The 56,904-nt window shown below is 72.9% G+C and carries 53 protein-coding genes and 1 pseudogene (2 of these 54 only partly in view); 34 read left to right on the top strand and 20 right to left on the bottom strand.

Annotated elements, in window-relative coordinates; translation table 11 throughout:
* Positions 1-639, top strand: the 3' portion of a protein-coding gene (nhaA, locus tag K3769_RS01415; protein ID WP_267024802.1) for a Na+/H+ antiporter NhaA. It extends 1,260 nt beyond the left edge of the window; only the last 639 of its 1,899 coding nucleotides appear in the window; the start codon falls outside the window, past its left edge; its stop codon occupies positions 637-639.
* A 10-nt stretch (positions 640-649) separates the two neighbouring features.
* On the opposite strand, the gene K3769_RS01410 is transcribed toward nhaA, so the two are convergent.
* Entirely contained in the window at positions 650-1,183 is a 534-nt protein-coding gene (locus K3769_RS01410) for a TetR/AcrR family transcriptional regulator (RefSeq protein ID WP_267024801.1), read from the bottom strand.
* Between the two features lie 22 nt (positions 1,184-1,205).
* Positions 1,206-2,042, bottom strand: a complete 837-nt coding sequence (locus K3769_RS01405) for an alpha/beta fold hydrolase (RefSeq protein WP_267024562.1) — start codon at positions 2,040-2,042, stop codon at positions 1,206-1,208.
* Between the two features lie 219 nt (positions 2,043-2,261).
* Between K3769_RS01405 and K3769_RS01400 the strand changes: the two genes are divergently transcribed.
* Complete coding sequence (locus tag K3769_RS01400) at positions 2,262-2,960, top strand: hypothetical protein (protein ID WP_267024561.1); 699 nt, start codon at positions 2,262-2,264, stop codon at positions 2,958-2,960.
* Between the two features lie 62 nt (positions 2,961-3,022).
* Here the strand turns inward: K3769_RS01400 and K3769_RS01395 are convergent, their stop codons facing one another.
* Positions 3,023-4,831 (bottom strand): hypothetical protein, encoded by a 1,809-nt coding sequence (locus tag K3769_RS01395; protein WP_267024560.1) that lies wholly within the window; start codon positions 4,829-4,831, stop codon positions 3,023-3,025.
* A gap of 208 nt (positions 4,832-5,039) precedes the next feature.
* Between K3769_RS01395 and K3769_RS01390 the strand changes: the two genes are divergently transcribed.
* The 6 genes from K3769_RS01390 (at position 5,040) to K3769_RS01365 (ending at position 12,501) form a co-directional block, all read left to right on the top strand.
* Positions 5,040-5,981 (top strand): pseudouridine-5'-phosphate glycosidase, encoded by a 942-nt coding sequence (locus K3769_RS01390; RefSeq protein WP_267024559.1) that lies wholly within the window; start codon positions 5,040-5,042, stop codon positions 5,979-5,981.
* The gene (locus K3769_RS01385; protein WP_267024558.1) at positions 5,978-6,718 is read left to right on the top strand and encodes an HAD family hydrolase; all 741 of its coding nucleotides are present in this window, start codon (positions 5,978-5,980) and stop codon (positions 6,716-6,718) included. The genes K3769_RS01390 and K3769_RS01385 overlap by 4 nt, the downstream gene beginning before the upstream one ends.
* Entirely contained in the window at positions 6,715-8,193 is a 1,479-nt protein-coding gene (locus K3769_RS01380; RefSeq protein ID WP_267024557.1) for an MFS transporter, read from the top strand. The genes K3769_RS01385 and K3769_RS01380 overlap by 4 nt, the downstream gene beginning before the upstream one ends.
* Positions 8,190-8,657, top strand: a complete 468-nt coding sequence (locus K3769_RS01375; RefSeq protein ID WP_267024556.1) for a cupin domain-containing protein — start codon at positions 8,190-8,192, stop codon at positions 8,655-8,657. The genes K3769_RS01380 and K3769_RS01375 overlap by 4 nt, the downstream gene beginning before the upstream one ends.
* Before the next feature lie 65 nt (positions 8,658-8,722).
* Positions 8,723-8,974: a tautomerase family protein gene (locus tag K3769_RS01370; protein WP_267024555.1), complete on the top strand. Its 252-nt coding sequence runs from the start codon at positions 8,723-8,725 to the stop codon at positions 8,972-8,974.
* Positions 8,975-9,327: 353 nt separating this feature from the next.
* Positions 9,328-12,501 carry an AfsR/SARP family transcriptional regulator gene (locus K3769_RS01365; RefSeq protein ID WP_267024554.1) on the top strand — a complete coding sequence of 1,058 codons (3,174 nt, stop codon included), beginning with the start codon at positions 9,328-9,330 and terminating at the stop codon, positions 12,499-12,501.
* Between the two features lie 175 nt (positions 12,502-12,676).
* On the opposite strand, the gene K3769_RS01360 is transcribed toward K3769_RS01365, so the two are convergent.
* Complete coding sequence (locus tag K3769_RS01360; RefSeq protein ID WP_267024553.1) at positions 12,677-13,075, bottom strand: hypothetical protein; 399 nt, start codon at positions 13,073-13,075, stop codon at positions 12,677-12,679.
* 252 nt (positions 13,076-13,327) lie between these two features.
* Positions 13,328-14,548 (bottom strand): hypothetical protein, encoded by a 1,221-nt coding sequence (locus K3769_RS01355; RefSeq protein ID WP_267024552.1) that lies wholly within the window; start codon positions 14,546-14,548, stop codon positions 13,328-13,330.
* A 645-nt stretch (positions 14,549-15,193) separates the two neighbouring features.
* Between K3769_RS01355 and epsC the strand changes: the two genes are divergently transcribed.
* The 13 genes from epsC (at position 15,194) to K3769_RS01290 (ending at position 30,577) form a co-directional block, all read left to right on the top strand.
* Complete coding sequence (gene epsC / locus K3769_RS01350; protein ID WP_267024800.1) at positions 15,194-15,763, top strand: serine O-acetyltransferase EpsC; 570 nt, start codon at positions 15,194-15,196, stop codon at positions 15,761-15,763.
* A 156-nt stretch (positions 15,764-15,919) separates the two neighbouring features.
* Positions 15,920-16,897, top strand: a complete 978-nt coding sequence (locus K3769_RS01345) for a PLP-dependent cysteine synthase family protein (protein ID WP_267024551.1) — start codon at positions 15,920-15,922, stop codon at positions 16,895-16,897.
* Entirely contained in the window at positions 16,894-17,361 is a 468-nt protein-coding gene (locus K3769_RS01340) for a cupin domain-containing protein (RefSeq protein ID WP_267024550.1), read from the top strand. Before K3769_RS01345 ends, K3769_RS01340 begins: the two co-directional genes overlap by 4 nt.
* A gap of 103 nt (positions 17,362-17,464) precedes the next feature.
* The gene (locus K3769_RS01335; protein ID WP_267024549.1) at positions 17,465-18,484 is read left to right on the top strand and encodes a DMT family transporter; all 1,020 of its coding nucleotides are present in this window, start codon (positions 17,465-17,467) and stop codon (positions 18,482-18,484) included.
* 638 nt (positions 18,485-19,122) lie between these two features.
* Positions 19,123-19,971: a cupin domain-containing protein gene (locus K3769_RS01330; RefSeq protein ID WP_267024548.1), complete on the top strand. Its 849-nt coding sequence runs from the start codon at positions 19,123-19,125 to the stop codon at positions 19,969-19,971.
* A gap of 7 nt (positions 19,972-19,978) precedes the next feature.
* Positions 19,979-21,841: an asparagine synthase (glutamine-hydrolyzing) gene (asnB, locus tag K3769_RS01325; RefSeq protein WP_267024547.1), complete on the top strand. Its 1,863-nt coding sequence runs from the start codon at positions 19,979-19,981 to the stop codon at positions 21,839-21,841.
* On the top strand, positions 21,838-22,872 hold the full coding sequence (locus tag K3769_RS01320; protein ID WP_267024546.1) for a PrpF domain-containing protein: 1,035 nt from the start codon (positions 21,838-21,840) through the stop codon (positions 22,870-22,872). Before asnB ends, K3769_RS01320 begins: the two co-directional genes overlap by 4 nt.
* Entirely contained in the window at positions 22,851-24,071 is a 1,221-nt protein-coding gene (locus tag K3769_RS01315) for an acyl-CoA dehydrogenase family protein (RefSeq protein ID WP_308216246.1), read from the top strand. The genes K3769_RS01320 and K3769_RS01315 overlap by 22 nt, the downstream gene beginning before the upstream one ends.
* The gene (locus tag K3769_RS01310) at positions 24,059-25,498 is read left to right on the top strand and encodes a dihydroorotase (protein ID WP_267024545.1); all 1,440 of its coding nucleotides are present in this window, start codon (positions 24,059-24,061) and stop codon (positions 25,496-25,498) included. The genes K3769_RS01315 and K3769_RS01310 overlap by 13 nt, the downstream gene beginning before the upstream one ends.
* Positions 25,495-26,061: a flavin reductase family protein gene (locus K3769_RS01305; RefSeq protein WP_267024544.1), complete on the top strand. Its 567-nt coding sequence runs from the start codon at positions 25,495-25,497 to the stop codon at positions 26,059-26,061. Before K3769_RS01310 ends, K3769_RS01305 begins: the two co-directional genes overlap by 4 nt.
* A gap of 177 nt (positions 26,062-26,238) precedes the next feature.
* Entirely contained in the window at positions 26,239-27,801 is a 1,563-nt protein-coding gene (locus tag K3769_RS01300) for an amino acid adenylation domain-containing protein (RefSeq protein ID WP_267024543.1), read from the top strand.
* 59 nt (positions 27,802-27,860) lie between these two features.
* Positions 27,861-29,180: an AAA family ATPase gene (locus K3769_RS01295; RefSeq protein ID WP_267024542.1), complete on the top strand. Its 1,320-nt coding sequence runs from the start codon at positions 27,861-27,863 to the stop codon at positions 29,178-29,180.
* A gap of 152 nt (positions 29,181-29,332) precedes the next feature.
* Complete coding sequence (locus K3769_RS01290) at positions 29,333-30,577, top strand: vWA domain-containing protein (RefSeq protein ID WP_308216258.1); 1,245 nt, start codon at positions 29,333-29,335, stop codon at positions 30,575-30,577.
* On the opposite strand, the gene K3769_RS01285 is transcribed toward K3769_RS01290, so the two are convergent.
* A complete protein-coding gene (locus tag K3769_RS01285; RefSeq protein WP_267024540.1) occupies positions 30,564-31,676 on the bottom strand; it encodes a Glu/Leu/Phe/Val dehydrogenase dimerization domain-containing protein in 1,113 nt (370 codons plus the stop codon). The two genes, K3769_RS01290 and K3769_RS01285, sit on opposite strands and share 14 nt — an antisense overlap.
* Positions 31,677-31,755: 79 nt before the next feature.
* Here K3769_RS01285 and K3769_RS01280 point away from each other — a divergent pair, with 79 nt between their 5' ends.
* The 3 genes from K3769_RS01280 to K3769_RS01270 all read left to right on the top strand — a co-directional run bounded on the left by K3769_RS01280 (position 31,756) and on the right by K3769_RS01270 (position 34,308).
* Positions 31,756-32,220 carry an Lrp/AsnC family transcriptional regulator gene (locus tag K3769_RS01280; protein WP_267024539.1) on the top strand — a complete coding sequence of 155 codons (465 nt, stop codon included), beginning with the start codon at positions 31,756-31,758 and terminating at the stop codon, positions 32,218-32,220.
* A gap of 56 nt (positions 32,221-32,276) precedes the next feature.
* Positions 32,277-33,512, top strand: a complete 1,236-nt coding sequence (locus K3769_RS01275; RefSeq protein WP_267024538.1) for an epoxide hydrolase family protein — start codon at positions 32,277-32,279, stop codon at positions 33,510-33,512.
* A 100-nt stretch (positions 33,513-33,612) separates the two neighbouring features.
* Positions 33,613-34,308 carry an HAD family hydrolase gene (locus K3769_RS01270; RefSeq protein WP_267024537.1) on the top strand — a complete coding sequence of 232 codons (696 nt, stop codon included), beginning with the start codon at positions 33,613-33,615 and terminating at the stop codon, positions 34,306-34,308.
* A gap of 58 nt (positions 34,309-34,366) precedes the next feature.
* Here K3769_RS01270 and K3769_RS01265 read toward each other — a convergent pair whose 3' ends face one another.
* Positions 34,367-34,612, bottom strand: a complete 246-nt coding sequence (locus K3769_RS01265) for a DUF2630 family protein (protein WP_267024536.1) — start codon at positions 34,610-34,612, stop codon at positions 34,367-34,369.
* A gap of 247 nt (positions 34,613-34,859) precedes the next feature.
* Here K3769_RS01265 and K3769_RS01260 point away from each other — a divergent pair, with 247 nt between their 5' ends.
* Positions 34,860-35,585 carry a TetR/AcrR family transcriptional regulator gene (locus K3769_RS01260; protein ID WP_267024535.1) on the top strand — a complete coding sequence of 242 codons (726 nt, stop codon included), beginning with the start codon at positions 34,860-34,862 and terminating at the stop codon, positions 35,583-35,585.
* On the opposite strand, the gene K3769_RS01255 is transcribed toward K3769_RS01260, so the two are convergent.
* Positions 35,573-37,075 (bottom strand): LVIVD repeat-containing protein, encoded by a 1,503-nt coding sequence (locus tag K3769_RS01255; protein WP_267024534.1) that lies wholly within the window; start codon positions 37,073-37,075, stop codon positions 35,573-35,575. The genes K3769_RS01260 and K3769_RS01255 overlap by 13 nt on opposite strands.
* 210 nt (positions 37,076-37,285) lie before the next feature.
* Between K3769_RS01255 and K3769_RS01250 the strand changes: the two genes are divergently transcribed.
* Positions 37,286-37,945: a DUF305 domain-containing protein gene (locus K3769_RS01250; RefSeq protein WP_267024533.1), complete on the top strand. Its 660-nt coding sequence runs from the start codon at positions 37,286-37,288 to the stop codon at positions 37,943-37,945.
* 33 nt (positions 37,946-37,978) lie between these two features.
* Here the strand turns inward: K3769_RS01250 and K3769_RS01245 are convergent, their stop codons facing one another.
* Positions 37,979-38,452, bottom strand: coding sequence for a DUF6214 family protein (locus tag K3769_RS01245; protein ID WP_267024532.1), 474 nt, complete (start codon positions 38,450-38,452; stop codon positions 37,979-37,981).
* A 226-nt stretch (positions 38,453-38,678) separates the two neighbouring features.
* Between K3769_RS01245 and K3769_RS01240 the strand changes: the two genes are divergently transcribed.
* Positions 38,679-40,049: an FAD-dependent oxidoreductase gene (locus K3769_RS01240; RefSeq protein ID WP_267024531.1), complete on the top strand. Its 1,371-nt coding sequence runs from the start codon at positions 38,679-38,681 to the stop codon at positions 40,047-40,049.
* Positions 40,050-40,100: 51 nt separating this feature from the next.
* A pseudogene (locus tag K3769_RS01235) lies at positions 40,101-40,487 on the top strand (solute carrier family 23 protein); the annotation flags it as partial.
* Here the strand turns inward: K3769_RS01235 and K3769_RS01230 are convergent.
* Positions 40,416-40,775 (bottom strand): ArsR/SmtB family transcription factor, encoded by a 360-nt coding sequence (locus K3769_RS01230; RefSeq protein WP_267024530.1) that lies wholly within the window; start codon positions 40,773-40,775, stop codon positions 40,416-40,418. The pseudogene K3769_RS01235 and the gene K3769_RS01230 sit on opposite strands and share 72 nt — an antisense overlap.
* Positions 40,776-40,930: 155 nt before the next feature.
* Between K3769_RS01230 and K3769_RS01225 the strand changes: the two genes are divergently transcribed.
* The gene (locus K3769_RS01225; protein ID WP_267024529.1) at positions 40,931-42,010 is read left to right on the top strand and encodes an NADH:flavin oxidoreductase/NADH oxidase; all 1,080 of its coding nucleotides are present in this window, start codon (positions 40,931-40,933) and stop codon (positions 42,008-42,010) included.
* Between the two features lie 36 nt (positions 42,011-42,046).
* Here K3769_RS01225 and K3769_RS01220 read toward each other — a convergent pair whose 3' ends face one another.
* Together K3769_RS01220 and K3769_RS01215 are read right to left on the bottom strand one after the other, a co-directional pair.
* Positions 42,047-42,793: an SDR family oxidoreductase gene (locus K3769_RS01220; protein ID WP_267024528.1), complete on the bottom strand. Its 747-nt coding sequence runs from the start codon at positions 42,791-42,793 to the stop codon at positions 42,047-42,049.
* Between the two features lie 100 nt (positions 42,794-42,893).
* The gene (locus K3769_RS01215) at positions 42,894-43,463 is read right to left on the bottom strand and encodes an Rv1733c family protein (protein WP_267024527.1); all 570 of its coding nucleotides are present in this window, start codon (positions 43,461-43,463) and stop codon (positions 42,894-42,896) included.
* 212 nt (positions 43,464-43,675) lie between these two features.
* On the opposite strand from K3769_RS01215, the gene K3769_RS01210 reads away from it, so the two are divergent.
* The 4 genes from K3769_RS01210 (at position 43,676) to K3769_RS01195 (ending at position 47,687) form a co-directional block, all read left to right on the top strand.
* Positions 43,676-44,761: a WD40/YVTN/BNR-like repeat-containing protein gene (locus tag K3769_RS01210; RefSeq protein WP_267024526.1), complete on the top strand. Its 1,086-nt coding sequence runs from the start codon at positions 43,676-43,678 to the stop codon at positions 44,759-44,761.
* Between the two features lie 132 nt (positions 44,762-44,893).
* A complete protein-coding gene (locus K3769_RS01205) occupies positions 44,894-45,571 on the top strand; it encodes a uracil-DNA glycosylase (protein WP_267024525.1) in 678 nt (225 codons plus the stop codon).
* Positions 45,568-46,644: an N-acetylglucosamine kinase gene (locus tag K3769_RS01200; protein WP_267024524.1), complete on the top strand. Its 1,077-nt coding sequence runs from the start codon at positions 45,568-45,570 to the stop codon at positions 46,642-46,644. The genes K3769_RS01205 and K3769_RS01200 overlap by 4 nt, the downstream gene beginning before the upstream one ends.
* A 119-nt stretch (positions 46,645-46,763) precedes the next feature.
* Positions 46,764-47,687, top strand: coding sequence for a sirohydrochlorin chelatase (locus K3769_RS01195; RefSeq protein ID WP_267024523.1), 924 nt, complete (start codon positions 46,764-46,766; stop codon positions 47,685-47,687).
* Between the two features lie 130 nt (positions 47,688-47,817).
* Here the strand turns inward: K3769_RS01195 and K3769_RS01190 are convergent, their stop codons facing one another.
* Positions 47,818-48,861, bottom strand: coding sequence for a lactonase family protein (locus tag K3769_RS01190; protein WP_267024522.1), 1,044 nt, complete (start codon positions 48,859-48,861; stop codon positions 47,818-47,820).
* 146 nt (positions 48,862-49,007) lie between these two features.
* Entirely contained in the window at positions 49,008-50,495 is a 1,488-nt protein-coding gene (locus K3769_RS01185) for an FUSC family protein (RefSeq protein ID WP_267024521.1), read from the bottom strand.
* Between the two features lie 256 nt (positions 50,496-50,751).
* Here K3769_RS01185 and K3769_RS01180 point away from each other — a divergent pair, with 256 nt between their 5' ends.
* Entirely contained in the window at positions 50,752-51,237 is a 486-nt protein-coding gene (locus K3769_RS01180; protein WP_267024520.1) for an Lrp/AsnC family transcriptional regulator, read from the top strand.
* A 101-nt stretch (positions 51,238-51,338) separates the two neighbouring features.
* Here K3769_RS01180 and K3769_RS01175 read toward each other — a convergent pair whose 3' ends face one another.
* The 6 genes from K3769_RS01175 to paaC all read right to left on the bottom strand — a co-directional run.
* On the bottom strand, positions 51,339-51,911 hold the full coding sequence (locus tag K3769_RS01175; protein ID WP_267024519.1) for a TetR/AcrR family transcriptional regulator: 573 nt from the start codon (positions 51,909-51,911) through the stop codon (positions 51,339-51,341).
* A 71-nt stretch (positions 51,912-51,982) separates the two neighbouring features.
* Positions 51,983-52,684 (bottom strand): SDR family oxidoreductase, encoded by a 702-nt coding sequence (locus K3769_RS01170; protein WP_267024518.1) that lies wholly within the window; start codon positions 52,682-52,684, stop codon positions 51,983-51,985.
* Between the two features lie 217 nt (positions 52,685-52,901).
* On the bottom strand, positions 52,902-54,266 hold the full coding sequence (locus K3769_RS01165; protein WP_267024517.1) for an FAD-dependent oxidoreductase: 1,365 nt from the start codon (positions 54,264-54,266) through the stop codon (positions 52,902-52,904).
* Positions 54,267-54,433: 167 nt separating this feature from the next.
* Positions 54,434-55,660, bottom strand: coding sequence for a 1,2-phenylacetyl-CoA epoxidase subunit PaaE (paaE, locus tag K3769_RS01160; RefSeq protein WP_267024516.1), 1,227 nt, complete (start codon positions 55,658-55,660; stop codon positions 54,434-54,436).
* A complete protein-coding gene (gene paaD, locus K3769_RS01155; protein ID WP_267024515.1) occupies positions 55,660-56,175 on the bottom strand; it encodes a 1,2-phenylacetyl-CoA epoxidase subunit PaaD in 516 nt (171 codons plus the stop codon). The genes paaE and paaD overlap by 1 nt, the downstream gene beginning before the upstream one ends.
* On the bottom strand, positions 56,169-56,904 hold the 3' portion of the coding sequence (gene paaC / locus K3769_RS01150) for a 1,2-phenylacetyl-CoA epoxidase subunit PaaC (protein ID WP_267024514.1). Its footprint extends 92 nt past the window's final position; 736 of the gene's 828 nt are visible here — the last part of the coding sequence; its start codon lies off the right edge, out of view; it ends in the stop codon at positions 56,169-56,171. Before paaC ends, paaD begins: the two co-directional genes overlap by 7 nt.

Raw genomic sequence — 56,904 nt, 5'->3', positions numbered from 1 at the left:
CTCGCCTGGCTGGTCACCGCCGTGACCGGCGCGCTGTCCGGGCCGTCCCGGGCCCGCGCCCTGCTGGGCACGGGGCAGAGCATCGTCGACCTCAGCGACCCCGTCGACATGGACCGCGACCACGTACGCGGCCCCCGGGACGCACCCGTGACGCTCCTGGAGTACGGGGACTTCGAGTGCCCCTACTGCGGGCTGGCCGAGCCCGTGGTGCGCGAGCTGCTCGCCGACTTCGGCGACGTACGGTACGTGTGGCGGCATCTGCCGCTCCCGGACGTGCACCCGGGCGCGCAGCTCGCGGCGGAGGCCGCCGAGGCCGCCGACCGGCAGGGCGCCTACTGGGAGATGCACGAGCAGCTGATGCGGCATCAAGGGGATCTGCTGCCCAAGGACCTGCTGCGCTACGCGGCGGAGATCGGCCTCGACATCGACCGCTTCCGCGCCGACCTCCGGGCCGGTACGGGCGCTGCCCGGGTCGCCGCGGACGTGGAGTCCGCCGACCTCAGCGGGGTGTCGGGCACACCGACGTTCTTCGTCAACGGCCGCCGCCATCACGGCGCCTACGACATCGCCGCGCTGTCCGCGGCGGTGCGTGCGGCACGGCAGCGGGCCTCGCTCGCCGGGACGGGGCGGACCGACTGACACCGCGGGTTCAGACCGCGCGCAGGCCCCGGTCGGCGAAGGCGATCAGCCACTCGAAGCTCTCGTCGATGTCGGCGCTCCACTGGAAGCCGCCCCCCGCCTGCAGCGTGGCGAACCCGTGGCAGAGACTGCGGAGCATGCGCAGGGCGTGGTCCACGTCGGGCTCCGCGATCGCGTAGCCGCGCAGGACCGCTCTGAAGGCGCCGAGCAGTCGCAGGCTCGCGACGGCCATCGGGTCGTCCGGGCCGGTCGGTTCCACGCCGATCGTCGCGGCGTAGCGGCCGGGGTGGTCCACGACGAAGGCGCGGAAGGCGCGGGCGGCGGCGCCCAGGGCGTCACGGCCCGCGTATCCCTGGACCGCCCCGCCGACGGCGTCGGCCGCCTCGCTCACCGCCAGGGCCGCGATGCGCCGGTTGAGATCGTCCTGGCCGCTCACGTGCTTGTACAGGGACGGTGTACGCACGCCGAGCCGTTCGGCCAGCAGGCCCATCGTCAGCCGGGCGAAGCCCACCTCGTCGGCGAGGGCGGCACCGGCCGCGACCACGGCCGCCGGGTCCAGTCCTGCCCTAGGCACGGGCGGTGTCCGTGCGGAGGAAGTCGAGCACCAGGGAAAGCACCTCGTCGGGGAACTGGTCGTGGGGGTAGTGTCCGGCGCCCTCGATCATCTCAAGGCGGCCGAGGCCGGCCGGCAGGTCACCGACGATCGCCGAGCCCTCGGCGTGCGGGTCGGCCCAGTCGGGGTCGAGGGTGCCCATCACGACCAGGACCGGGCAGCGGACGTTGCCGAGCTGCGCGCCCGCGTCGGTCGGGGCGCTGCGGCCCATGCCCTGCATGGCCTTCATCCGGCCCGGCTCGCGCATCAGCGTATCGATGCGGCCCAGCCGCTCGGCCCAGTGGGCCGGCTTCGCGCCGGGGTAGGCCACGTCGAGGTACGCGCGCCACTGCCGCACGCTGCCGAACACGCCGGCGCCCAGCAGCCGCAGCATGCCCTGCCGGTAGCGCTTGAGGCGCAGGTCACCGAGGCTCACCGACTGCTTGCGGGTGAACGGCGCCAGTTCGACGACCGAGGTGACCAGCGAGGGCTCCTGCGCGGCGGCGATGGTGGCGGCCCCGCCGGAGATGGAGTGGCCGACGAGCACGGCCGGGCCGCCGAGGTGCCGGATCAGGGCGAGCAGGTCGCCGGCGATCGCGGTACGGCTCCAGGCGGGCCATTCGGTGCTGGATTCGCCGCAACCGCGCAGGTCGACGGCGGCGACGCGGTGGCCGGCCGCCACCAGCGGCGGGATCAGCGCGCGGTAGGCGGCGCGGCTGTCGCCCATGCCGTGCGCGAGGACGATCAGCGGGCCGGACCCCGCCACTTCGTAAGCGATCGTGCCGCCGTCGACGGCGAGGTACTCGGTCATGACATCTCCCGGTTCGGATGGGCCGGCTCTTCCCGCCGCCCCTCTGGCTAATCTTGTTAGCCATAAGCTAATGCTATTAGCCAAAGCTGTCAACGACCGGTCCGGACGGAATTTCTCCTCTTCGGACCAATCCGTGCACGGCAGTGGCAACGGATCACCTCTGCGGACCGACGACACTCGGTGCGCACACGAACCCCGGCACGGTGAGAGGGCAGTTGCATGGCAGGCAAGGCGGGCGAGGAAGGGCACATACGCCCGGAGCACGGTACGGACGTCATGGACCGCGACCCGGCGGAACCCGAATCGGTCGGCGGGGCGCCGATATTCGTCGATCCCAGCGGGCGGCGGGCCGGCCGGATGCGCCGGATGGGCTGGCTGGTGGCAGCCGGGTGCGTGTGCTCCGCCGCCACCCTGGGCATCGCGATCGCCGACGGCAACTCCACCGCTCCCTGGCTCCAGATACCCGGCGTGCTCGGCGACAGCGGCCAGGACCTGAGCGTGGACGAGGCCCAGCGGTCGAAACGGCCGACGTCCGGCGCACCGACCGCGGCCGGCCCCTCGTCCACCGCCGCGGGATCACCGATCCGGCGGCCGTCCGAGGACACCGCCCCGGAAGCGATGGGCGGTTCGCCGTCCGGCGGGACGGGTTCGAACTCCTCGTCCGGCGAGCCGTCCGCGGCCGGCTCGTCCGCGAAGGCGGGCGACGCCGGGGCGGCGTCCGCCGACCCGGAGGAGGCGGTCGTCGCACAGCCCGGCCGCACGGCGTCCCCCGACGCGGCCCAGGAGCCGACCACGGCTCCGAGTACGGCCGCCTCCACCGCCCCGGACACCTCGGCCGAGCCCTCGCCGAGCGGGACACCTTCCGGGGGTCTCCTCGACGGCATCGCCGACGTCGTCACCGGACTGTTCGGCAAGTAACGGCACTGCCTACGGAGTTCCTGCTCGTCGGCGCCGACATCGGCTTGTCGGCAGCCTCGTCGTCAGCTCCGTATCAGGCGGATGCCCAGCGCCCACGCGCACAGCGTGCCGGGGGACCGTTCCACGTGGTCCTTCGATCCTGACCTGACACCCGGGCCCGTACCGTCCGCGGTGGGTTCCAACCGCCACAGCAGGGAGCCCGGTTCGGTGGGGAGGGCCTCGGCGCCGATGCCGGTCAGCACGTGTCCGCTCGCGGGGAGCGGCAGCGTGGCGGACGGATGCGGCACGGGGTCGCCGCCGCTTTCGGCGAAGTCCGTCCGGACGTCGACGGTGTACCGGACGCCGCCGACGACGAAAGAGGACTTCAGGCAGATCGCGTATGCGTCGATGGTGCAGGGGCTGGAGACCCGGTGGTCCTTGGAACGCGCGGTCCAGGCGCCTCCTGCCCGCGGGAAGGACGCGGTGGCGAGGTTGCCCTCGGCGTGACTACCCCCGGGATCACGCCAGTTGACGCGGAATCCCCCGCCGATCAGCGTGTGCCCCGCCGGGGGCCGGGCGGAGGCGAAGGGATGCGCCGCGTGTCCGCTGCGGGTCCGCACGACGGTCAGCAGTTCCCCGGCCAGCCGCTCACGGGTGACTCCGTCGATCCGCATCCCGATCGCGAAGGCGGTCAGCCGGTGGGGCTGCGGGACGTTGTGGTCCTTGGACGACGCCAGCCAGGCCGATCCGTCGTCCGCCGGGTACGAGGCGGTGAGCAGCGCGCCCCGCGGCGCGTCCACGGCGGTCGCGCCGCCGCCGATCGCCACCATGTCGCCGTCGACGCCGGCGGCGAGGTCGGTGAAGTGCTGCCGATCGTGGACGGCCTGACGCCGAAAGACCGCGGTGGTGACCAGCCCGGAGCCGTCACGACGCCGGAACAGCTCGGTGCGTCGGCGGGGCGGGGGCGGTGGCACCGCCCCGAGTGAGCGCTCGACCGGTGACAGCGGGCGGTCGACCGACGCGAGCGGTGGCCTCCCGGCGGTGCGCGCTGCGCGGCGCCCCGCAACCGGGTCCGACCCGGCTCCGGCCGGGGCACGGGCGGGGACGAGCCCGCCGGCCGACGTGCCGGGCAACGGGCCGGACGCCGGCCGAGCGGGGACGAGCCCCCCGGGCGACGTACCCGCCGAGGTACCGGACGGTGCACGGGCGGGGACGAGCCCGCCGGGCGACGTACGGGCAGAGGCGAGTCCGCCGGACGACGTGCCAGACGGCGGACCGGACGGTATGCCGGTCGGCGTGGCGGACGCTGGAGCGGACGGTATGTCGGCAGGCGTGGCGATTGTTGGAGCGGGCGGCGTTCCGGCGGGCTGTGGCAGGGCCATCAAGTGGTGGACCGCCTCCGCGCCCCCGCCCCTGCCGTAGTGCTTGAGCGCGAACCGGCGCGCGCGCTCGGGGGAACGGCCGGTCAGGCAGCGGAGGAGCGACGGCGCGGCACCCGGGGCCGAGTCGTCGGTCGCCCGCCAGTTGTCGTCGGCCGTCTCCCGCCAGAGCGCGGCGGCCATCAGCCGCGCGTCGCCCAGGCAGTCGCACGAGGCGTCCTCCAGGATCCGCCACAGGGGCTGGGGGACGTCGTCCAGCACTCCGGCCCGCCCCTCCCCCGGCTCCTGATGCCAGTGCAGCAGCGCCCCCGCACCGGAGAAACCGACGCTCAGCCACCGGCCGTCCGGATGCCGCAGTCGCGCGCTCTGCGACCCCGCCTCCGTCGCGTCGAGCGTGCAGCCCCGACGCGCGGGATCCGGTTCGAGGACCGCGTGCAGGACCGCCAACGAGCCGCAGCGGTCGAGGACTTCGGCGGGATCCGGCAGTCGCGCGGCGACATCGTGGAGGTGCATGGGGCCATTCAAGCGCCCGGCACCGACACCGCGGGAAGCGGGGCGGCCACGGGGTGGGAACGGAACGGGAACGGGGTCCGGGACAGTCCCGGTGACCGGACAACAAGGTGACCGGGTGACACGGAGGGGCGCACATCCCGCGCCGTCCGGGTCGCACGCGCCGCCTCCGCCCCCGACCGCTGTTCGACGAACCGTTCAGGAGACCCTCGTGCACCCACTGCTGCGTACAAGTGAGGAAGTCGGTGACGCGCTGGCCGAGAACCGGCCTGTCGTCGCCCTGGAATCCACGGTGATCGCCCACGGGCTGCCCTATCCCGGCAACGTGGAGACCGCGCTCGCCATCGAGAAGGCGGTCCGGGAGTCGGGTGCCGTACCGGCGACCGTCGGGCTGGACCGCGGCCGGTTCACCGTGGGCATGTCCCCCGACGACATGGAACGCTTCGCGGTCGGAACCGACGTGCCCAAGGTGTCCAGCCGCGACATCGGTGTCGTACTGGCCGGTGGCGGCCCGGGTGCCACCACGGTGGCCTCGTCGATCGTCGCCGCGGATCTCGCGGGCATCCCGTTCTTCTCCACCGCGGGCATCGGCGGTGTCCACCGCGGCGCGGCCGAGAGCTTCGACATCTCCGCCGACCTCGTGCAGTTCACGCGGAGCAAGGTGGCCGTCGTCTGCGCGGGCGCCAAGAGCATCCTGGACCTGGGCCTGACCCTGGAGTACCTGGAGACGCTCGGTGTGCCGGTGATCGGCTACCGCTTCGACGACTTTCCCGCCTTCTACTGCCGTTCCAGCGGTCTGCGCGTCCCCCAGCGCATCGACGACCCGGGTGACATCGCCCGCGCGGTACGGATGCACTGGGCGGCCGGGCTGCCCGGCGGCGCCCTGATCACCGCGCCCATCGACGAGGAACACGCCCTGGACACCGATTTCATGGAGGGCGTCATCCAGGAGGCACTGCGCGCCGCCGAGGCCGACGGGGTACGCGGTCCCGCCGCGACCCCGTACCTGATGAAGGCCGTCTCGCGGGCCACGCAGGGCCGTTCCGCCGCCGCCAACCGCGAGGTCCTGATCAGCACCGCCCGGCTCGCCGGGCACCTCGCGGTCGCCTACGCCGCCACCGCAGAGCCGGACGGGCAGGTGGGCGTGGCATGACCTCCGCGTTCGTCTTCGACATCGACGGCACGCTCGCCGACACCCCGTCCGCCATCGCCGGTCTGATCGGTGACGTGGTGCGAGGTCTCGGCGCCGATCCCTCCCACGCGGACGTCCTGGCCACGGTCGGAAAACCGCTGGAGGCCTCTCTCGCGCGGCTGTTGGGCACGTGCGTCCACGACACCGTGACCGCCGAGGCCGCCGCCCGCTACCGCCGCCGCTTCACCACGGATGTCCTCAGCCGGGGACCGGAGCTCCTGCTGCCAGGCGTGGCCGAAGGGCTGGACCGGCTGCGGTCGGCGGGGCATCCGCTCGGCATCGCCACCTCCAAGATCTACGCCAGTGCCCACGCGCTGCTGGACGCCACCGGCATCCTCAACCGGTTCGACACCGTCGTCTGCCACAACATGGTCGAACGCGGCAAGCCCCACCCCGACATGGCGCTGCGGGCCCTGGCCGACCTCGGCGCGCGGGCGTCGCGGTCCTGGTACGTCGGCGACACGGTCACCGACATGGCGATGGCCCGCGCCGCCGCCCTGCGGACCGTGGCCGTCTCCTACGGCGTGGACACCGCCGAGGCGCTGCGTGCCGCCGGGGCCGACCATGTCGTGGCCGACTTCCCCTCGGTGACCGATGTTCTCCTGCGGGGCACACCGCTCACCGCCCGAGTCACGCGCCGAGCCCCTGCCCGAGCCCTTACCGGGACCAGCCCGGAACCGACCGGAGCCCTGTCATGACCACCGCCCAGACTCCCCCGACCTCCACCGGGACCGACGACCCTTCCCCCACTCCGCATCCGCGACCCACTCCCCCGTCCACCCGGTTCACCGGCCGTATGGTGGCCGCGCTGCTTGCGCTGTCCATCGCCCAGTTCCTGGTGGCACTCGACTACTCGATCATCTACGTGGCGCTGCCCAGCATCGGATCGGGCCTCGGCCTCGCCCCGGAGCGGCTCCAGTGGGTCGTGTCGGCGTACGCCGTCTTCTTCGCCAGTTTCCTCGTGGTCGGGGGCCGGGCCGCCGACCTGACCGGGCCGCGCCGGCTCTTCCTCGGCGCGCTGGCCCTGTTCGGTCTCGGCTCGCTCGCGGCCGGCCTGGCCGGGGACCAGTGGCTGCTGGTCGCCTCCCGAGCCGTCCAGGGCATCGGCGCCGCCGCCCTGACCCCGGCCATGCTGGCCCTGATCGGTGCCGCGTTCCCGGCGGGTCCCGTCCGTGCGCGGGCGCTCGCCGTCTGGGGCGCGATCGGCGCGGTGGGACTCGCGGCCGGTGTACTGATCGGCGGTGTGCTGACCGCGGCGCTCTCCTGGCGGTGGGTGTTCTTCGTGAACGTGCCGCTCATCGCGGTCACCGTCGTCCTCGCACTGCGGGTGCTGCCGGCCGGGGCGCGCACCAGGGCCTCGGTCCGGCACCTCAACATCCCCGGCGCCGCGCTCTTCACCGGCGCCGTGCTCTTCCTGGTGGCGGCGCTCACCCAGGCCGCGGTCGACGGCTGGGCCTCCGCGTCCTGCCTGGGCTGCCTCGCCGCGGCCGTCGCGCTGGGCACGGCCTGGTCGGCGTACGACCGGCGCCCGGCCGCCACCCCGCTCATTCCGCCCGCCCTGCTGCGGGTGCGCTCGCTGGCCGGTGCGAGCACGATGTCGGCGCTCTACATGGCGAGCGTCGGCGCCGAGTTCTTCCTGATCACGCTCTTCCTCCAGGACGTGTGGGGCTACGGTCCGCTCGGTGCCGGTATCGCCTTCCTGCCGCTGGCGTCGAGCGTGGTCGCGGGCAACCTCGTCACCGGGCGGCTCGCCGGGCCCTGGGGCATCCGCCGCACCCTCGCCACCGGATTCGCGGTGGGCGCGGCGGGCCTCGCCCTGCTCGGCCTCGGGACGGGCGGCACGGACTACTGGACGGCCGTACTGCCGGGCCTGCTGGTCAGCGGGGTGGGCCAGGGCATGGCCTTCGCGGGGATGTACATCGCGGGCACCAAGGACGTGCCGGACAGCGAGCAGGGCACCGCGTCCGCCGTACTGACGACGACGCAGTACACGGGCGGTGCCATGGGACTGGCCGTACTGGTCCTCGTCCTCGGTGACGCGCCCGCAGGCGGGGCGTTCAGCCGGGCGTACGCGCTGACCGCCCTGCTCGCCCTGATCGCGGCGGGGGTGGCGCTGCGGACCCTGTCGCCCCGTACGGCGGCTGTCCGGACCGATGGCGGGAGCGAGGCGTGACGCTCCCCCGGGTGATCGGGCCCGGAGCCGGTCCCACCACCGTCGTCGGCGGCACCCCCGTCTCCTTCCTCGTCACCGGGGACGACACGGCCGGCCGCTTCGGCCTCACCGAACACCGGCTCCCGCCACGCGCACCCGGAGCCCCCCTGCACTTCCACAACGAACTGACCGAGATGTTCTACGTGGCGAGCGGCGACGTCCTGCTCACCCTGGGCGCGGAGCGGCGTACCGCCGGTCCCGGCACGTTCATGATGGTGCCGCCCGGCACCACCCACGCGTTCGGCAACCCCGGCGCCGACCCCGCCACCCTGCTGGTGATGTTCACCCCGGACGGCGGCCGGGAGCGGTACTTCCGCGAACTGGGCGACCTGCTGAACTCGTCGCCCGAACCGACCCCCGAGATGCTGGCGGAACTGGCGCGCAGATTCGACCAGTTCCCGGCGGGCGAGAAGGCTCCCGACTGATCCCTCGCATCCGCCGGCGAACACGACGAAGACGACGAATGAACCCTACGAACAAGGAGAGAACCGTGCCTGTGGTGACCGTGGACTGGTGGAAGGGCAACGACCGACAGAAACGAGCCGATCTCGTGGACGAGTTGACCACGACCGTGGCCCGGATCGCGGGATGCCCGAGAGACGTCGTGACCGTGCTCGTACGGGATGTCGAGCAGGATCACTGGGGGCGGGGCGGCCTTCTCGCCGACACGCCGATCGACGAGCCGGCGGACCCCGCGCCGGTGCCCCAGGACTCCGAACCCGCGCTGTCGAGGCGCCCTTGACACCGACGGACGCACACGGTCGGTGGCCGGCGGTTCCCGCTGTCGGCCACCGGCGGCGGGTCCGGCAAGCGGACGGGAAGGGTACGGGAACTACGCTGCGCGACGCGGTCGGCGCATAACGATGCTTCTCGCCGTGCCGTTCCCGCGCCCCGGGAAGGCCTTTTCCGCGGTGGCGACCCCCGGTCCGCAACGCCCGTCCGCGGTCCGCCCGTTGCACCCGCCCCCTTCACGCGTCGGCCACCTGCGCAAAGCCTAAACCCCTACAAAAACTTGTCCTATATCCACCAGCGCGCCCCCGGTCTCGGCCACGAGACGTATGAAGACGCACCGGTCGGTACACATCGTGGGTCAGGATGTACACGACAGTGATGGCCGCCCAGCGCGGTTCCCTGCGGAACATCGAGGAACGGGAAGCGCTCCGCGGTTCCGCCGCGAGCTCCTCCCCGCAGGCGAACGGCGGGGTGGTGGCCCCCCGGACCGAGGAGAGGGCACGCGCCATGCGCCAAACACCGCCCGTACGGTTTCGCATCCTCGGCTCTCTGGAATGTTGGGACGGCGACGAGCGCGTCCACGTCGGCGGGCCCGTCAGCGAACGCGTCCTGGTGACCCTGCTCCTCGAACCCAAGCGCGTCCTGCCGGTGCACCGGCTCGTCGAGGCGGTCTGGGACGAGGACGCCCCCGCCACCGCGGCCCACCAGGTGCGCAAGGCCGTCGCCGAACTGCGCCAGCGCATTCCCGACGGACGCACCCTCATCGCGACGGACGGCCCCGGCTACCGCGCCGCCGTCACCACCGAACAACTGGACCTGCTGCAGTTCACCGACGCCCTGCGGCGGGCACGCGACCACGCCGCCGCCGGTCTCACCGTGGAGGCGACGGCGCTGCTGCGCGAAGCCGTCGCCCTGTGGCGCGGCCCGGTGCTGTCCGGCCACGGCGGAGCGGTCGTCGACGCGGCCTCCGCCTCGCTGGAGGAACGCCGCATGACCGCGGTGGAGCAGCTCTTCGATCTCAGGCTGGAGGCCGGGGAGGGCGCCGAACTGGTCGCCGGGATCCGCGAGGCGATCGGCGGCAACCCGCTGCGCGAGACCCTCCGCGGCCAGCTCATGCTCGCCCTGTACCGCTCGGGCCGCCAGGCCGAGGCACTGGAGGAGTACGGGAACATCCGCGCCCTGCTCGACGAGGAACTGGGCATCCAGCCGGGCGACGCGCTGCGCGAGCTGCACCAGGCCATCCTGCGCAACGAGGCCTCACTGACCGCCGCCACGCCCTCCCCGGCCGCGGCCCCGGCGGTGACCGGCAGCCGCTCCACCCTGCCCTACGACCTGCGGGACTTCACCGGCCGCGAGGAGGAACTGCACAAGCTTCTCGGCTTCGTCGAGGGCGCCACCGGCTCGGGGCCCCTGATCATCGCCATCGACGGCATGGGCGGCAGCGGCAAGACCTCCCTCGCCGTGCGTGCCGCACACCGTCTCGCCGAGCGGTATCCCGACGCCCAGCTCCATCTCGACCTGCGCGGCTACACCCCGGGCGAGGAACCCCTGGCCCCGCCCGCCGCGGCCGAGGCCCTGCTGCGCATGCTCGGCGTCCCGGGCGAACGCATCCCCGACGACCCCCAGGGCCGTATCAACCTGTGGCGCTCCACCATGACCAAGCACCGGATGATCCTGCTCCTTGACAACGTAGTCGACGAGGCTCAGGTGAAGCCCCTCCTCGCCTCGCCCACCGGCACGGTCGTCCTGATCACCAGCCGTGCCCTGCTCGTGGACCTCGACGCGGCGCACTCGGTGTCCCTGGGCACGATGGCGCCGCCGGACAGCGTCTCGCTGATCGTCGGCATCATCGGAGAGCGGCGTGCGGAGGCCGAACCCGCGGCCGTCGCCGATCTGGCCGACCTGGCCGGACACCTCCCGCTCGCCCTGCGCATCGCCGCCGCGCGGCTGCGCAAACGGCCCCGCTGGACCGTGCGCTACCTCGTGGACCGGCTCCGCGACGACACCCACCGCCTCGCCGAACTCAGCGCCGGCGAACGCAGCGTGGAGGTCACCCTGCGGCTGTCGTACGAGGGACTGGGCGCCGACTACCGCAAGTCCTTCCGGCTGCTCGGCCAGTACCCGGGCGCCGATCTCGACGTCTACACGGCGGCGGCCCTGCTCGACCTGGGGGTCAGGGACGCCGAGGACGTCCTGGAGTACCTGCTGGACATGCATCTCGTCCAGCAGCACGAGCCGGGCCGCTACGCGTTCCACGACCTCGTGCGCAGCTTCGCCCTCCTGCTGTCGCACACCCGCAGTTCCGGTGGCACCGGTGAGTTCTCCGAGGAGGCCGCGGGCGCGGTACGCCGCCTGCTGGAGTTCTCCCTCGCCGCCTCGGACGCCGCCTGCGACCTGCTCTTTCCCGGCCGGGTGCGGATGGCCCGCAGGGCGCCCTCGTTCCAGCCGGAGCTGGCGCCGCTGGCCACGCCCGAGGCCGCCCGCGACTGGTTCGAGCGCGAACAGGACAGTCTGCTCGCGGCGATCGCCCTGGCCTTCCGCCGGGGCCTGGACCGCGAGGTCGCCCTGCTCGCGGCGAACGTCGTCTTCCATCTCGATCTGCGGGGCAGGCTCGACGACTTCCTCGCGCTGTGCCGCACCGCGCTCGCCGCGGCCCGCCGCCTGAACGAGGCCGACCTGCTGCGGCTGAGTCTGTCCAACCTGGCGGTCGCCTGCTGGAAACGCGGCAGGTTCGAGGACGGCATAGCGGCGGCGGTCGAGGCCCACGAACTGGCGGTGGAACTGGGCGACCGGCGCGGCCAGGCCAAGGACACCGGCGTACTGGGGCTGCTGCTCGCCACCACCGGCCGCTTCGACGAGGCACTGCCGCGGCTGGAGCAGTCGATCGCCCTCAAGCGCGAACTCGGCGCCGAGCGGGCCGAGTCGGAGTCCCTGTCGAACGTCAGCGGTGTCTACATGGAGCGCGGCTGCTTCGAGGAGGCGTTGAGCGCGGCGACCCGGTCCATCGAACTGGCCCGCGCGCTCGGCGCGTCGGAGAAGGAGCTCGTGGGGCTGAGCGATCTCGCGCAGGTACAGCTGGCGATGGGCGAGGTGGCGACGGCCGCGCGCACCTTGGCGGCGGCCCGCGAGCGTGCCCCCGGTGCGCTGGCCCCGGCCGACCGGGCGCTGCAGCTCGTCCTGTCCGCGGAGGCCGAGGGCCGGCTGGGGCGGCGGGAACAGGTGCTGCCCTGGGTGGAGGACGCCCTTGCCACCAAGGGTCTTGAGGACGCGCCCGTGCGGGAGGTCACCGTGTGGAACACCGCGGGACGGTTCTTCCATCGGGACGGTGACCACGAGCGGGCGCTGGACCTGCACCGGCGGGCCCTTGCGTCCGCGGCCCGGCTGGGCCACCGGGTCGAGGAGGCCTACGCCCTGGACGGCATCGCCCGGTCGCTGGCGGCGCTCGGTGACGCCGAGGGGGCGGCCGAGCGGGGGGCCGCCGCCGAGGAGGCGTTCCTCGCCATGGGGATTCCGGGCCGGCACCGCCGGGGGGACTGACCTGCCGGTCGGGTGAACCGCCCATGCCGATGCCCGCCGTTCGTCACGGCGGGCATCGGCAGGTGGGGCGGGATTCAGCGAACGGGGCGGACGCGACGTCCGGGGTCGGGCCTCAGGCGGCTCAAGTGCCTCAATCGGCTCGTGTGGCTCAAGCGGCTCGTGTGGCTCAAGTGCCTCATGCGGCGTAGAGGTTGGGTCCCTCGTCGCCGTTCACCCCGTCGGTGACGACGTTGGGGCCCTCGTCGCCTTCGGCACCGGCCGTCACGACGTTCGGACCTTCATCGCCCTGAACACCCTCGGTGCCCGCCACGACGACGTTCGGGCCCTCGTCACCCTCCACACCCTCCGTGCCCGCCACGACGACGTTCGGGCCCTCGTCCGAGACGAGTACGCGGGACGGGCCGCGGTCCGAGGCGGTGGCCAGAGTGAGCGAGAAGCCGGGGACGAGGTTCGGGCCCTCGTCCGAGGCGGGGCTCGCGGCGGCGGTCCCGGCGGCGACACCGGCCGCGAGAGCCAGGGTGACCGCCGCGGAGGCGAGGAGACCGGCCGAGGTTCCGAAGCCCTTGAGGATCATGATGTCCGCCTTCTGTCGTCGCGATCTGCGGTGCTGACAGAAAGAAAGGTCGCGTCAGGCGCTCCCGGCCCGTTCCGCTTCCGTTACCGGCCCGTCGGGTGCGGCGGGGAAGGACCCGGGAACCCCATCGGTACTGCCCGCGCGCACGCCCACGACGACCGCCCGCACGGCCTTCTCCGGGCCGTGCGGGGGGGGGCGTGCGGGGGCCCGGGGGCCGTCCGGAGGGCGCGTACGACAGCGGCGTACCGGACCTCAGAGGTGGTCGGGGCGCCGGCTCACCTCCGCGCGCAGCAGCCGTCCCGCCGCGGTGACCGTCTCCGCCGCCGCCTGCGTGGACTCCGCGCTCAGCAGCACATAGCCGTCCGCGCCGCCGCCCTGGCCGGGGATGTCGTCCCCGGACGCGTACGGGAAGTGCACCCGGTGCACACCGGGCAGCTCGGACACCGCTTCGAGGCCCGACACCGACAACAGCCGCCCCACGGGCAACCGGTAGGACGCGACGGCCGCGTACCGGTCGGCCGTCGGCACGTCGACGGGTTTCCCGGCCAGCGCCTGTACGAGTTCCGCTTCGGCGCCGAATCCCGTCGCGAGCTCGATCAGCGAGGCGAGCGGCTCGTCCGGGTAGTCCGCCCGGGAACGCACCACGCGTGGACCGTCGGCCGTCAGCACGACCACGGTGTAGGCGTAGCCGAACTCGTACCCGGCGAGGTCGAGCAGCTCGGTCGCGATCGCGCGGGCCTCCGCCTCGTCCCGCTCCCCGAGCGGTGCCGGGAAGAGGTGACTGCTCGGATGCCAGGCGCCGTGCAGTGCCACGACGCCGACGACCCGGTGCATGCCGTCGGCGGTGAGCGTCACGACGCCGTACTCGGGCCCTTCCAGATACCGCTCCACCAGATAGGCACGATCAGCCGGCGCCCCGCTGCGACCGGCCGCGGTCCGCGCGGAGGGCGGCAGCGTGCGTACGGTGACCGGCGCGCCGATCTCCTCGACCGCGGCGGGCAGTTCCTGGGCCGTACGGGCCTGGGCGGCGGGCACGTACGAGTGCCTGCTGCCGTTGAGCAGGGCCCTCATCGCCACGGGCTCGCCCAGCAGCCGGGCCGCGTCGGCCGGGTTGGGGGTGACGCCCAGGCGGGCCGCGGTCCTCGCGACCGCGGGAAGGGCGGCCGTGCCCGCGAAGGCCAGCAGCCGTTGCGTCCCGTGGACGCGGACCGAGACGTCGATCGCCTCGGCCACCGCGCCCTCGTCCGTGAGGTCGACGAGGTCCACCGGTATCGAGGCGGGAACCCCGTCGTCCGGGGAGTCCGGGAAGTCCGGGGAGTCCGGGGAAAGAGAGGCGTCCGCGAGCACCCGTACGGCGAACCCCGCCGCGACGGCCTCACGGACGAGGCGGGTCGAAGGGCAGACCAGCAGCAGGCGCTGCGGCGCGCTGTCCGGGGGGTGAGGCTCTTGGTAGCGGTCGGCCGTCGCGCTCATGGCTGGCTCCTCGTCTCCTCGACGGCGGGCGGGATCCGGCGGCTGTCGCGCTCGCCCATGTCCCACGTGCAACGAACAACTGACGGCCCGACACCTGACGTTGCGTCAACTGCGGGCCGGTCACATGGTGGTTCGAACATGTGTCGATGCTTCCTTGATACGTGAAGGCGCCGGACCGACTGTTCCGGTCGAGCCCGCGCGTTCTCGGCACGGAGTGGCGCTCGACGGGAGTGTCCCGCCGCCCGTTCCCGGATCCCTCCCCGTACGTTCCCGGCCGGGCCGCCGAGCCGCTCCCGCGCACCGGTGGGGAGGGGGAACCGGGCGGGAAGAGAGCGGGAACGGGATGGGGCACGGTCTTCCCGGGACCTCGACCACAGCGGCGGCCGTCGGGCTCCCCCCTCCTCACCGGGAGCGGATCGTGCCCGCGCACACCGCCCCGGACCGTCCACGGCCGCCTTTTCCTCACCGACTGGAGCCCTCATGAGCGCCACTGACAAGGAGTCCACCGACAGGGAGCACACTGACAAGGAGCCCGCCGCTGTCCTGCCCTTCCGGCGGACCGACGCGGGCGGCGCCCGGGCCGCCGTACCGACGGCCACCCCTCCGTCGCTCCCCGGTACCGGGACGCTGCGGCTGCTGCGGGTGATGCGGGAGGACCTGCGGGTCGTCGTCGAACGCGACCCCTCCGTCCGCGGTCGTCTCGAAGCCGCGCTGCACCCCGCACTGACCGCGCTGTGGACACACCGGGTCGCCCACCGGCTGCACACGCGTGGACACCGGATGACGGCACGGCTGCTGGCCCGCTGGGCCCGCCGGCTGACCGCCGTCGAGATCCACCCCGGAGCGGTACTGGGCCGCCGGGTGTTCATCGACCACGGTGCCGCGGTCGTCATCGGTGAGACGTGCACGGTCGGCGACGACGTGACGATCTACCACCAGGTGACGCTCGGCGCGGTCGGCTGGTGGAGCGACAACAACAGGCCGCAGGGCGACCGCCGTCACCCGGTCGTGGGCCGCAACGTCATCCTCGGCACCAACGCCACCGTGCTCGGCCCGGTGACCGTCGGCGACGACGCGATCATCGGCGCGCAGGCCCTGGTCAACAAGGACGTGCCGGAGGGGATGCGGATGCTGGCCGCCACCGCTTCCGGACGCACACCGGGCCGCCCGGCCGAGGACACCATCGCGAGCATCGCCTCGGCCGGTTCCTGGTAGCCGCTCCCCCGCCCCCGGGCCTTCCGCCTCCGGACCTCCCGCCTCCGGGCTCACCGGTTCCGGAACCATCGTCGCCCGGCCGTCCGCCCTCCGCGTCACCGGTCCGCCTCCCGCCCTTTTCCCCCCGCAGGCCCAGATCTGACAAGGAATCACACCATGCGCACCCTCGCACCGCACAGCTCCCGACCGTCCCTGGTCCGGCCGGCCGTCGCCGACGGCATCGACGACCTGGTGGGCGCCACCCCGCTGGTCCGGCTGAGGCTCGAAGGCCTGGCGCCCGGCGCCGAGATACTGGCCAAGCTGGAGGCCGCCAACCCGATGTCCAGCAGCAAGGACCGGGCGGCCCTGTACATGCTCAGGGCGGCCGAGGCGCGCGGTGAGCTGGCGCCGGGCGGCACGATCGTCGAGGCCACCTCGGGCAACACCGGGATCTCACTCGCCGCCCTGGCCGCGGCCCGCGGCTATCGCTGCGTCATCGTGCTGCCCGACAACGCGACGACCGAGCGGGTGCGTCTGCTGGCGGCGCTGGGCGCCGAGGTCGTCCAGACCCCCGCCGACCGCGGCTATCCGGGGGCGATCGAGAAGGCCGAGGAGATCCACGCGTCCACTCCCGGCTCCTGGTTCCCCTGCCAGCACGAGAACGCGGACAACGTCGAGGCCCACTACGCCACCACGGGACCCGAGATCACAGCCGCGCTCACGGCGACCGGCCGCCGCGTCGACACCCTCGTCTGCGCGGTGGGCACCGGCGGAACCCTCACCGGGATCGCCCGTCACCTGCGGGAACACGACTCCGGGGTACGGATCGTCGCGGTCGAGCCGCACGGGTCCCCGCTGCTGTCGGGCGGACAGGCCGGACGGCACCGCATCCCCGGCCTCAACGGCGGTTTCATCGCCCCGACGACCGACGTCTCCCTGATCGACGAGGTGATCGCCGTCAGCGACGCGGACGCGCTGCACACCGCCCGCCGGCTCGCCGCCGGACAGGGACTGTTCGTCGGCGTCTCCTCCGGCGCGGCCGTGCACGCCGCCCAGTCGGTGGCCGCCCGCCCCGAGTACCGGGACAAGACCGTCGTCACCGTCCTGCCCGACACCGGCGAGCGGTACCTGAGCATGTGGGAGGACCCGTCATGACGCTGCTCGTCTCGACCCTGAAGAGGTTCGGCGACGCCGTCAAGGTCCGTATCGGGGAGACCACCACCACCCGGTACATCGCGCTCGCCGAGACCACCGACGGCCGCCTCGGTCTCTTCCACCACCACATGCTGCCGGGCGCCGCCGGAGCGGCCCCGCACTACCACACCCGGATCTCCGAGTCGTTCTACGTCATCTCGGGGGAGGTCACCGTCCACGACGGCACGGGCTGGCACAAGGCCCACGCCGGCGACTTCCTCCACGTGCCGGAGAACGCCGTGCACGGGTTCCGCAACGACAGCGACGCACCGGCGGAGATGCTGATCATCTTCACGCCGGCGGAGAACCGCGAGGCCTACTTCACCGGTCTGGCGGAGCTGCTGGCCGACGGGAACACCCCGTCGCGGGCCGAGATGGTCGCGCTCATGGAGAAGTACGACCAGTTCGAGATCGACGAGCCCTGAGCCGCACGCCCGCACGACCTATCGACCGACCGACCCAGTACGCGTCCGTCCCCGTCGTCCCTCCCGTACCCCGTCCCGCTCGACAACCTTCAGGAGTCATCACATGCATCCCGTCAACTGGGCCCGCTTCGGCCTGCTCGCCGCCCTGTGGGGGTGCAGCTTCGCCTTCATCAAGGTGTCGCTGGACGCCTTCGCCCCGCTCCAACTCGCCTTCGGGCGGCTCCTCGTGGGCGCCCTCGTCGTCGGTCTGATCCTCGCCGTGACGAAGGGTTCCTTCCCCGGCCGCGCGGTCTGGGGACACATCGCCGTCGCGTCGGTGTTCGGCAACGTCGTGCCGTTCACCCTCTTCGCCGTCGGCGAGCAGCACACCACCGCGACCATCGCCGGTGTCATCCAGGGCGCCACGCCACTGGTCACCCTCGGTCTCGCCGCCCTGGCCATCCGCGCGGAGAAGCCCACGGCCCGCAAGGTGACGGGTCTGGTGATCGGCTTCGTCGGTCTTATCGTCGTGGTCGGACCGTGGCGGACCGACGGATTCGGCTCCATCGGCGGCCAGTTGGCGTGCGTCGGGGCGGCGATCAGTTACGCGATCAGCTTCGTCTACCTCCGCCGGTTCATCGCCCCGTACAAGATCCCGGCGCTCGCCGTGACCGCCGCGCAGCTCACCTGCGCGATGGTCATCACCGGTCTGATCACCACCTTCAGCATCGGCTGGGACCTGCCGGGCGAGCTGACGGCCGGCCCGCTGCTGTCCCTGCTGGTGCTCGGCGGTGCCTCCACCGGTATCGCCTTCGTCCTGATGAACCGGCTGATCGCGGACGCCGGTCCGACCACGGCCTCCGGCGTCAACTACCTGGTCCCGGTGTTCTCGGTGATCGTCGGCGCGGCGGCCCTCGGCGAGTCCGTCACCTGGAACGTGCCGGTGGGCGGGGCGGTGGTCATCGCGGCGCTGGCCCTCGCGGAGGGGCGACTGCCGCTGCCGACGCGGCGAGCCACCGAAACGCCCACGGCCACGCAGGTACCGCCCGCGCTGGGCAGGAACGTCCCCACCCCGGACGCCCCGACCGCCACCACCGACCGGCCCGACCGGTCCAAGCCGGTGGCCACCCAGGAAGCCTGCTGACCCGGCCGGTCCGGCTCGGGTCCGGCCCGGGGCGACCCGCCCGACCGACCCGACCAGGCCAACTGGGCCGACCAGGCTCGGCCGTGGCCGCCCAGGAAACCTGCCGACCCGGCCGTTCCCGACCCGGACCGACCGAACCGACCGGACCGGCCGAACCGGCCAGACCGACGCGCCGATCGGGCTCAGCCCGTAGCCGCCCGGGAAACCTGCTGGGCCGGGCTGTTCGGGCCCGCCCGGGTCGGCCCGGAGCTCCTCAAACGCCTCCGCTCACGAGAGAACGCCGCACGGCGCGCCCCCGCTCAGGGGGCGCGCCGTGCGGCGTTCGCGTGCCGTCGGACGCCGGCTGTCGCCCGGAAAACGCAGCGCCGACTGGTGGGGGGCCGGGATGTCCGCATCCCGGCCCCACCCGACCCCGCCACCCCGTGCGCACCACCCGGATCCCGCGGCCACTCCCCGTGGCGGGAGCGACGCGGGACACGACCGGGAACCCGCCGCGCGAACCTCCAGGAGGAAGGAAAAAGCAGCCCCCGCAGCCCCTCGGGCCCCTCCGACCACCCCGGCCCCACTCCCCCAACTCCCCCGCACCAGCGGGCCAACGCCACCGCACCGGCCCCCGTACACAGGAAGCAGCCACCGGAATGCCCCCATCCACCCCATCCGCACCCGCACCCGCATCCGCATCCGCACCTTCCCCGACCACCGCCCTCGGCGACGCCCGCATCATCACCGCGGCCGAGTTCGAGTTCCGTCCCGTCGTCGGCGCCCGCACCACCGTCGCCACCCCCGTCAGCCCCGCCGCGGGCGCCACCCACGTCACCCTGCACGTCGTCCGGATCGCCGCCGGCGAGTCCTACACCCCCGACGACAGCGCGGCCGAGGAGAACACCGTCGTGGTCTTCTCGGGGACGGGCACCGCAGCCGTCGGCGAGCTCACCTCCCCCGTCGAGCGCGGATCCGCCGCCTACGCCCCCACCGGCCGCGCCCTCACCCTGACGGCGGACGGCAGGGGCCTGACCGCGTACGTGTGGCGCACCCCGCTCGCGAACGCGCCCGTCGGCAGCGAGCCGGTCCTGCACTCCTCCCTCTGGGACGACACCACCCAGCTGCGCGGCTTCGGCGGCACCGGGCAGGTCGACGCCGCCGAGCGCCGGGCCACCATGAACTTCGTCTTCTGGCCCGGCAACGGCAGCAGCCGCCTGTGCCTGCACTGCGGCATCCAGCAGCCCGGCGAGACCTTCAACGTCCATCTCCACCCCGACAGCGACGAGGCGTTCATCGCCTTCGAGGGCGTCGGCCAGATGTATCTGCGCGACCGCTGGATCGACGTGAACGCGGGCGACGTCCTGTACGCGGCGCCCGGCGTGCTGCACGGCGCCCGCAACCCGCACACAGGCCCCACCGCCCGCCGCTTCGTGACCTGCGGCGGACCCAGCCCCTTCGACCCGGCGCTCTACTCCGCCGCCGGCTACTCCTCCCAGGTCAGGTGAACGCAGCGTGTGCCGCATATACGGAACCTTCAACGTCCATTCCGACGAGGCCGAACTGCGCCGCGTCGCCGACCTGATGCACCACGGCGGTCCCGACGCCCAGGGTGTCGCCCACCGGCCCGACTGGGCCCTGGGCAACAACCGCCTGTCGATCATGGACCCCGAGGGAGGCGCCCAGCCGTACCACCTCGGCCGGGTCACCGTGGTCTTCAACGGTGAGATCTACAACCACCACGAGCTGCGTTCGCGGCTCGCCGGCCTCGGCTTCCACTTCGACGACCTGTGCGACGGCTCGATCCTGCCCGCCCTGTACATCACCTACGGGGACCGGTTCGCCGAGCACCTGGACGGCATGTACTCGGTGGCCGTCATGGACCTGCGGGAGACCCCCCGCATGGTGCTGGCCACCGACGACTCGGGCATGAAGCCGCTCTACTACCACTGGGACCGGACCGCGGGCCGCTTCCACTTCGCCTCCGAACTGCCCGCGCTGCTGGGCTTCGCCGGGGTGAGGGCCGAGGAGGACGAGGCGGGTCTCGACGCCTACCTCACCTCCAAGACGCCGTTCGGCGACCGCACCATGTTCCGCGGGATCAAGGTGTTCCCGCCGGCCGCCACCGTCCTCCTCAGCCACCGGAACGGACTGCGGATCAAGCAGCGCCCGATGGCCCACGAGCAGGGCCTGCGCCCCGACAAGGACCGCACCCTCGCCGAGGCCGGGGACCAGCTGCGCGACCTGCTGTCCGAAGAGGTGTCGCGCCTCCTGATCGCGGACGCCCCCGTCGCGGCCGTCACCTCCGGCGGCCTGGACTCCAGCCTCGTCACCGCGCTCGCCGCCCGGGCGCTGCGCGACGGCGGCGGCACCGGCAGCCTGCACACCTTCAACATCGCCTACACCGGCACCTGGCCCAGCGACGAACGCGCCTACGCCGCCGAGGTGGCCCGCGCCGCCGGCACCACCCACCACCAGGTCGAGGTCGATCCGGCCACCTTCCCGGACCTCATGACCGACGTCGTACGCCACCTGGGGCAGCCCAACGCCGACCCCATCACCCTGTCCACCTTCTCCCTCTTCCGCGCGGTCCGGGACGCCGGCTTCAAGGTCGCCCTCACCGGTGACGCGGCCGACGAACTCTTCAGCGGCTACTCGCGGATGACGCAGGCGGTCGCCGCGCACCACGGTTCGAACTGGATCGACGGCTACCTGGACCACCTCGCCGCCGTCCCGCGGGCCCTGCGCCGGAGCCTGTACACCGACGAGTACGCCTTCGCGGTGAACGCGGTCGGCCCCGCCCTGCCGCCCGGCATCCGGCGGATCCTGCACAGCAGCCCCGGCACCCGGTTGCAGCGCATCGGCGCGGTGGAGCAGCGCTACCGGTTGCCCGCCTACCACCTGCGGCGCGTCGACCACCTGTCGATGGCCAGCTCGGTCGAGGTGCGGCTGCCGTTCACTCAGCCGTCCGTGGTGCGCTTCGCCTCCACCCTCACCGACGAGCAGCGGCTCGTACCGGGTCTGGGGGTGAAGCGGGCCCTGTACCAGGCGGCGCAGGGGCTGATCCCGCGCAGTGTGCTGGAGCGGCCGAAGCAGCCCTTCACCCTCCCGGTCACCGCGATGCTCACGCCCGGCCAGCGGCTGTGGACCCTCGCCCGGGACGTCCTGTCGCCCCACACCCTGCGCGCCGACGGACGGATCCGCCCCGAGCGGGTCGACGCACTCTTCGACGAGCAGGCCAACCGCCCCAGCGACGCCGTATCCCTGGCCCTGTGGTCCCTGATGTCGCACCAGCTGTGGCGCCAGGAGTTCTTCGCCTCGGCCAAGGCCCCGGTCACGCTCCACACTCCGGTACGAGTCCTCCAGGAGGCGGCGTGACCGTCAGCCTCGCCCGCGCGCACGGCACCCCCTGCCCCACCGCCGTGCTGGACGCGCGCACCCTGCCCGCCTCGGAACCCGAACTCCTCGCCCGGCTCACCGAGTTACGGACGGCCCTGGCCGACCAGGGAGCCGCGGACATCCTGAAGAACGCCCTCGTGCAGCCCTCCCGGCATCCCCTGTTCGACCTGGACTACCGCTTCGTCCAGTCGATGCCGGACCGTCTCGACAGCTTCGACCTGCGCGGCTCCTGCGGCCACTCCATCCTGGCGGCGGTCGAGGCGGCGGCCCGTACCGGCATGATCCAGCCCCTCGTGGCGGGCTGCCGGGTCCGGGTCAACGTCCTCAACAACGGCGACAACGTGGTGTGCGAGGCGGAGGAGACCGACGACGGGGGCACCCGCTTCACGGCCCACTTCCTCTGCTCGCCGCCGCGACCGGTGAACGAGCTCCTGATCACCGGTGAGCCCGTGACCGGCATCCCCTTCGAGGGGCGTACGGTCCCGGTCTCGCTGGTCTCCATGGGCAATCCGTATCTCTTCGTGCACGCCGCCGAACTCGGCGTCCACACGGTCGAGGACCTCTTCGCCGACGACCTCGTGCTGTTCGACCGGATGACCAGGCTGCGCCTCGCGGTCTGCCGGGCGCTGGGCTGGGACACCACCGGTGCCTTCCCCAAGGTGGCCGCGCTGCTGCCCGACGGCCCGGGCGCCCTCGCGGTGCGCGCCATCTCCGTACCGTCCTGGCATCCGACGGTGGCGCTCACCGGTGCCACCTGCCTCGCCACGGGGGCCGCCGTGGAGGGCACGATTCCCTACCTGCTGTCCGGTGTCTCGGAGCAGCCGGACAGCGACCTGCTCTCGCTGCGCACACCGGGCGCCACGGTCCGCGCCTCGGCCCGTATCGCGGGCGGCCCCGGCGACCGCCGGCTCGCCTGGATCTCCGTCGCGGAGAAGCAGGTCGACTACCGCGGCCTGTTCCTGCCCGCCCCGACCTCCGAGGAGTTGTCATGGCTTCCGCTGACAGCCTGACCGTGCCCGAAGCCCGGCCACTGACCGGGACAGACGTGCCGCTTCCCGCGCCGACCGGCGAATCGGCCGGCACCGAACCGTCCACCGGTCCGGCGACCGGGCTGACCGCGTCGATGCGTGAGCGCCTCGCCGCCGCCGCCCGGGACGCCGACGCGAGCGGGGAACCGGACCGGCCGGCGCTGGCCCTGCTGCGGGAGAGCGGCCTGCTCGGGCTGGCCCTGCCGTACGAGTACGGCGGCACCGGTGCCGACGCGCACGGCCTCAACTCGGCGGTCGCGCAGGTGGCGCGGGTGAACGCCTCCGCCTCGATCATGCTGTTCCAGCACTACGCGGTCAGCAGGCGCATCCTCGAACACGGCAGCCCGGCGCTGCGGCGCCGGCTGCTGCCCCAACTCGCCCGGGGCGACTGGCTCGCCGCCTCCGCCTGGAGCGAGACGGGGGCGGGCGCCAACAAGAAGCACCTGTCCACCGTCGCCCGCCGTACGCCCGACGGGGGCTGGGTCCTGGACGGCGCGAAATCCTTCACCACCAGCGCGGGGCTCGCCGACATCTACCTGGTGCTGGCGCAGACCGAGGAGCCCGCGGCGGACGCCGCCCCGGACACCGGCTACGGCTCCGCCGGTCAGACCTTCTTCCTCATACCGGCGGACGCGTCCGGCCTGGAACCCGACACCTCGATGCGGCTGACCGGCATGCGCGGTTCGGCGACCGGCTTCGTCTCCGTGCACGACTGCCACGTACCCGACACCGCCCGGCTCGGCCCGGTCGGCGCCGCCGCCTCGATCATCGCCGGGGTCCGGGACAGCGGCGCCACGCTCGGCGCCGTGTCCGTCGGCCTGGCCGAGGCGGCCCTCGACCTCGCCCACCGGCACGCCGAGCGGCGCGGCCTGCTGGCCCAACAGGCCTTTCGGCACCGGCTGGTGGACATCGCGGGCGAGGTCGAGACCGCCCGCGCGGTCGTCGAGCGGGCCGGCCGGCGCACCGCCGACGACCCGGGGATCGCCACACTGCACTCCAAGCTCGTCGCCTCCTCGGCCGCCGAGCGCGTCATCAACGCCGTCGAGCGGCTGCTGGGCTCGGCCGGCTACGTCGCCTCGAACGAGATCAACCGCTATGGCCGCGACGCCCGTGCCGTCGCCCTGATGGGACCGACCAACGACCTCTGCAAGGAACTGGTGAGTCTGACGTGGAACCGTTGAAGCCCCGATCCGCCGACCCCTCTCCCGCCCCTGCTCCTTCCCTGTCCGCCGGCCCGCCCGCCGATCTGGTCGTCGAAGGGGGCCGCCTCGTCACCCCCGACGGCGTACGCGAGGGGACGGTGGTCGTCCGGGACGGCCGTATCGCCGCCCTGCACGCCCCGGGCGAGCCGCTGCCGCCCGGCCCGCGCCTCGACGCCCACGGCCGCTATGTGCTGCCGGGTCTGATCGACTCCCACGTCCACTTCCGCACCCCCGGTCTGGAGTACAAGGAGGACTGGGCGCACGGCAGCCGGGCCGCCCTCGTCGGCGGTGTGACGACCGTGATGGACATGCCCAACACCCGTCCGCCGTCGCTGGACGAGAGCAGCATGCTCGCCAAGGCGGCCGTGATCCAGGGCACGTCGTGGATCGACTACCGCTTCCACATGGGCGCCGACCCCGACCACCCCGAGCTGCTGGCCGAACTGGACCCGCGGATAGCGAGCTCGGCGAAGGTGTTCATGGCGGGACACCACACGGCCCCGGTCGTCTTCCGGGACGGCGAGCAGCTGCGGCGGGCCTTCGCCGCCGCCGCCCGCGGCGGGGTCCGGCTCGTCCTGCACGCCGAGGACCAGCACGTCTTCGACCTGCTCGACGCGAGTGCGGGCGCCCCGGACACGTACGGCGGGTACGAGCCGCACCGGCCGCGGTCCGGCGGGATCGTCGCCGTCGCCCATGTCGTGCGCCTGGTGCGCGAGTACGGCACGAAGACGCACATCCTCCATGTGTCGTCGGCGGAGGAGGCCGATCTGCTGTCGGCCGCTGCCGCCGAAGGGCTGCCGCTCACCTACGAGGTGACGGGCCATCACCTGTCCTTCACCCATGACGACACCACCCGGCGCGGTCCGCGGACCCGGCTCTCCCCGGCCATCCGCGAGTGCCGGGACCAGAAGCGGCTGTGGCAGGCCGTCCTGCGCGGTGAGGTCGTCACTCTGGGCAGCGACCACGCCCCGCACACCGTGGAGGAGAAGAACCGGCCGCCGGCCGACGCGCCGCCCGGCCTGCCCGGCGTCCAGGAGCTGGCCACGGCCGTCTGGACCGGCCTGCGGACCCGGGACATCGCCCCGGACGAGGCCGCCGCGCACCTTGCCCGGCTCATGGGCGAGGGACCCGCCCGGCTCTTCGACCTGCCCGGCAAGGGCCGCCTCGAAGCGGGTGCGGACGCGGACCTGACCCTGCTGAACCCGGCCGACCGCTGGCAGTTCTCCGCGCACGACGTACAGGCGCTGTGCGGCTGGTCCGCGTACGAGGGCTGGACCTTCACCGGACGCTTCACCACCACGGTGAAGGGCGGCCAGGTCGTCTGGGACCTCCGGGACGGGTTCTCCGGCCGCCCCGAGGGCCGCTGGCTGCAGGGTTCGGCCCGGCCTCTGGAGGTGGCCCGATGAGCTCGACGCTGCTCGCGTCCCAGTCCCCGCCCGGCACTTCGACCGGCGCTCCGACCCACGCTCCTCCCGCTACACCGGCCCCGGACCTCTCGGAGGCGTTCCGCGCCGCGATGTCCGCCCTGGCCGCTCCGGTCACCCTCGTCACCTGCTACGACGACCTGGGCCGGCCGCGCGGCCTGACGGCCAGCGCCGTCAGTTCGCTGTCGCTCACGCCGCCGCTGTTCCTCGTCTGCCTCGACCGCAACTCCCGTACGCACGACACGCTGACCGGCGCCGAGGAGTTCGCCGTGCACCTCCTCGGGCCGGGTGAGGAACACCTGGTCACACGCTTCATGCGGCCGGCCGAGCACCGCTTCGACGGCGTGCCCCTGGCCGCCGGTTCCCACCGGGCCCCCGTCATCAGGGACGCCTCACTGACCCTCCACTGTGTCCGCCACGACGTCCTGGAAGGAGGCGACCACACGATCCTCGTGGGACGGGTGACCGCGGTGGGCGGCGAGCCCGCGCACTCGGGCGGCCTGCTCTGGCACCGACGGGGCTTCGCCCACGCGCGACGCCCATGACCCGGACGGGGGCTGCCACCGCGACGCGGCCGGCAGCCCCCGTCCGGGATCCGGCGCGGAAAGAAGGGAGCGGGAAAAAGGGAGAGGACAGATCGTCGTCGGCATGGTTAGCATGCGGGCGATGAACACCTTCTCCTCTTCCGGATTGGGGGAATCATTCGCGCAAGGTGAGTGCTGATGGCACCTCGCTTCGCGAATGAGATTCCTTCCCAGCTGCTGATGTGGCGGCGCGTACGTGAGTACGCCGTGCCACCGTCCATGATCGAGAACGCGACCGCAGGGCGTGCGGTCGGCGACTGGGCGGGGGCTTGCGCCGCCGCCCGTGTCCACGTCGATCTCGATCTGCGCGCCGTGCGCCATCGCCACGGCACCCAAGTCGTCACCCGGCTCCGTGCCGATCTGCGTCGACTGGCACCGGATCTGCTCCGCTGGCACATGCCCCGCATCGCCCCGGACGGGCGACTACGGCCCGGACTGACCCTCACGCTCGCCCGTTACGGCGGTGCCGGCGGCGCGCCGCCGCACCTGGTGGTGCGGACCCCACCCGCCTCCGCGGACGGCGGACAGTGGATGTCCCTGGCGCTGTGGGAGGGCCCGGGGAACGGCATCCCCGGACACCGGTCCCCTGCGTATCAGCCCCAAGAACACCACCCCCATCCGCATCCCGAGCGGCGTTTCCGGCTCGATCTGCACCGGCATCTCTGGGACGCCACGCGGAGCGGTGAGCTGGCGGCGCGGTGCGGGGCGGGCAAAGCACCGCCCGCCGATTCGCCCTGGGCACAGGAGAGTTGGGCTACCGAGGCCGAACTGCTGTTGCGGGCCGAAGGGCTCCGCCGCGGGGCCTTCACCGTGCGGCTCGGTGCCCGCAGACGGGCCGTACTCGAACTCGTCGCCCCCGACGACAGCCATGCCCCCACGATCCGGCCCCTGCCCGAGGACGCGCTGCCGCCGCAGGAGGTCGCGGCGCTTCCGGTGCTGCCGGAAGCGGCGGCACGGGTCCTGCCGGATCTGGAACTGCTGCGGGCGGGACTCCTCCCGGCCGGACGGCTGCATCCGCTCGTCGCGTCGGTGCTGGCGGGGTACGGGGCAGCGCCGGTGGGCGGTCCCCTGCCCGAACCCGGCGATCCGCACCGCGTGGAGTGCCGTGGCGAAGTCCATCGGATCGCGTCGCGGGACGGCGTGCTGACCGCGGTCGACCACGACCCCGTCCAACTGCGGCGCGAGGAACTGCTCGTGGCGCTCGGCGGACCCGCGCTGCCCTGCCTTCGGGCGATCGACAAGGTGCACCGGGACCCGGAGGCACTGCCCGCCGTCCGGGAACGGCTCCGCCACGGTGACACCGCCGGAGCACTGGCCGTCGTCGAAGGCCTGCTCGGTGCTGGTGCGGTTCTGCGCGACGGTCCGCTCCGCGAGGAACTGGAACGGGCCGCGGCCCGCCACGTCGACCACGGACTCTTCCGCGCGGGCCTGGTCGCCGTGCATCCCGCCGCCGGTACGACTTCGGCACGGGGCACGAACGGCCCAAGCGGCGCGAACGGAGCGGGTGGCACGCACGGCCCAGGCGGCGCGGGCGGTTCGGGCGGCGGTTCAGGCGGCGCGGGCGGTTCGGGCGGTTCGGGCGGCACGGGTTCCGTACGCGCGAAGGCCGGTCACCGCCCCCGGCTCGACCGTTCCGCACCGCTTCCGATGCGCAACAAACTGATCGGCCGGTCCCGGCCCCGCACCGGTCAGGCCTCGTGACCGGCACTCCTCCGAACTCCCTCCCCAGCCCCCTCCCCAACCCCCTCCAGGTGACGCCCATGAGCCTCAGCACCGTCCTGCCCGCACCTGCCCCGGCCCCGGTCCCGGCCGAGGGCACACCCGTAGCCGTCCGCGTACCGGATACGGACACCCACCTCGCCGTCGCCGACGGCCTCCTGTCCCTCCTGCGGACGACCACGACCGAACCGCGCCCCGACGAGCAGCTGGAGGCGCTCACCCTGGCCGTGGCGGCGGACCTGCCGGTGCTGCTCTGGGGTGAGCCGGGCATCGGCAAGACCGCGGCCCTGACCCGGCTCGCCGCCTCGCTCGGCCTGCCGCTGACGACCGTGATCGCCAGCGTCCACGAGCCGTCCGACTTCTCCGGGCTGCCCATCGTGGGCGACGATCCCGCCGTCCAGGGTGTACCGATGGCACCACCGCAGTGGGCCGTGGAGCTCGTACGAGCCGGTCGCGGACTCCTCTTCCTGGACGAACTCTCCACCGCGACCCCGGCCGTGCAGGCCGCACTGCTCCGGGTCGTCCTGGAACGGCGGGTCGGCGCGCTGCAACTGCCGCCCGGCGTACGGATCGTGGCCGCCGCCAATCCGCGCGCTTCCGCGGCGGACGGATGGGAGCTGAGCCCGCCGCTGGCCAACCGGTTCGTGCATCTGTACTGGGTGCACGACCAGGAGGTGGTGGTGCGCGGTCTCGGCGGCGTCTGGCCGAGGGCCGAACTGCCGCGACTGGCACCGGAGTCGCTGGCGGACGCGGTGGCGTTCGCTCGGCGCGTGGTCTGCGGTTTCCTCGCCGCCCGGCCGACACTGATCCACCGGCTGCCGAGCACCGAGACCCGGCGCGGCGGTGCGTGGCCCTCGCCCCGGAGCTGGGACGCCGCGCTGACCCTGCTGGCCTTCGGTACGGCGGCCTCGGTCTCCCGCGAGGTGCTGGCCCTGCTCGTACGGGGTGCGGTGGGTGACGGCCCCGGGCTCGAACTCCTTGCCTATCTGGACCGGTTGGACCTGCCTGATCCGGAGACGCTGCTCGCCGACCCGGCCGCCGCCGAGCTGCCGGAGCGGGGCGATCTGCGGCAGGCCACGCTGGAGGCGGTGGTGGCGGCCGTCGGAGCGCGGCCCGACCGGGCGCGCTGGGAGGCGGCCTGGGCGGTGCTGGTGCGGGCGCTGGAGACGGGCACCGCGGATCTGCTGGTCGCCCCGGCGACGGCTCTGGCCGCGGTGCGGCGCGACGACTGGGAGGTGCCGGAGACGATGGACCGGCTGGCCGGGGTGGTGGGTCTCGCCCGGCAGGCCGACCGGTCGGTGGAGCGGGTCGCGGCGGCAGCCGCCGCTGCCGAGCGCGCGGCGGCGGGAACCCACCGATGACGGGGGCCCCGAGGACTCCGCAGCGGCGGGCTCCGCACCCCCGGCCGCGTCCCATGCCCCGGCCCGCGCCGCCGCGTCTCGTGCGGGCGGCCCCGCCGACGCGGTCGGCCGGCCCCGGCGCGGCGGCCGGCCGGGCCGGACTCCCCCTGGACATGGAGAAGTTGCTGGCCGCCCGGCTGCACGCGGTGAAGGTGCGCCCCTACCTCGCCGACGCGCTCTTCGCCCTGCGGGTGGTGGAGGACCGGTCGGTGCCGACGATGGCGGTGGACGCGCACTGGCGCTGTTATGTCTCTCCCGGGTTCGTGGCGCGCATGCCGGTGGAGGAACTGGCGGGTGTGTGGGTGCACGAGGTCTCCCATCTGCTCCGGGACCACCACGGCCGGGGCGAGCGGTACGCGCGGCAGCACGAGGAGTTCGGGCCGGGCGAGCGAAGCGAGACGGGGGTCCACCCGTCCGAAGGCTGGGGGAGGCTGCGCCGGAACATCGCAGCGGATTTCGAGATCAACGACGACATCTACGGCGACGGTCTGCCGCTGCCCGCCGGGGTGGTGCTCCCGTCCCTGCTGCGGCTGCCGGGCGGGCTGTTGATGGAGGAGTATCTGGGGACGGCGTCGCTGTCCGGTCTCGCCGCCGACCTGGCCTGGCTGGACTGCGGCAGTGGCGCCGACGGGCAGGACCGGCCCTGGGAGTTGGGACCCGATGGGGCGCACGGGCTCAGCAGGCACCAGCAGGACGCGGTCCGCTTCCGGGTCGCGGAGGGGATCAAGGGCCGGCCGGGCGAGGCGCCGCAAGGGTGGCGCCGCTGGGCGGACGAGGCGTTCCAACCGCCGCAGCCGTGGCGGCAGTTGCTGGGTGCGGCGGTGCGGGCGGCGGCGGGCGCGCCGGGCGCGGGCGAGAACCACAGCTACCGGCGTCCCTCCCGGCGCTCGGCGAGTGTGCCCGGAGTCGTGCTGCCGAGTCTGCGCCGTACGCCGCCCGCTGTCTGTGTCGTGATCGACACCTCGGGGTCGGTGAGCGACGCCGAACTGGGCAGCGCGTTGCTGGAGGTGGCGGCGATCTCGCGGGCGGTGGGCGGGCGGCGCGACCTGGTCTCGGTGATCTCCTGCGACGCGGCGGCCGGGGTCGCCGTGCCGCTCTGCCGGGCGGAGAACATCGAGCTGGTCGGCGGCGGGGGCACGGACCTGCGCTCCGGTTTCGCGCGGGCGCTGCGCTCCCGGCCGCGCCCCGACGTGATCGTCGCCCTCACGGACGGCCAGACCCCCTGGCCCTCCGCGCCACCGCCCTGCCGTACGGTCGTCGGTCTCTTCCCGCGCCCGGCGCGCGCGGCGGACGAGGAGAACCCCGACTACGTCCCGGACACTCCACCGTCCTGGGCACGGGTCGTCACGATCGGCTGACCGCCCGGGCACCCGCTGCCCGTGCGGTCACCGGCGCCTCCGACACCGCCCCCGCCAGGGAGCCCGCCGCCGCCAGGCGGCGGTCGGCCAGTTGTCGGGCCGCCCGCAGCGGGGTTTCGCCGCTCGTGCGTGCGAGGGCGAGGAGGTGCGCGACGGTGTCGCCGATGCCCTCCACCCGCTCCAGGGCGGCCTCGTGGTCGCAGCCCTCCGACTCCCGGCTGAGCGTGTAGACGACCCCGCCGGCGCCGGCCACGTAGTCCGGCACCCAGACGATGCCGCGCTCCGCGAGGGCGTCGGCGACCGACTCGTCGGCGAGCTGGTTGTTGGCCGGTCCGACCACCAGCGGGGCGGTGAGCCGACGCACACTCTCCTCGTCGAACACCCCGCCCACGGCGGCCGGAACGAGGATGTCGGCCGGTGCCGACAGGGCCCGGCCGGGCTCGACCCACCCGTATCCGCTCGCCAGCGCGGCCTCCTTGCGGGAGGGGTCCACGTCCGACACCAGGACGTGCGCCTCGTCGGCGGCCAGGCCCGCCGCGACCCGGCTGCCGACCGATCCGAACCCGCTCACGACCACCGCCCTGCCGGCGCAGGAGGAGTCGCCGAAGACATGCCGCGCGCCGGCCCGCAGAGCGGCGAGGACACCGGTGGCGGTGGGGCCGCCGGAGTCACCGGTGCCGCCGTGCTCCTCGGGCGCGCAGTACGCGTACGGCGAGAAGCGCCGCAGGACCTCCATGTCCTCGGGGCCGGTGCCGATGTCCGGGCCGGTGCGGTAGGAACCACCGAAGGAGGCGATCAGCTCGCCCAGGTCCTCCAGGGCCGACTCCCGCAGTTCCGGGGTGACTTCGGTGTCCCGGTCCAGGACGATCACGCTCTTGCCGCCCCCGAAGTCCAGGCCGGCCACCGCCGACTTGTACGTCATGGCCTCCGACAGGCGCAGCGCGTCGGTCAGTCCGTCCTGCCAGGTGTCGTAGCGGCGCATCCGGCAGCCGCCGGCCGCCGGCCCCAGCGCGCGGGAGTGGATGGCGACGATCAGCGGCAGACCGGAGCGGCGTCCGCGGCGTACGACGACCTCTTCATGTGCGAATGCTCGACTCATGGCGCCGAAGCTAGGCTGCTGCGCGGACCACCGGGAGTGGCACCGAATTCAATTCGGTGTGCGGGCAGGGGAGGAAGCCGTGGACGAACTTGATTCGGCGATCGTGCGCGAACTGCAGGCCGACGGTCGGCAGTCCAACCGCGCCCTCGCCGGGAAGCTCGGCATCGCCCCCTCCACCTGTCTGGAACGCACGAGGCTCCTGCAGCGGCGCGGCATCATCCAGGGCTACCGTGCCGAGGTCTCCTTCAAGGCCCTCAACCGCTCGGTCCAGGCGATGGTGTTCACACAGGTACGCCCGCTGCGACGGGACGTCGTCACCGCGTTCGAGCGGTCGGTGACGCAACTGCCGGAGGTCGTCTCGGTGTACACGATGGCCGGGAGCGACGACTTCCTCGTGCATGTCACGGCCCAGGACATCGACCACCTGCACGCCTTTCTCCTGGACCAGTTCACCAACCGCCGCGAGATCGTCGCCTTCCGCACCTCGATCATCTACCAGCATCTGACCAATCCGGTCCTCGGCCCGCTGCCACCCGCCGAGTAGGTGCGCACCGGCAGCGTGCGGGCCGCCCGACCCGACCGACCCATAGGACTCATGCCATGACCACCGCGCGCAGCTTCCCCCTGCAGCCCACCCCGATCCACGTGGCCGACGAGGTCCTCGACGACCTGCGCGCCCGTCTCGCCTCGACCCGTCCGCCGCTGGACGAGGCGAACGCGGACTGGTCCTACGGCGTCCCGGACGGCTATCTGCGTGAGCTGGTCGCCCACTGGCGGGACGGCTACGACTGGCGCAGGGCGGAGGCCGCGATCAACATCCACGAGCACTACCGCGTGGAGGTCGCCGGCGTCCCGGTGCACTTCATGCGCGAGCCGGGCCGCGGCCCCCGCCCGGTCCCGCTGATCCTCACGCACGGCTGGCCGTGGACGTTCTGGCACTGGTCGAAGGTGATCGGCCCGCTCGCCGACCCGGCCGCGTTCGGCGGTGATCCCGCCGACGCGTTCGACGTCATCGTGCCGTCCCTGCCCGGCTTCGGTTTCCCCGGCCCCCTCACCGGCTTCCCGGACGTCAACTTCTGGAAGGTCTCCGACCTCTGGCACACCCTGATGACCCAGACCCTGGGGTACGAGAAGTACGCGGCCGGGGGCTGTGACATCGGCGGGATCGTCTCCAGCCAGCTCGGCCACAAGTACGCCGACGAGCTGTACGGCGTCCACATCGGCTCCGGGCTGCCGCTGGACTTCTTCACCGGCCCCCGCGCCTGGGACTTCGCCCGGAACCGGCCCCTCACCGACGACCAGCCGGCCGACGTCCGCGCCCGTGTCGTCGAGCTGGACCACCGCTCGGCGTCCCACCTCGCCGTGCACATGCTCGACGGCGCCACCCTGGCCCACGGGCTGAGCGACTCGCCCGCCGGGCTGCTCGCCTGGCTGCTGGAACGCTGGAACTCCTGGAGCGACAACGGCGGCGACATCGAGTCCGTCTTCACCAGGGACGACCTGCTCACCCACGCCACGATCTACTGGGTGAACAACTCCATCGCCACGTCGATGCGTTACTACGCCAACGCCAACCGCTACCCGTGGGCGCCCTCGCACGACCGCAGCCCGGTCGTACAGGCCCCGGTCGGCCTGACCTTCGTCACGTACGAGAACCCGCCCGGCATCCACACCGCCGAGGAGCGCGTCCGGGCGTTCGAGAACGGCCCGCAGGCCGCCTGGTTCAACCACGTCAACGTCAACGCCCATGACCGCGGCGGGCACTTCATCCCGTGGGAGAACCCCGACGCCTGGGTGGACGACCTGCGCCGCACCTTCCGGGGCCGCAGGCCCTGAGGACCCGGCGGCGACAGCCGCCGCAGCGGCACCGCTCTGACCAGGGGCGGCGGGACACGGAAGGACATATCCGAACCGCCAGGCGGGTAACTTCCCCCGCATGGCTGCCGTGTTGTTCGACTTCTCCGGAACCCTCTTCCGTATCGAATCCACCGAGAGCTGGCTGCGCGCCGTACTGGCCGACGCCGGAATGTCCCTGCCGGAGCAGGAGCTGCTCCGGGCGGCGAAGGAACTGGAGGCGGCGGGCGCGCTGCCCGGCGGGGCGCCGCACCGGGGGCCGGTGCCGCCGGAGCTGACCACGCTGTGGGGCATCCGCGACGAGAGCGCCGAGGCGCACCGGGCCGCGTACACCGGAGCCTGCCGCAGGGTGGCGCTGCCCGCCGAGGAGCTGTACGACGCGCTATACGACCGGCACATGGACCCGGCCGCCTGGCGTCCGTACGCCGACGCGATCGATGTACTGCACACGCTGCGCGACCGCGGGGTCGCGATCGGGGTGGTCAGCAACATCGGCTGGGATCTGCGGCCCGTGTTCCGGGCGCACGGCCTCGACGCGTACGTGGGGACCTACGTCCTGTCGTACGAGCACGGGGTCCAGAAGCCGGACGCCCGGCTCTTCGCGACCGCCTGCGACGCGCTCGGGGCCGATCCGCGCGACACCCTGATGGTCGGGGACGACCGGCTGGCGGACGGCGGGGCGGCGACCCTGGGATGCGGGGTGCACTTCGTCGACCATCTGCCGGTGACCGACCGGCCGAACGGACTACGGCCGGTGCTGGACCTGGTCCGCACCTGACCGGCACCGCGTCCGCGCCCGGTTCACCCGGTCCGCGCCGGGTCTCCCGGTCCTCCGCTCAGCTCTGGTAACCCTCGACCTGCGACGACGGCCGTACGCGCGCGTCGTCGGGGTTCTCGCCGAACTCGGACTTCGCGCGCCGCTGACGCAGCAGGTCCCAGCACTGGTCGAGATCGCGTTCCAGTTGGCCGAGCCGTTCCTGTTCGGTCGCGCTGTCGATCTTCCCGGACGCGAGGGCGTCCCGGAGTGCGCGTTCGTCGTCGACCATCGCCGTGATCCTGGTAAGGATCTGCTCTTGATCCATGGATGTACGCCTCCTCGGCACTCCTGCCCACTGTAAGCAGCGGACGGGGGCTCGGCGACAGCGCCGAACGGCGGATCGGCCCCCCGGCAGGCGCCTCAGAGAGGCGCGCCGTTTCCTTGCCGACCGCCCGGGACGATCCCCCGCGTCGCCCCGGACGGACGGCAGCCCGGAAGTGGTCCCCGAGGGGACCGGCCCGGACGCCCTGAGTATAGTTGGCTGGCAGCCAGTCAACGCAGGAGTACATAGGATGTCCCCTCGCAGCGCATCGGTCAATGAAGAGTTGCGGCGGCGTTCCCGCGAGAGGCTTCTGCGGGCGGCTCTGGAGCTCGTCGGCGAGCGGGGATACGACGCCACGACACTGGGCGACATCGCGGACCGCGCGGGCTCCGCGCGTGGTCTCGTCTCGTACTACTTCCCCGGTAAGCGCCTGCTCGTCCAGTCCGCCGTGCACCGGCTGATGCACCGCACGCTGGACGAGGCGCTGGAGCGCGAGCCGCGCACCGAGGACGGGCAGGAGCGGATGGCGCGGGCCATCGACGCGATTCTGGGCCTCGCCCGGGACCATCCGGTGGTGATGCGCCAGCACATGGCGGGCATCCTGCAGGGCGAGGGGTTCAAGCAGTGTCCGGAGCAGCGCCGGCTGGCCGAGCTGCTGAGCGAGACCATGTCCCGGTACGGCTCGCCGGACACCGCCGCCGACTATCCGATGCTGCGGGCGCTGCTGATGGGCGCGGTGTACGCGGCCCTGGTGCCCGGGGTCCCGATGCCGGTGCCGGTGCTGAGGGCCGAGCTGTTCCGTCGTTACGGGCTGGACTGGGAGCGGGGTGCCCCGCCGGACGCCGAAGCGCCCGGCGGGACGTACCACGCGGATCTCTCACGGTTCTTCGCCCCCGGGAGCCGCGAGCCGGAAGAGGGCCCCGGTCACGGTGGCGTGGCGAACCAGGAGACGGACGGGGCCGGTCAGTCGAAGTAGTCCGGCTGTGTCTGGACGTTGAGCTCGTCCAGCCGGTTCTTCTTCGCCGGGTCCGTACGACGGTCATTGATCTTCAGAACGTCGAAGCCCTTGGCGATGTCGTTCGAGTAGATGTAGCCGTTGTAGTAGTACGCGGACCAGGAGCCGCCGGTGACCATGGTCGTGGTGCTCAGCGGACCGCGCTCGAAGTAGGCGATCTCCTTGGGCTTCGAGGAGTTGGTGAAGTCCCAGACGGAGATGCCGCCCTGGTACCAGGCCTGGACCATGATGTCCTTGCCCTTGACCGGGATCAGCGAGCCGTTGTGCGCGACGCAGTTCTCGGTGTCGGCCTGGTGGCGCGGGATCTTGAAGTAGCTCTTGAAGACGAGCTTGCGCTTGTCGCCCTTGCCGACGATGTCGTAGATGCCGTCCGCGCCGCGGTTCGGGCCCACGGTCTCGTTGCAGGTGGCCGCGCCGCCGCCGCCCAGCTCGTCCGTGAAGACGACCTTGTTCGCCTTCTGGTTGAAGCTCGCCGAGTGCCAGAACGCGAAGTTCACGTTGTCCTGGACCTGGTCGATGATCTTCGGGTTCTCCGGGTCCTTGATGGAGAACAGGATGCCGTCGCCCATGCAGGCGCCCGCGGCGAGGTCCTCGGAGGGCAGCACGGTGATGTCGTGGCAGCCGGTGGTCTTGGAGACGCCCGGGTTGGTGGGACCGCCCGGGTTGCCGCCGCCGTCCGGGCCCTCACCGGGGAACAGGACGGGGAAGTTGACGACCGCCGCCTTCTCGGGGGCCTTGCGCGGCACCTTGATGATCGAGATGCCGTCGTGCGGCGGCTGGCAGTCGGGGAACGTGGCGCTCGGCGAGTACGAGGACACGTAGATGTAGACGTTCTTGCGCTCCGGCACCAGCGTGTGGGTGTGGGAGCCGCAGGCGGTCTCGACGGCGGCGACGTACTTCGGGTTCTTCTTGTCGCTGATGTCGAAGACCTTCATGCCCTCCCAGGAGGACTTCTCGGTCGCGGGCTGCGTGGTGCTGCTGCAGGAGTTGTCGCTGCGCGAGGAGTCCGTGGACAGGAAGAGCAGGTCACCGGAGACGGTGATGTCGTTCTGCGAACCCGGGCAGAGGACCTGCGAGACGGTCTTCGGGGCCTTCGGGTTGCTGATGTCGAAGATCCGGAAGCCGTCGTAGTTGCCGGCGAACGCGTACTTGCCCTGGAAGGCGAGGTCCGAGTTGGTGCCGGGCAGCGCGTCCTTCGGGATGTTCGCGAGGTGCTGGATGTTGTCCGAGTGGACGATCTCGTCCTGCCCGGGTATCTCGCCGTTCGCGATCGCGGCTCTGGCCTCGGCCGCCGCGCTCTTGGAGACCTTCTCCGAAGTCACCGGAGCGTCCCCGGGGTCGGGGGTCGCGACCGCGGGACCTGCCGTGAGCAGGGCGGCCAGCAGGCCGGCCGCGGTGGCGGCAACTCCCAGACGTCTGCGCCGCGTTCGGTGATTGTTCAACAGGGTCACTGCGTCCTCCCTAGTAGCCGTTCGCAGTCGAACGGTTCAGGTACCTCCGCAGTATCGTCTTCAGCATGCACAGATCAACAGGTGGCAACGTATTCGTAATGAATGTTTTTGATCATTGGCACGCGGAAGCGTGCTAGGACGGTCATCGACACTCACCAGGTGTCCGTACTCGTCAGGTGCCAGCCGATTCATGTGCCGCAGGAGGTCACTGTGCCCGCTCGCCGTACGTCCCGCCGTCTGATCACGGCGTCCGTGACGGCCGCCGTTCTCGCACTGGGCGGCTGCACCGGCTCCGACGACGAGGCCAAGTCCGCGCCGGACACGGGCCCTTCGGTGATCGCGCCGGGCAAACCGGGCGAGACGGCCGAGACGCTGTCCGCCGCGGACGCCGCGAAGCAGCGCTCCGACGACGACACACCCAACTCGGCGGACCTCGACTACGCCCGGATGATGATCGAGCATCACACCCAGGCCATCGAGATGACCGGACTCGCCCCGAAGCAGGCCTCGTCGACGCCGGTGAAACGGCTCGCCGAGCGGATCGCCGCCTCCCAGGGGCCGGAGGTCGAGACGATGAAGGCCTGGCTCAAGAACCACGGCGGCGACAAGAAGAGCGGCAAGGAGTCCGGGAAACACCACCACGACGTGATGCCGGGCATGGCGACCGAGGCGCAGCTCAAGACGTTGCGCGCGGCGAAGGGCAAGGCGTTCGACGAGCTGTTCCTGAAGCTGATGATCACCCATCACAACGGGGCGATCACCATGGCCACGGACGTCCTCTCCCAGGGCAACAACATCCAGATCGGCGAAATGGCCGACGACGTGATCGCCCAGCAGACGAGCGAGATCAGCAGGATGCGCGACATGTGACACGCCCCTTCCGGGGGCGCCTCTCGCGGTGCGTCAGCGGCGGATGTGGCGGGGTGTGAGGAAACCCGCGTCCCGTGCCCCCGCGATCAGGCTGAGCGACCGCCGCCTGCTGTGCCCCGTCGCGGACATCACCGCGAGCACCGGGTCCCGCCCCGCCCGCTGCGCCGCCAGATACTCGCCGGCGACCCAGCGGCGGCTCTCGGCACCGCGCGGCAGTGCGGGGCGCGCGTGCCGCTTCCCGGCGCTCCCGTCACCGCCCACGGCGCCCGCCGCCCCGGTCGCGCCCCCGCACGCCTCCAGGAGCGGGCCCTCGATCCAGTCCGCGAGCACCGCCATGTCGTCGAGGGAGAGGGCGGGCCGGGCGCGTACGTCCTCGATGCAGACGCACCCCCCGCACACCGCCGCGAGCAGGTCGACACCGGCGCCGTCGGCGAAGCTCAGCCGGACGTCGCACCACGTCGTGGCGGTGTCGTTCTCCCGCACTTCCCAGGCGCGCCGTACGGACACCGCCCCGTCCGGCTCATCACGATCAGAAAGATTAAGAAAGGATGTTTCCAGCACATACGCAACGTAACCGCATGATCACACCCGTCACGGACAGGCACGCGCGCGTGGCACGCGCGGCACACGGTCGGCGCAGCGTCCCGCCCCGGCCCCTCCCCGGGCGCGCGGTGCGGTGCGATGCTGGAAGCACCAGCGAGCTTCTCGTTCTCCTCGGGGAAGGGGTTGTGCCGTGCTGCAGGTCGCCGTCGTCGGCTCGGGACCGAGCGGGGTGTACGCCGCACAGGGTCTCGTCCAGCAGGAGCGGGTGCCCGGGATCCGGGTGGACGTGCTGGACCGGCTGCCGTGCCCGTACGGCCTGGTGCGCTATGGGGTGGCGCCCGACCACGAGAAGATCAAGTCGTTGCAGGGCACGCTGCGTACGGTTCTGGAGCACGAACGGGTGCGGTTCCTCGGCGGAGTCCGGGTCGGCCCGCAGGGAGTGCCCGCCGCCCGGCTCCGGGACCTCTACCACGCGGTCGTGTACTGCGTGGGCGCCGCCGCCGACCGGCGCCTGGGAGTGCCGGGCGAGGAGCTGCCCGGCAGCTGGTCGGCGACCGACTTCGTGTCCTGGTACAGCGCGCACCCGGACGTCGCGTCCGACAGGTTCGCAGCGGACGGTTTCGTGGCGGGCGCGCGGGCGGCGGTCGTCATCGGCGTGGGGAACGTGGCGGTGGACGTGACCCGGATCCTGGCCCGCGGCGCCGCGGAACTGAGCGCGACCGACATGCCCCAGGCGGCACTCGACGCGCTGTCCGCCAGCCGGGTGCGGGAGATCTGGACGGTGGGGCGACGCGGCCCCTCGCAGGCCCGCTTCACCACCAGGGAACTGCGGGAGCTGGGCGCCCTGCCGGACACCGACGTCGTGGTGGATCCGGCGGAGCTGGCGCTCGATCCCGCGTACCTGGACCCCTCCGCCCTGCCCGCCGCGCAGCGACGCAACGTCGAGGTGCTGCGCGGGTGGGCCGAGCGTCCGCGGTCCTTCGGCTCCCGGCGGATCCGGCTCCGCTTCTTCCTGCGGCCGGTCGCCCTGCTTCCGGCGGGCGACGGGCGCGTGGGCACGGTCCGCTTCGAACGGACCCTCCCGGACGGCCTCGGCGGCGTGACGGGCACAGGGCGGTACGAGGACATCGGGGCCCAGTTGGTCCTGCGCTCGGTCGGCTACCGCGGGGTCGCGCTGGAAGGGCTGCCGTTCGACGCGGACCGCGGTACCGTCCCGCATCTCGCGGGCCGCGTCCTGCGGGCGGGCTCGGTCGCGCCCGGCGAGTACGTGGCCGGCTGGATCAAGCGTGGCCCGACCGGCGTCATCGGCACCAACCGCCCCTGCGCGAAGGAGACGGTGACGTCCCTCCTGGACGACGCCCCCGCCCTCGTACGCCGTGAGATCGCGTCCGACCCGCTGGCCGCCCTTCGGTCCGAGGGTCTGCGTCCGGTCGACTGGTCGGGCTGGCAGTCGATCGAACGCGCGGAAGCCGCCCTGGGCGCCTCCCTGGGCAGGAGCGTGGTCAAACTCCCCGACTGGCAGGCTCTGATGCGGGCGGCCGGGGCCGACGGACCCCTTTGACAGGCGCGGCTCCGGGCAGGACACCCACCGGCAACACCCTTGGAATCAACAATCGGCGGCGCGGGTCTGGTCCTGTTCGGCACGGTCGCCGTGAGCGGTCTGCGGACGCCGGCGCAGGTGGACTTCAGGGGCGACGACAACCTGACCGTGGTGGCCGTCTCGGTGGCCGTGGGCATGCTGCCGGTCGGCGTTCCGACGGTGTACGAGAAGTTCCCCGACGGGTTCCGGACGGTGGTGAACAGCGGGATCAGTGCGGGCTGCCTCACCGCGATCGTGCTGAACCTGCTCTTCAACCACCTTGCGGCGAGAGGCGGTCCGGAGGTCCCCGCCGGCGCGAAGACCTCCGTGATTCCCGCCCGGGCCGGTTCAGCGGCCCCCGAGCCGGGCGGCCTGACGGGCGGCGGCGGCGAGGACGCTGTCGAGAAGCCCCGGAAAGAGGCCTTCCAGGTCGTCCCGGCGCAGCCCGTTCATCTTGGCGGTGCCCCGGTAGATCTGCCGGATCACCCCCGCCTCGCGCAGCACCCGGAAGTGGTGCGTGGTGGTGGACTTGGTGACGGGCAGGTCGAAGTGCGAACAGGAGAGCTCGTCGCCGTCGGCGGCGAGCTCCCGCACGACCTGGAGCCGCAGCGGGTCGGAGAGCGCGTGCAGCACGGCCTCCAGCCGGATCTCCGCGTGCTGCGGGTGCGGCAGGTCGCGGCTGCTGCCGGTCGGGGCGGCGGTCGTCACGGCGGCTCCAGTGATTCGGATGCTCCAGTACGTCGGGTCCGGAGCTCTTCCCGGGGCTGCCCATTGTACGAGAACTCTCGTAGTTTGACATCCGCCGTACTACGATGTCTATCGTACGAGTCGACCACTTGGCCCCACCATGATCGGAGTCCGCCGTGAGCGCCCTGTTCGAGCCCTACACCCTGCGCGAGCTGACCGTCCCGAACCGGGTCTGGATGCCGCCGATGTGCCAGTACTCGGCCGCGCCGGAGGGCCCCGAGGTCGGCGCGCCGAACGACTGGCACCTCCAGCACTACGGGGCGCGGGCCGCCGGCGGAGCGGGACTGATCATCGTCGAGGCCACCGCGGTCAGCGCCGAGGGCCGGATCTCACCGTACGACCTGGGGATCTGGAACGACACCCAGGTCGAGGCGTTCCGGCGGATCACGCGCTTCCTGGTGTCGCAGGGCACGGTTCCCGCGATCCAGCTCGCGCACGCCGGCCGCAAGGCCTCCACGGACCGCCCCTGGACGGGCGGCGCGCCGGTCGGACCCGACGCGTACGGCTGGCAGGCGGTCGCCCCGAGCCCCCTCGCCTTCGACGAGACCCACCCGGTGCCGACCGAACTGACGACGGACGGCATCCGCGAGGTCGTCGGCCAGTTCGCCGACGCCGCGCGGCGCGCGCTGGACGCCGGCTTCGAGATCGCCGAGATCCACGGCGCGCACGGCTACCTGATCGGCGAATTCCTCTCGCCGCACTCCAACCGGCGCACGGACACCTACGGCGGCTCGTTCGAGAACCGGGTGCGTTTCGCCCTCGAGGTCACCGACGCCGTGCGTGAGGTGTGGCCCGCCGACAAGCCCCTGTTCTTCCGTATCTCGGCCACCGACTGGCTGGAGGAGAACGGCTGGACGGCCGACGACACGGTCCGCCTCGCCGCCGAGCTGACCGCCCACGGTGTCGACCTGGTCGACGTGTCCACGGGCGGCAACGCGTCCGGGGTACGCATCCCGGTCGGGCCCGGCTACCAGGTCCCCTTCGCCGCACGCATCAGGAACGAGACCTCCATGGCGGTCGCCGCGGTCGGTCTCATCACCGAGGTCGAGCAGGCCGAGAAGATCCTCGCCAACGGTGAGGCGGACGCCGTGCTGCTCGGCCGGGAGCTGCTGCGCAATCCCTCGTGGGCCAGGCACGCGGCCCGCGAACTCGGGGACTCCGTGCACGTACCGGACCAGTACCACCGTTCGGTCTGACGGGGTCCGCCCCCCCGGCCCGCCCCCGGTCGGGGGCTACCGGCGGCCGGCGAGCCAGTCCGCGAAGCGGGTCCCGGCGAGGTGGGCCCCGGGGCCCGGCAGCAGCTCGCGCCCCTGGACGTGCGCGCCGAAGTAGCCCACGGACTCGTCGGTGACGACCTCGCGCGGGTCCTTCTCGGCCGCCAGGCCCGTGCGGACGAACTCGTCGAGGCGCAGCTCCTCGGGGCCCGCCACCTCGGTGGTGCCGTTCAGCGGAGCCGCCACGGCGACCCGGGCGACGGCCGCGACCACGTCGTCGGAGGCGAGGGGCTGGAGGAGCGAGGAGGGCAGCCGGACCGTGTCGCCCTCGGTGGACCCGGCCGCGATGCCCTTCACGAACTCGAAGAACTGCGTGGCACGCACGATCGAGTACGCGATCCCGGACCCCTTGATCAGCTCCTCCTGGACGACCTTGGCGCGCAGGTAGCCCGAAGCGGGCAGGGCGTCGCTGCCCACGACCGACAGGGCGACGTGGTGTCCGACGCCCGCCTCGGCCTCGGCCGCCAGCAGGTTGCCCGTGGACGTACGGAAGAACTCCAGCACGGCGCTGTCCTCGAAGGAGGGTGAGTTCGACACGTCCACGACGACCTGAGCGCCCTTCAGCGCGTCGTCGAGGCCCTTGCCGGTGACGCTGTCGACGCCGGTCTTCGGGGAGGCCGGGACGGCGTCGTGGCCGTCCGCCCGGAGCCTGTCCACCAGTTTCGAGCCGATGAGCCCGGTACCGCCGATCACTACGATCTTCATGCTGCGACCTTTCCGGTGTCGTCCGTTGTCGTCCGTCGGATGCGGACGTCTTCCCCAAGGTGACGGGGCCGGGGCCGGATCTGTGACAGGCGGCGCCGCTTCAGCCGGTCTTCCACCTCCACTGGGGGCCGACCCGCTCCCATTCCGTGTCCCACTGCTCCAGCCGCCGCCGCTGCAGGCGCTCCGAGACCAGCCGCCCGCCCGCGAGGGGCACGAGCGCCGCGCTCGTCCCCACCAGGATGCCGATCAGTCCCGCCCGCAGGCTCGCCTGGGCCTCCGTGGGGGGCCTGGTGACCATGCGCCCCTGGGGGTCGGTCCACACGGTGACCGGGGCCCCCGCCGCACTGCCCGGTTCGACCCGGGTCTGCCCCCGGTGGGCGCGCCCGTCCGCGACGGACCAGCGGACCTCGGCCCACACCCGCTCGGAACCGGAGGCCGTGCCGGGCGCGCGCTCGGTGAGCAGCGCGGTCACCGGACGCCATTCGGCACGCTCGCGCGCGAGACCGAGCTCGACCGACCGGGTCGCCCACAGACCCGCCGGCGTCCCCGCGAGGAGGGCGAGGAGCCAGACGGTGAGCAGGGTCCAGGCCTCGATCCGGTCGCTGCGCCGCCGCAGCGGATTGGGCCACCATCGCCACAGCAACGCCCTCGGACCACGCACCGCCGCCATCGGGGCCCCTCTCCGCACGCGCACACCTGACCCCCTCCCATACGGGAGAGGCCGCCCGGTTGCTCACGGGATCCGCGCCCCTTCGCCGCCGCGCCGCCCCCCGTCCTGGGAATCGCCCTGACCTGCACCGATATGCCGTCCAGGGGTGACTGTCAGTGGTGGGGTGCAGACTGGCCGACAGCTGAGACAACGACGTCCGGAGGTGGATCGGCATGACCGAGGTTCTGCTCACGGTTGGCACGCGCAAAGGACTGTTCGTCGGGCGGCGGCGCGGCGGCGCGTGGGAGTTCGACGACAGCCCGTACTTCAACGCCCAGGCGGTCTATTCGGTCGCCATCGACACCCGTCGTGACGTGCCGAGACTGCTCGTGGGAGGTGACAGCGCGCACTGGGGCCCGTCGGTGTTCCACTCCGACGACCTGGGGCGCACCTGGACCGAACCGGCCAAGGCGGCCGTCAAGTTCCCCCAGGACACGGGTGCTTCGCTGGAGCGCGTCTGGCAGCTGCACCCGGCGGCGGCCGAGCCGGACGTGGTGTACGCGGGCACGGAGCCCGCCGCGCTGTACCGCTCGGCGGACCGCGGCGAGTCCTTCGAGCTCGTCCGCCCGCTCTGGGAGCACCCCACCCGCTCGCGGTGGGTGCCGGGCGGCGGTGGTGAGGGGCTGCACACGATCCTGACGGACGCCCGTGATCCGGGGGCGGTGACGGTCGCCGTCTCCACGGCAGGCGTCTTCCGTACGGCGGACGGCGGGCAGAGCTGGGCGCCGTCCAACTCGGGGGTCTCGGCGGTGTTCCTGCCCGACCCGGACCCGGAGTTCGGCCAGTGCGTCCACAAGGTCGCACAGGACGCGGCCACAGCCGACCGGCTCTATCTGCAGAACCACTGGGGGGTGTACCGCAGCGACGACGCGGGGGCGCACTGGACGGACATCGGCGAGGGCCTGCCGTCCACGTTCGGCTTCGCCGTGGCCGCGCACCCCCACCGCGGCGACACCGCGTACGTGTTCCCCATCAACGCCGACTCCGACCGGGTCCCGGCCGACCGCCGATGTCGTGTCTTCCGCACGGCGGACGCGGGCAAGAGCTGGGAGCCGCTGGCCGCGGGGCTGCCGCGGGGGGACCACTACGGCACGGTGCTGCGGGACGCCCTGTGCACGGACGGCGCGGACCCGGCGGGTGTGTACTTCGGCAACCGCAACGGAGAGGTGTTCGCGTCGGCCGACGACGGCGACTCCTGGCAGCAGCTGGCGTCCCATCTGCCGGACGTGCTCTGCGTACGGGCCGCGGTGATCGATTGAGCGCGCACACACGGTCGGCCTCCCGCACCCGGGCGGGCGTCAACGCCCGCCCGTGGCACCGCACATGCCGCCGAGGGGTGCGCGGGGGCCTCGGGTTGATCGACAGCCCGTGTACGGCAGTAGGGTGACGCCGTGGCACCACGACCGTTGCACGAGATCGTCGAACCCGGCTGGGCCAAAGCCCTCGAACCGGTGGCCGGACGGATCACGGAGATGGGGGACTTCCTGCGCGCAGAGATCGCCGCGGGCCGTACCTACCTGCCCGCGGGTCCGAACGTACTCCGCGCCTTCCAACAGCCCTTCGACGACGTCCGGGTCCTCATCGTCGGCCAGGACCCCTATCCGACTCCGGGACACGCCGTGGGGCTGTCGTTCTCGGTCGCCCCCGAGGTGCGGCCGCTGCCCGGCAGCCTCATCAACATCTACCGGGAGCTGAGCACCGACCTGGGCCTGCCCCCGCCGTCGAACGGCGATCTGACCCCCTGGACCCGGCAGGGCGTGCTGTTGCTCAACAGAGCGCTCACCACGGCCCCGCGCAAGCCGGCCGCACACCGCGGCAAGGGCTGGGAAGAGGTCACCGAACAGGCGATCAGAGCCCTGGCCGCCCGGGGCAGACCTCTGGTGTCGATCCTGTGGGGGCGCGACGCCCGCAATGCCCGCCCCCTCCTCGGCGACCTGCCGTCGGTGGAGTCCGCGCATCCGTCGCCGATGTCCGCGGACCGCGGCTTCTTCGGCTCGCGGCCCTTCAGCCGGGCCAACGACCTGCTGGCCCGCCAGGGCGGCGAACCGGTGGACTGGCGGCTGCCGTGACGGGTCCCGGCAGTGGGGCGGGCGGCGGGTCCGGAGTCCTGGGGGTGGACTCCGGCGGGTCGGGGCTGCGGGCCGTCCTGGCTGTCGACGGGGGCCGGATCACGGCCCCCCTGACGTCGGGGGAACCGGTGCGCACCGGCCCGCGCGGCATCGACGCCGGGCATCTGCTGGCGCAACTGGTGCCCATGGCCCGGCAGTTGATGGCCGACACGGGGGTCGGCACGCTTCGGGCCGTCACCGTCGGGGCCGCCGGCCTCACCACTTTGGGTGACTCGCTGCGCGCCGAGCTGCCGTCGGCGCTCGCCCGCGAACTCGGCGTACGGCGGCTGGCCTTGGTCGCCGACGCCGTCGCGGCCTACACGGGCGCGCTGGGGCAGCGGGTGGGCGCGGTCGTCGCCGCCGGTACGGGGATGATCGCGATCGGCACCGACCTGCGCGAGTGGCGCAGGGCGGACGGCTGGGGCCATCTGCTCGGCGACAGCGGTAGCGGGGCCTGGATCGGCCGGGCGGGCCTCGACGCGGCCCTGCGCGCCTACGACGGGCGGCCCGGCGGATCGCTGCCCCTCCTGGCCCGCGTGGAGGCGGTGTTCGGCTCCGCTCCGGCGGTGCCGGGCCGGCTCTATCCGCGCCCCGACCGGCCGGCCGTGCTGGCGGCCTTCGCGCCCGAGGTGGCCGCCTGCGCCGAAGGCGGCGACCCGGCCGCGACCGGCGTCCTGGCCGCCGCGGCCCGGCACATCGCCGACTCGGCAGCCGCGGTGTGCCCCACGGAGGCGGACGTGTCGCCCACAGGGGCTGAGAAGGCGGGCGAGGTGCGTCTCGCGCTCACCGGCGGACTGTTCAGGATGGGCGACCCCCTCCTCGTACCGCTGCGGGCCGCGCTTGCGGAGCGGCTGCCGTACGTGCGGGAGGTGCCGGCCGCGGGCGACCCGCTCGACGGGGCCGTGGGCATCGCCGTCGAGCTGGCCGACGACCGGCTCACGCTGCCGCGCGACGACAGCATGCTGTTCGTCGTACGGGACATCTCGGACGCCACGGAGGCCTCGGACAACCGTTCGCAAGATCGCTCTCCGTGATCCACAGATAACCAGGGAGATCGCTCCGCGCGTAACTCATCAGACAAAACCGGACGGATACCGCTCACCTGCACCCTCCCCGAACAGGGGAGCCCAGGAAACCAGTAACATTCGGCGCCATGAGCTCCCCCACTGGGCCCGCGTCCGGCCTGCCAGTACGAATGCCGCGACCCCGCCAGCCCGGTCGGCACCGCCGGCCGGAACCACTGGCGGCTCCCGAGGGCGCGCCCGCGCTCGTCCTCGCGGTGCCCGGCACGCCCAGCGCCGCCACCCGCAGCCTCGTCGAGGAGCTCGTGAGCATCGCGCGCTCCGAGCTGCCCGGCCTCGACGCCAGGATCGGGTACCTCGACGGGGACGACGCCGAGTTCCCCACCCTCCAGTCGGTGCTCGCGCACGCCTCCGAGGAGCGCGCGCAGCGCTTCGAGCAGGCCCGCGCGGCCGGTGTGGACGCGGTGGAGCCCGACGGGCCCGTCGCCGTGGTCGTGCCGCTGCTCGCCGGTCCGGACAACGCGCTGCTGCGCCGCGTCCGCCAGGCCGTCATGGACAGCCGGGTCGCGGCCGAGCTGACGGATGTGCTCGGTCCGCATCCGCTGCTCGCCGAGGCGCTGCATGTGCGCCTGTCCGAGGCGGGCCTGGCGCGCGCCGACCGGGCCAGGCTGTTCACCGTGGCGACCGCCGCGGACGGCATCATCCTGGCGTCCGTGGGCGGGGACGAGGCCGTGCAGGCGGCCGGGATCACCGGCATGCTGCTCGCCGCGCGACTCGCCGTGCCCGTGATGGCGGCGGCGCTGGACGAGGAGGGCTCGATCGCGGCCACCGCCGAGCAGCTGCGCAACTCCGGTTCCCAGCAGCTGGCGCTCGCCCCGTATCTGATCGGCCCCGAGCTCGACCCGGGGCTGCTGGACGAGGCCGCGAAGGAGGCGGGCTGTTCCGCCGCCGAGGCGCTGGGCCCGTATCCGGCGATCGGCAAGCTGGCGCTCGCCAAGTACACGTCGGCGCTCGGTATCGCGCCGCCGCAGCCGCAGGGCGCACCCGTCCGCTGACGGCCCGGCCGGGCCGTCGCGCACAGGCACCAACCCCGAAGGGCCCGCTCCGTCTTTGGAGCCGGGCCCTTCGGGGTTACCGAGCCTTCCGGCGAGCCGATCACCGGCCCCGGGCCCCTGGGCCCAACGCTCAGTCGAGCACCACGCAGGACGCCGCGGGTGCCTTGACCGACCCGCCGCGCCGGGGGATGCCCGTCTCGGGGTCCACCGAGAACCACGCGACATGTCCCGAGCGCTCGTTGGCCACGTACAGGAAGCGGCCCGTCGGGTCCAGGGCCAGGGCGCGCGGCCAGACGCCGCCGCAGGGGACCGTGGCGACCAGGTTCAGGCCCTCGTCGGGTGCGCCGGGCGCGAGCACGGAGACGATGTCCTGGCCGCGTGTGGCGGTCCACACGAAGCGGCCGTCGGGCGACACGACGATGCCGGACGGGTAGGCGTCGCCGTCCGGGAGGCCGGACAGCACGGAGGTCTCCCCCACCGGCCTGAGCGCGCCTTCGACGGCGTCCCAGCGGCAGGCGGTGACGGTCGGCGAGAGTTCGTTGAGGACGTAGGCGCGTTCGCCGTCCGGGTGGAACGCCAGGTGCCGGGGGCCCGAACCGGGCCGCAGCGCGATCTCGCGGTGCAGCGCGAGCGTGCCGTCGCGCAGTGCGCACACCCGGACCGAGTCGGTCCCGAGGTCGACGCTCACCACCCACCGGCGGCTCGGATCGGGCTGGACGTGGTGCGCGTGCGGGCCCTGCTGACGCTGGGTGTGCGGTCCCGCGCCCTCGTGCCGCAGCACGGCGGAGACGGCGCCGAGGCTTCCGTCGTGGCGCACGGGCAGGGCGCTGACGCTGCCGGAGCCGTAGTTGGCGGTCAGGACATGGCCGTCGAAGAGGCTCAGATGCGTGGGCCCGCTGCCGCCGACCCGCACCGGCGGCCCGGCGAGCGAGGGCTCGTCGCCCTTCACCCGGTACGCGGCGACCGCGCCCTGTGTGGTCTCGCTCACCGCGTAGAGCATGTCCCCGCCGGGCGACAGCGCCAGGTACGAGGGGTCGGGGACGCTGTCCACGGCACTCAGCAGCGTCAGCGCTCCGGTGTCCCCGTCCACGGCGGCGGTGAGCACGCCGAGGCCTCCCGCCGCCGTGAAGGAGCCGATGTACGCCCGTCGCCGCCGTCCGCCGCCGTCCGTCACTGCGTCCCCTCTCGGTGCCAGTCCATTGGTTCCTGAGGGCGACCGTAGCAGCGAATGGCCTAGACCAAACGGCGGGACGGCCCGAAACGCCCGCGCGCCTTGCCGAGGCGACCCTGTGCGGGGGCGGAACGTCGTCAGGCGAGTCGTCAGGCGAGGGGAACGCTGCGGCTCCGCAGGGGGACGGCGAGCGCCTTCAGCGCCTGTTCCAGACCGTGCAGATGCGTCAGGGCCTGCGCGCCCCCGGCAGGGTGCGCCGCGGCGACGGGCACCTGGCTCCCCTCGCGTGCCGCGGCGGGCCCGGTCAGGGCCTCGACGGCCGCTTCGACCCGCCGACAGGCGGCGGCGAGCCTCGCGTCGTGGGAGGCATCGGGATCCGCGGCGACCGACGCCAGGCCGCGCACCTCCCGGGCGCACCGGTCGAGCAGTTCGATGACCTGCCGGGCCCTCCCCCGGCGGGCCCGCAGCGGGGCGAGCGGATGGACCAGCGGGGCCAGCGAGAGCCGCACCCGGCCCAGCAGCGCCTCCAGTTCGGCGACGTGCCGGGCCGGGTCGGCGGACGGGGAGCCGGCCAGGCGCGCGGCGGCCTCGGAGGTGCAGGCGTGGACGCAGTGCAGCGCGCGCTCGATCCACGCCTCGGTGGTGGCATGCGTGGTCACCGGCAGCACCAGCAGGACGGCGAGCACCGCGCCGAGCGCCCCCGCACCCGTCTCCAGCACGCGCAGCAGGAGCAGCCCCGGATCGAGTACTCCCAGCAGGCCGTACAGCAGGCCCGCCATCACCGTCACCGCCAGCATCATCCACGTGTAGGACACCGCCGCCGCGTAGAAGATGCCGAACACGCAGAGCGCGACGAGGCCCGCGGTAGGAGCGGCGGCTCCGTCCAACGGGACCGCGATCACCAGGCCGACGGCGATACCGATGACGGTGCCCAGGACCCTGCGGAAGCCCCGCACCAGGGTCTCGCCGCGCGAGGACGTGTTGACGAAGATCCACCAGGCGGTGCCGACGGCCCAGTACCAGCGTTCGTGCGACAGGACCTGGCCCGCGGCGATCGCGAACGCGCAGGCGGCCGTCGCCTGGAAGGCCTGGCGGGTGGTCGGCCGGGCGAGGCCGCGGCCGGTGGGCGGGGCGGGCGCGACCGGTGCCGGGATGCGCCGCTCGATGCACCACGCGCCGAACCGCACCGCCGAGGACGCGGCCAGCGACAGGGTCATCGCCGCGTACAGCTGGGGAAGCTGGTCCGGGACCGCGTGCAGGAACTGGGTGATGAAGAAGGTCATGAACGCGAAGATGCCGAGCGCGTGACCACGGGGGCCCCAGCGGCGGGCGTACACCCCGCCGAGGACGACGGCCAGCCAGACGGCGTCCCGGACGGTCGGTACCGCGTGCAGGAACGCCGCGAGGGCGAGTACGGGGAAGCCGACGGCGGGCAGCAGGGCGGTGGTGAGCGCCTGGCCCCGCACGGTCGCGTCCCCGACCGTGAACAGCGCGAGGAGCGCGGCGAGGCCCCCGGTGATCGAGGCGGGCAGCGACAGTCCGGCGCACTCCGACAGGGTCACCGCGAGACCGATGCCGAGCACCGCGCGCAGCGAGATCCGCAGCCGTACCAGGCCCGGGTCCGGAGCCATGAACATCTTCTTCACCGTCGGCCGCCCGCCCCCGATTCGCGTCGACAACACCTTGAGCCCGTGGACCCGCGGACACGGCTCCGCAGGCATGGGAATGGCGTCGTGCGTCCGGTCCGGCTTCCTTGCCGTCCGGCGCTTCACGACGCCATCGATACGGGCACGTTAGGCGGGTGAGGGGCACTGGCTCAACAGGCGTTCGATCCACTGGGCCATTGGTACAGTCGGGAACGATCACTCCGAACCGCAGGGAGACCAACGGACCATGGCCGTGGACGAGCTGGACACCCGCATCCTGAGGCTGCTCCTGGAGCAGCCGCGCACCAGCGTGCGGGAGTACGCCCGTGTCCTCGGGGTGGCCCGCGGCACGCTGCAGGCACGGCTCGACCGGCTGGAGCGGGACGGGGTGATCACCGGGACGGCCCCCTCGCTCTCCCCCGCCGCGCTGGGCCATCCCGTGCTCGCGTTCGTGCACATCGAGGTCACCCAGGGGCATCTCGACGACGTGGGGGACGCGCTGGCGGCCGTTCCGGAGATCATCGAGGCGTTCTCGATCACCGGTGGCGGGGATCTGCTCACGCGGGTCGTGGCGCGGGACAACGGCCACCTCGAAGATGTGATCCAGGCGCTGATCAGTCTGCCGGGGGTGGTGCGTACGCGGACCGAGGTGGTGTTGCGGGAGCGGGTGGCTCGGCGGGTGCTGCCGCTCGTGGAGTCGATCGGCCGCGGTCGTGCGGCACGGGACGCCTGACCGATCGCGCCGTTCTCCGCGCCCCTGAGATCAGGGGCGCGGGGAACGGCGCGGTCTTCCGCCCTCAGGGGCGCGGGAAGCCACCGGTTCTTCGCGGGCTGCTACTTCATGCCCGCCGCGTCCAGTAGTGCCGCCGCTGTCGTCGTCGTGAGGCCCGTCAGGGTTTCCGCCCTCGCGCCTGCCCGCGCGCTCGCTCCGTCGAAGATCAGGGTGAGCTGGCGGGCGAGGAGTTCCGGGTCGCGCGCGCCGCCGCGCTCGGCGTCCGCGCGGAACGCCTCGACCAGGGCGCCCTTGACCCGCAGGGCCACGACGCTGGCCGGGTGCTCGGGGTCCTTGAGTTCGACCAGCGCCGACAGGTACGGGCACCCCCGGTAGTCGTCCTGCGTCGCGACCCGTTCCAGCTGCTCGAAGACGTACAGGATCCTCTCCCGGGGCGAGCGGGGGTCCTCGGGGCCGAGGTGCAGCATGCGCCCGTACTCCGGTGCGCGCCGCTCCAGGCTGGCCGCCAGTACCTCGTCCTTGCTCGCGAAGAGCTGGTACATGGAGCGCTTGGACACCCCGGCGGCCCGGCACAGCGCCTCGACGCCCAGGGAGACGCCGTCGCGGTAGAAGAGCTCCGTGGCCGCGTCGAGCAGCCGGTCCCTGGTGGATGTCTTGTCCGTGGTGGTGGCCATGGGGCGAGGCTACCTCCGTCGCGGGGCCGGAAGAAACCGATCGGTCTACCGGATGCGGGTACGGGCGCCGGTCAGGCGGCCAGCTGCGGGTACAGGACCGAGAGGTCGCCCGACAGGCCGGATTTGACCTGGCGGGTGAGATCGTCGGCGAGTACCTCGAAGGCTCCGCTCTCGATGCCGTCGAGGGCCTGCGCCGCGACGTCCACGGGCGAGGACTTGGGCGCGTCGATCGCCGCGGTCATGTCGGTGTCGACGTAACCGACGTGCAGTCCGGTGACACTGATCCCGCGCGGCGCGAGGTCGAGCCGCAGGGAGTTGGTCTGGGACCAGAGCGCCGCCTTGGACGCGCTGTACGAGCCGGCCAGGCCGATCCAGGACAGCACCGAGTGGACGTTCAGGATGTGGCCGCCGCCGTTGCGCTCGATCACGGGGACGAACGCGCGGGCGGTGAGCAGCGGCCCGTAGAAGTTGGTCTCGAAGTCCTTGCGGACGTCGTCGACCGGCGAGTCCAGGAACGACGTGTGCATGGAGACACCCGCGTTGTTGATCAGGACGGTGACATCGCCGGCCTGCTCCGCGGCTGCCGCGACGGAGGCGGGGTCGGTGACCTCCAGGGCCAGCGGGACGGCCCGGGTGTCCTTGACGGTCCGCGGGTCGCGGGCGGTGGCGTACACCTTCTTCGCGCCCCGCTCGAAGAGCCCTTCCACCAGCGCCTTGCCGATTCCCCTGCCGCCACCGGTGACCAGGACGACGGAACCCTCGATTGCGGTCATGACTCTCTCCGAACCTCAGCGGACTCACAACGGAAACCGATCGGTTTCCCTTCTCCATAAAGGTAAACCGATCGGTTTCAGAATGCAAGCCGTGCGGACCGGGAGCGGACGCGAAAACGGGAGTGGCCCCAGCTGTCACAGCTGGGGCCACTCCCGTCGGCCGATATCAACCGGCATCGACCAGTATCGACCGGTAACTCGTACGCCTCCCGCGGGGCTACGCTCCGCTGGCGCCGAGCATGTCCTCGCGCTCCACGAGCTTCACCCGCTCGCGGCCCTGCGGCTCGCCCAGCGCCTTCTCGGCGGCGTCCAGGCGGTACCAGCCCTCCCATGTGGTGAAGCGGACGTTCCGCTCGGCGAGGAACGCGTCCACCGCCTCGGGTTCGGGCGAGGCGGGCGTCTGCAGACGGCCGTTCCCGTGGTCGTCGAGCAGGCTGGCGACCGTCTCGTTGGCGTCGCCCTTGGTGTGGCCGATGAGGCCCACCGGGCCGCGCCGGATCCAGCCGGTGACGTACGTCGACGTCAGGTGCTCGCCGGTCTCCTCGATCACCCGGCCGGCCTTGTCCGGAACGGTGCCCGACGCGACATCCCAGGGCAGCTTGGGGAGCTTGTCGGAGAGGTAGCCGACGGCACGGTAGACCGCGCCGAGGTCCCAGTCCTTGAACTCGCCGGTGCCCTTGACGTTGCCGGTGCCGTCGAGTGCGGTGCGCTCGGTGCGCAGCCCGACGACCTTGCCGTCCTCGCCGAGGATCTCGGTCGGCGACTCGAAGAAGTGCAGGAACAGCTTGTGCCGCCGCTCGCCGACGTCGCGGATCGCCCAGTTCTCCAGGGTCTTCGCGACCATGTCGGCCTGCTTGTTGCCGCGCCGGGTCGCGATCGAGCCCTCGTCGTAGTCGATGTCCTCGGGGTCGACGATGACCTCGATGTTCGGGGAGTGGTCCAGCTCCCGCAGCTCCAGCGGGCTGAACTTCGCCTGCGCCGGGCCGCGGCGGCCGAAGACGTGGACCTCCTGGGCCTTGTTGGCCTTCAGCCCCTCGTGGACGTTCGGCGGGATCTCCGTCGGCAGCAGCTCCTCCGCGGTCTTGGCGAGGATGCGGGCCACGTCGAGCGCCACGTTGCCGACGCCGAGGACGGCGACCTTCTCGGCCTCCAGCGGCCAGGTCCGCGGCACGTCCGGGTGCCCGTCGTACCAGGACACGAAGTCCGCCGCGCCGTACGAGCCGTCGAGCCCGATGCCGGGGATGTCGAGGTGCCGGTCGGCCGTCGCCCCGGTGGAGAAGATCACCGCGTCGTAGAAGGCGCGCAGGTCGTCGAGGTTGATGTCGCCCGGGTAGTCGACGTTGCCGAAGAGACGGATCTGCGGCTTGTCGAGAACCTGGTGCAGGGCGGTGATGATGCCCTTGATGCGCGGGTGGTCGGGGGCCACGCCGTAACGGATCAGGCCGAAGGGGGCCGGCATCCGCTCGAAGAGGTCGATGGAGACACCGGGCTCGACGGCCACTGCGGACTTCAACAGCGCGTCGGCGGCGTAGATCCCGGCGGGGCCGGCTCCGACTATGGCTACCCGCAGGGGGCGAGGCATGATCAGGTTCCCTTCGAGCGGTGATCAGGAGTACTCACCGGGAGCCTAAACTAAGGCTATCCTAAGTCTGTAGCCGGGCTGGATCTATGACGTCATAAGCCTGATTTATGAGTGGATCGGGTGGGTGGGTGTCACCGGGGACACCCCCTCCGCCCGCCCCCTCCACCTCAGCTGTCGTAGTCCACGGTCAGCGTCTCCGAGACCGGGTACGACTGGCAGGTCAGTACGTAGCCCGCGTCGACCTCGGCGTCCTCCAGGGCGAAGTTGCGGCGCATGTCGGCCTTGCCGTCGGTGATCAGAGCACGGCAGGTGCCGCAGACGCCACCCTTGCAGGCGAACGGCAGGTCGGGGCGGGTCCGCTGGGCGCCTTCCAGGATGCTCCGGTCCCTGACCAGGGCCGAGGTGGTGGAGCGGCCGTCGAGCGTGACGGTGACCTGGCTGACCGGCCCCTCCACGGCCGCCTCCTGGTGACGTACCTCTCGTAGGGGCTCGTCCTCGGCGTAGAACAGCTCCCGGTGGACCCGGTCGCCGGGCACGCCGAGGCCGGTCAGGACCCGCTGCGCGTCGACGACCATGCCGTGCGGCCCGCACAGCCACCAGTGGTCCGCCGACGCCACGTCCACCAGCGAGCCGACCAGCGCGGAGAGCCGCTCCGCGTCCAGGCGGCCGGACAGCGCCTCGGCCTCGCGGGGCTCCCGGGACAGCACGTGCGCGAGCTGGAACCGCGCCGGGTACAGATCCTTCAGATCTGCCAGCTCGTCGGCGAACATCACCGTGTCCGTGCGGCGGTTGCCGTAGAAGAGGGTGACCGTCGAGCGCGGGTCGGCCGCCAGGACGGACTCGGCGATGGAGAGCATCGGCGTGACCCCGGAACCGGCCGCGACCAGCACGTGGTGGCCGGGTGTGGCGAGGTCGGGCGTGAACGTGCCGGTGGGGGCCATCACCTCGACCGTGTCGCCGGGGTGTACCTCGCGCACGAGCCAGGCCGAGAACAGACCGCCCGGCACCACCCGCACACCGATGCGCGGCACGGAACCGGCCGGTGAACAGATCGAGTACGAGCGTCGCTCGTCCCGTCCGTCGACCAGGCGCCGCAGCGTCAGCGACTGTCCGGGGGCGAAGGCGAACTCCCCCGCCAGCTCATCCGGGATCTCGAAGCTCACGGCCGCCGCGTCCTCGCACAGCGGCTGTACGGCTGCGACGCGCAGGGAGTGGAAGGCCGGGCGGCGGCGGACCCGCGCGGACACCGCGGGACTGGGGGCGGGGGCGGGGGCCGTCGCGACCGCGAGCGCGACCGGTGCCTTTGCCGCTACCGGGCTCGGGGTCGAGGTCGGGGTCCTCGGGTCCACCGGGTCCGTGGTACCTTCCGCCGGCTCTTGACTCGGGCCTGCCATCAGATCTCCTTGACGTACTCGAACGGTTCGCGGCAGGCGCGGCAGCGGTGGAGCGCCTTGCAGGCGGTGGCCGAGAAGCGGGACGTCTCCTCGGTGTCCGCCGCGCCGCAGCGCGGGCAGGCCACCGTGCGGCGGGTGGGGGTCAGCACGAGGGGCACCGGACCGGCGGCGCGCCGGGGTGCGGCTCCCGGCGGCGCGATCCCGTGCTCGGTGAGCTTGCGCCGGCCCTCCGGGGTGATCCAGTCACTGGTCCACGGCGGGTCCAGGACCGTACGGATCTCCACACGCGCGTACCCCGCGCCGCGCAGCCGGGCCGCCACGTCCGCGCGCATCTCGGCCATCGCCGGGCAGCCCGAGTAGGTGGGCGTCAGCCGCGCGACCACCGTGCCGTCCGCGGCCACCTCGACCCCGCGCAGGACACCCAGGTCGGCCAGGGTGAGCATGGGCAGTTCGGGGTCCGGCACCTGTTCGGCGACGTGCCAGGCATGCTGCACGTCCCGCAGCGCGCTCACCATGTCGCCCCCGGGTGTGCGCGGGCCACGCTCTGCAACTCGGCGAGCAGCGGCGCGAGATGTTCGGTGTGCTCCCCGTCCCGGCCGGCGCCGGGCAGCGGGCGGTACACCGGCATCGGCAACCCGGCGGCCTCGGTGACCTGCCGCAGGACGGCGACCACCTCGTCCCGTACGTCGTGGGCCGTGAACAACTCGCCCAAGTAGGGGGCCACCTGCTCCATCGCCCGGCGCGTACGGCGGTGCGACTCGTCCGTGCCGTCGCCCAGGCGCACGACCCACTCGGCCGCGTACTGCCGGTGGTACGTCAGCTCCTTGACGCCCTTCGCCGCGACGGCCGCCAGGACGGGGTCGGGGTGCGACGACAGCTCCTCGAAGTGGGCGAGCCGCCAGCTGGACAGCACCAGCAGCCGGACGGCCGAGAACGCGAAGTCCCCGCACGGCAGTTCGGCAAGGCGGACGTTCCTGAAGTCGTCCGCGTCCCGGAGGTAGGCGTACGCGTCCTCGCCGCGCCCGGTGCCGTCGGCCTGGCCCGCGCGGGCGTAGAGCAGGCGGGCCTGGCCGAGGAGGTCGAGGCCGATGTTGGCGAGGGCGACCTCCTCCTCCAGCTCGGGGGCGCGGGTGGTCCACTCGGCGAGCCGCTGGGCGCTCACCAGGGCGTCGTCGGCGAGGGCCACGCAGTCCGCGGCCAGCAGGCCGGCGGTGACGCCTTCGAGCACGGTGGTGTCCACGCCG

Source organism: Streptomyces ortus, from assembly GCF_026341275.1.
Lineage (GTDB): Bacteria > Actinomycetota > Actinomycetes > Streptomycetales > Streptomycetaceae > Streptomyces > Streptomyces ortus.
Note: the sequence above shows the minus strand (reverse complement) of the source record. Positions and strands in the feature narration are given on the sequence as shown.

Excerpts from the sequence above, each read along its gene's own strand:
- K3769_RS01405 (WP_267024562.1), bottom strand. The coding sequence starts at position 2,042 with ATGACCGAGTACCTCGCCGTCGACGGCGGCACGATCGCTTACGAAGTG.
- K3769_RS01400 (WP_267024561.1), top strand. The coding sequence starts at position 2,262 with ATGGCAGGCAAGGCGGGCGAGGAAGGGCACATACGCCCGGAGCACGGT.
- K3769_RS01395 (WP_267024560.1), bottom strand. The coding sequence starts at position 4,831 with ATGCACCTCCACGATGTCGCCGCGCGACTGCCGGATCCCGCCGAAGTC.
- K3769_RS01385 (WP_267024558.1), top strand. The coding sequence starts at position 5,978 with ATGACCTCCGCGTTCGTCTTCGACATCGACGGCACGCTCGCCGACACC.
- K3769_RS01380 (WP_267024557.1), top strand. The coding sequence starts at position 6,715 with ATGACCACCGCCCAGACTCCCCCGACCTCCACCGGGACCGACGACCCT.
- K3769_RS01365 (WP_267024554.1), top strand. The coding sequence starts at position 9,328 with ATGTACACGACAGTGATGGCCGCCCAGCGCGGTTCCCTGCGGAACATC.
- K3769_RS01360 (WP_267024553.1), bottom strand. The coding sequence starts at position 13,075 with ATGATCCTCAAGGGCTTCGGAACCTCGGCCGGTCTCCTCGCCTCCGCG.
- K3769_RS01355 (WP_267024552.1), bottom strand. The coding sequence starts at position 14,548 with ATGAGCGCGACGGCCGACCGCTACCAAGAGCCTCACCCCCCGGACAGC.
- epsC (WP_267024800.1), top strand. The coding sequence starts at position 15,194 with ATGCGGGAGGACCTGCGGGTCGTCGTCGAACGCGACCCCTCCGTCCGC.
- K3769_RS01345 (WP_267024551.1), top strand. The coding sequence starts at position 15,920 with ATGCGCACCCTCGCACCGCACAGCTCCCGACCGTCCCTGGTCCGGCCG.
- K3769_RS01340 (WP_267024550.1), top strand. The coding sequence starts at position 16,894 with ATGACGCTGCTCGTCTCGACCCTGAAGAGGTTCGGCGACGCCGTCAAG.
- K3769_RS01335 (WP_267024549.1), top strand. The coding sequence starts at position 17,465 with ATGCATCCCGTCAACTGGGCCCGCTTCGGCCTGCTCGCCGCCCTGTGG.
- K3769_RS01330 (WP_267024548.1), top strand. The coding sequence starts at position 19,123 with ATGCCCCCATCCACCCCATCCGCACCCGCACCCGCATCCGCATCCGCA.
- K3769_RS01315 (WP_308216246.1), top strand. The coding sequence starts at position 22,851 with ATGGCTTCCGCTGACAGCCTGACCGTGCCCGAAGCCCGGCCACTGACC.
- K3769_RS01305 (WP_267024544.1), top strand. The coding sequence starts at position 25,495 with ATGAGCTCGACGCTGCTCGCGTCCCAGTCCCCGCCCGGCACTTCGACC.
- K3769_RS01300 (WP_267024543.1), top strand. The coding sequence starts at position 26,239 with ATGGCACCTCGCTTCGCGAATGAGATTCCTTCCCAGCTGCTGATGTGG.
- K3769_RS01295 (WP_267024542.1), top strand. The coding sequence starts at position 27,861 with ATGAGCCTCAGCACCGTCCTGCCCGCACCTGCCCCGGCCCCGGTCCCG.
- K3769_RS01290 (WP_308216258.1), top strand. The coding sequence starts at position 29,333 with ATGGAGAAGTTGCTGGCCGCCCGGCTGCACGCGGTGAAGGTGCGCCCC.
- K3769_RS01285 (WP_267024540.1), bottom strand. The coding sequence starts at position 31,676 with ATGAGTCGAGCATTCGCACATGAAGAGGTCGTCGTACGCCGCGGACGC.
- K3769_RS01275 (WP_267024538.1), top strand. The coding sequence starts at position 32,277 with ATGACCACCGCGCGCAGCTTCCCCCTGCAGCCCACCCCGATCCACGTG.
- K3769_RS01270 (WP_267024537.1), top strand. The coding sequence starts at position 33,613 with ATGGCTGCCGTGTTGTTCGACTTCTCCGGAACCCTCTTCCGTATCGAA.
- K3769_RS01265 (WP_267024536.1), bottom strand. The coding sequence starts at position 34,612 with ATGGATCAAGAGCAGATCCTTACCAGGATCACGGCGATGGTCGACGAC.
- K3769_RS01260 (WP_267024535.1), top strand. The coding sequence starts at position 34,860 with ATGTCCCCTCGCAGCGCATCGGTCAATGAAGAGTTGCGGCGGCGTTCC.
- K3769_RS01220 (WP_267024528.1), bottom strand. The coding sequence starts at position 42,793 with ATGAAGATCGTAGTGATCGGCGGTACCGGGCTCATCGGCTCGAAACTG.
- K3769_RS01215 (WP_267024527.1), bottom strand. The coding sequence starts at position 43,463 with ATGGCGGCGGTGCGTGGTCCGAGGGCGTTGCTGTGGCGATGGTGGCCC.
- K3769_RS01210 (WP_267024526.1), top strand. The coding sequence starts at position 43,676 with ATGACCGAGGTTCTGCTCACGGTTGGCACGCGCAAAGGACTGTTCGTC.
- K3769_RS01195 (WP_267024523.1), top strand. The coding sequence starts at position 46,764 with ATGAGCTCCCCCACTGGGCCCGCGTCCGGCCTGCCAGTACGAATGCCG.
- K3769_RS01185 (WP_267024521.1), bottom strand. The coding sequence starts at position 50,495 with ATGTTCATGGCTCCGGACCCGGGCCTGGTACGGCTGCGGATCTCGCTG.
- K3769_RS01180 (WP_267024520.1), top strand. The coding sequence starts at position 50,752 with ATGGCCGTGGACGAGCTGGACACCCGCATCCTGAGGCTGCTCCTGGAG.
- K3769_RS01175 (WP_267024519.1), bottom strand. The coding sequence starts at position 51,911 with ATGGCCACCACCACGGACAAGACATCCACCAGGGACCGGCTGCTCGAC.
- K3769_RS01170 (WP_267024518.1), bottom strand. The coding sequence starts at position 52,684 with ATGACCGCAATCGAGGGTTCCGTCGTCCTGGTCACCGGTGGCGGCAGG.
- K3769_RS01165 (WP_267024517.1), bottom strand. The coding sequence starts at position 54,266 with ATGCCTCGCCCCCTGCGGGTAGCCATAGTCGGAGCCGGCCCCGCCGGG.
- paaE (WP_267024516.1), bottom strand. The coding sequence starts at position 55,660 with ATGGCAGGCCCGAGTCAAGAGCCGGCGGAAGGTACCACGGACCCGGTG.
- paaD (WP_267024515.1), bottom strand. The coding sequence starts at position 56,175 with ATGGTGAGCGCGCTGCGGGACGTGCAGCATGCCTGGCACGTCGCCGAA.